A 56,810-nucleotide genomic window follows, 5' to 3' on the forward strand; every position below is an offset into this window, starting at 1 on the left:
CGACATGTACGCCGACTCTTTCGCGCGTGACCATGTCATGTCCGAGCTGGGCGGCCGGACCGTGTACCAGGCGCTGGAGGCCGGCTGGGCGGCGAAGGACGTCTGGCGCGCGGTGTGCGCCGCCATGGACGTACCGGCCTCGCGGCGCTGACCGCTGCGCGAGACTGTGCCCGTGGCAGGAAGCGACGAGACGACGATCGGCACACCGGCCGACTTGGCAGAGCCCGCAGTCCCCGGAGAACCCGGCGGCCCCGCCGGGCCGCCCGGGGACCAGGGGGAGGGCTCCCGGGAAGGGGCGGGGATACCGAGGATGCCCCGGTGGCTGCCGCGGGCCATGGTGCTGGCGGTGGCGCTGCTGGCCGCCCTCCAACTGGCCGAGTGGGCCTTCCACCAGGTCATCGGCCTGCTGGTGAACATCCTGCTGGCCTTCTTCGCCGCCCTGGCGATCGAGCCCGCGGTGGACTGGATGGCCGCGCGCGGCATGCGCCGGGGGCTGGCGACCGGGCTGGTCTTCCTGGTGGTCCTGGCCCTGGGCGGCGTCTTCGTGGTGGCGCTCGGGTCGCTGCTGGTGGACCAGATCACCTCGATCGGCCGGAACCTGCCGGAGTACGTCGACGACGTGGTGCTGTGGGTCAACCACGTCTTCGGCACCGACCTGTCCGTCGGCAAGCTGCAGCAGAACGTCCTGCACTCCGACTGGCTGCGCAATTACGTGCAGAAGCAGGCGGGCAACGTCTGGGGGCTGTCGGCGACCGTCCTGGGCGGGGTCTTCCAGGTGCTGACGATCACCCTGTTCACCTTCTACTTCGCGGCCGACGGGCCCCGGCTGCGGCGGGCGGTGTGCTCGGTGCTGCCGCCGGCCCGGCAGGCGGAGGTGCTGCGGGCCTGGGAGATAGCCGTCGCCAAGACGGGCGGCTACCTCTACTCGCGGGCGCTGATGGCACTGATCTCGGCGGTCGCCCACTACGTGCTCTTCCAGATCCTCGGCATCCCGTACGCCCCGGCGCTGGCGGTGTGGGTCGGCGTGGTCTCGCAGTTCGTGCCCACGGTCGGCACCTATCTGGCCGGGGCGCTCCCGATGCTCATCGCGTTCACGCAGGACCCGTGGGACGCGGTGTGGGTGCTCGGGTTCGTCGTGGTCTACCAGCAGTTCGAGAACTACCTGGTGCAGCCGCGGATCACCGCGCGCACCGTCGACATACACCCGGCGGTGGCCTTCGGCTCGGTCATCGCGGGCACCGCGCTGCTCGGCGCGGTGGGGGCGCTGGTGGCGATCCCGGCGACGGCGACCCTGCAGGGCTTCCTCGGGGCGTACGTGAAGCGGTACGCGGTGACCGACCCGCGGGCCCACGAGCCGCAGCCGCGGCGGATCCGGTGGTCTGGGTGGTCCCGGTGGTCCGGGTGGTCATGGCCGCGGCGGACGGGCTCCGGCGGGGGCGGCGGAGGCGACCGGGACGGTCGTGGTGACGGCGCCGGCGGCGGTGACGGCGGTGGTGACGGCCGCGACGGCTGAGTCGTGCGTGTCGCTTGACACGCAAATCGAACATCCATTCTTATGAGTGTGGCGGGCCGGTTCTCCCGGAGTTATCCACAGGCCCGAGCGACGCCGGGACGCATTGTCAGTGGCAGGCAGTAGCGTCTTGGACGTGAAGCGAACGACTCAGACACCCAGGGTGGAACCCATGGCAGGAACCGACCGCGAGAAGGCGCTCGACGCCGCGCTCGCACAGATTGAACGGCAGTTCGGCAAGGGTGCCGTCATGCGCCTCGGCGACCGGCCGAACGAGCCCATCGAGGTCATCTCGACGGGGTCCACCGCCCTGGACGTCGCGCTCGGCGTCGGCGGCCTGCCGCGCGGCCGCGTGGTCGAGGTCTACGGCCCGGAGTCCTCCGGCAAGACGACCCTGACGCTGCACGCGGTGGCCAACGCCCAGCGGGCCGGGGGCAAGGTCGCCTTCGTGGACGCCGAGCACGCCCTCGACCCCGACTACGCCAAGCGCCTCGGCGTGGACGTGGACTCGCTGCTGCTCTCCCAGCCGGACAACGGCGAGCAGGCGCTCGAGATCACCGACATGCTGATCCGCTCCGGCGCGCTGGACCTCATCGTGATCGACTCCGTGGCGGCCCTCGTGCCGCGGGCCGAGATCGAGGGCGAGATGGGTGACTCCCACGTGGGTCTCCAGGCCCGACTGATGAGCCAGGCACTGCGCAAGATCACCGGTGCGCTCAGCCAGTCCAAGACCACCGCGATCTTCATCAACCAGCTCCGCGAGAAGGTCGGCGTCATGTTCGGCTCGCCGGAGACCACCACCGGTGGCCGTGCGCTGAAGTTCTACGCCTCCGTGCGTCTGGACATCCGCCGCATCGAGACCCTGAAGGACGGCACCGACGCGGTCGGCAACCGCACCCGGGTCAAGGTCGTCAAGAACAAGGTCGCGCCGCCCTTCAAGCAGGCCGAGTTCGACATCCTCTACGGCCAGGGCATCAGCCGTGAGGGCGGCCTGATCGACATGGGCGTGGACCACGGCTTCATCCGCAAGTCCGGTGCCTGGTACACCTACGAGGGCGACCAGCTCGGCCAGGGCAAGGAGAACGCGCGCAACTTCCTGCGCGACAACCCCGACCTCGCCGACGAGATCGAGAAGAAGATCAAGGAGAAGCTCGGCATCGGCGTCCGGCCCGAGGCCCCGGGCGAGCAGCCCGGCGCGGACGCCGCCGGTCCCGCCGCGGAAGCCACGGGTGACGCTCCGGCGGCCGCGGCCGCGACGACGGCCCCGGCGGCCAAGACCGCCAAGGCGACCAAGGCCGCGGCGGCAGCCAAGGCCTGACGGTGGCATCCGGGCACAAGGATCGTGGTGGCTCTTTCTCGTCGAGGGCCGAGCAAGAGCCGCCACTTGACCCCGTGGAGCAGGCGCGGGCGCTCTGTCTGCGCCTGCTCACGGGGACTCCACGCACCCGCAAGCAGCTCGCGGACGCCATGCGCCGCCGGGACATCCCGGAGGAGGCGGCGGAAGAGGTGCTGGAGCGGTTCGAGGACGTGGGGCTCATCGACGACCAGGCCTTCGCCCACGCATGGGTGGAGTCCCGGCACCACGGCCGGGGTCTCGCCCGGCGCGCCCTCGCCCAGGAACTGCGCACCCGGGGTGTGGACGCGGAGGCGATCGGCCATGCCGTCGGGCAGCTCGACGCCGACCAGGAGGAGTCCACGGCCCGCGCCCTCGTCGACCGCAAGCTGCGGGCCACCCGGGGTCTGGAGCGGGAGAAGCGCATCCGCCGGCTCGCCGGCATGCTCGCCCGCAAGGGATATGCGGAAGGACTCGCCCTGAGGGTGGTGCGGCGTGCCCTGGAGGAGGAGGGTGAGGACCCGGAGGCGCTGGAGTACTACCTGCCCGACTGAACCATCGTTGAGGTTCCTTGACCGTGCCTCTGAGTCGACCTAGCCTCACAACGGGTGAGGGATCGCGGCCTCGCAGACACGGGAGTTGGTGCCATGGGCATCGCGCTGGGGACCGGATCCGTACTCACCGTCGTGGCCGCCTCCGTCACGGTCGTCGTCATTGCCGCCCTCACCGCGTACGCCCTGCTGTTGCGGGTGCGCGCGGAGCGCGAACGGCTCCGTGCCGCCGCCGAGCGCGAGGCCCGGGAGATCCGGGCCACCGCCAAGGAGGAAGTCCGCGAGATCCGGGCCGACTTGGAGCGCCGTGAGCAGCGGCTCATCGACCGTGAGGCCCGCATCGACGCCGAGTCCGAGCAACTGCACCGGCGCCGCCGCGAGGTGGCGGACGAACGCGACGAGCTGGACCGCCGTCGTGCCGAGGTGAACCGGCTGGAGGACGAGCGGCGGGCGGTGCTGGAGCGGGTCGCCGTCTACACCGCCGCCGAGGCCCGCGGCGACCTGGTCCGCTCCGTCGAGCAGCAGGCCAAGCGCGAAGCCGCCCTGATCGTGCGGGACATCGAGCGCGCCGCCCGCGACCGGGGGGAGGAGCGGGCCCGGCGCATCGTGGCCGCCGCGATCCAGCGGGTGGCGACCGAGCAGACCGCCGAGTCCGTGGTCTCCGTGCTCCAGCTGCCCGGGGACGACATGAAGGGCCGCATCATCGGCCGCGAAGGGCGCAACATCCGTGCCTTCGAGGCGATCACCGGCGTCAATCTGATCATCGACGACACTCCCGAGGCGGTGCTGCTCTCCTGCTTCGACCCGGTGCGCCGCGAAGTCGCCCGCCTCGCGCTGGACGCCCTGGTCACCGACGGGCGCATCCACCCGCACCGCATCGAGGAGGTCTACGAGCGCAAGGTCGCCGAGGTCGAGCAACTGTGCGTCCGGCACGGGGAGGAGGCGCTGACCGAGGTCGGCATCACCGATATGCACCCGGAGCTCACCACCCTCCTCGGCCGGCTGCGCTACCGCACCTCGTACGGGCAGAACGTGCTCGGCCATGTCCTGGAGTCCGCCCACATCGCCGGCATGATGGCCGCCGAGCTCGGCGTCGAGCCCGCCCCGGTGAAACGCGGCTCCCTGCTGCACGACATCGGCAAGGCCCTCACGCACGAGGTGGAGGGCAGCCACGCCCTGATCGGCGCGGACCTCGCCCGCCGGCACGGGGAGTCCGAGGACGTCGTCCACGCCATCGAGGCCCACCACAACGAGGTCGACCCCCGCACCGTCGAGGCCGTCCTCACCCAGGCCGCCGACGCGATCTCCGGCGGTCGCCCCGGCGCCCGCCGCGAATCCCTGGAGAGCTACGTCCGCCGCCTCAAGCGCCTGGAACAGATCGCGGCGGCCCAGCCCGGCGTTGTCAAGGTGTTCGCCATGCAGGCCGGCCGCGAAGTGCGGGTGATGGTGCGCCCCGACGACGTCGACGACGTCCAGGCCCAGGTCATCGCCCGCGACGTCGCCAAACAGGTCGAGGAGGAACTCACCTACCCCGGCCAGATCCGCATCACCGTCGTCCGCGAGTCCCGCGCCACCGAGTACGCCCGCTGAGCGGGCGGACCCGGTGGACCGCTGACCCGGTGGACCGGCGAGCGCCGCTCAGTGCGGAACGGGGTCCTCGACCGGGGACGGAGGACCGCCGCGGGCGAGGTCGGCATAGGCGTAGAGCTCGGTGGGGCGGCAGCCGGTCATCACCGCGACGAGGTGGCCGTCGGGACGGATCAGCAGCACGCTGTGTGCCGCGGAACCCGGATAGGCGTCCGTGACGAGCAGTTCGGCGCGCTGGGGGAGTGCGGAGACCGCCTTGGCGAGCCGGGGCATGAGGCCCGCGGTGAGCCAGTGCCGGCTCTCCCACACCCCGGTGCCCGGCGCGACGAGGACGACCAGCAGATCCCGGCCCAGGTGCTCGTACAGATGCCCCTGGGAGCCGTCGAGGGCCGTGACGGGGACGTCGGCCACGGCGCCGCCGGGCGGTGTGGCGCAGGCGGCGATCAGCGGGGACGGCGCGTCGGCGGGGCCGCCCGCGGCGGGCGGGGCGGAGCCGCGCGGCGCCGGCAGGGCCAGCGGGGACCGGGCGTAGACCGGCGAGGCCCCCAGGGGACCGCGTCCGATGTGGCTGTCGGTGAGGAGTTCCGCGTACCGCCGGGCGGAGCCGGACAGTACCGAGCGCCGCACCGTGTGCCAGACGCCGTTGGCCCGCAGCAGCGGCAGCACCTGGTCGGTGGCGCGCAGCCTGGCGCCGACCGCGCCGCGCCGTTCGGCCTGGTAGCTGTCGAGCAGGGTGTCGGAGGCGCCGTGGTGCCAGGCCAGCGACAGTTTCCAGCCGAGGTTGTCCGCGTCCCGCAGGCCCTCCTCGACGCTCTGCGCGCCGAGCGCGCCCGTCAGGTGGGCCGCGTCGCCCGCGAGGAAGACCCGTCCCGTGCGCCAGCGCCGGGCGAGCCGCTGGTGCACCGGGTACTCGGCGGAGCCCAGCAGCTCGTACGGCGGAACGCTTCCGCACCAGGCGGTGAGGGTGCCCCGGACGCGGGAGACCAGCTCGTCGGAGGTGAGGTCCGCGCCGCGTGCGGGCAGCAGCCAGTCCAGGCGCCACACGCCGTCCGGCAGCGGACGCGCCGTCACCTCCGGCCCGGCGCCCGGCCCCGGGGGTTCGCGGTGCAGCAGGGCCACGCCCTCGTCGGGGAGCGCGACCCTCAGCGCGGCGACCGCGTGCCGGTCAACGGCGGTGCGGCCCGGGAAGCGGACCCCGAGCAGCTTGCGCACCGTGGAGCGCGGTCCGTCGCAGCCGATCAGGTAACTGCCGCGCCACCAGGTGCCGTTGGCGCCGCGGGTGCGGACGCTCACCCCGGAGTCGTCCTGTTCCACGGCGTCCACGTGCGCCCCGGGCACGAGCCGGGCCAGGGCCTGGGCGCCGATCGCGGCGCGCAGGCCGTGCTCCAGCCGTTCCTGGGTGATGTGCAGGGGAGAGGGGCCCTGGCCGCCGTGCCCCTCGGTGCCGAACTCGACGCGGACGGTCTCCTGGCGGCGCCGCAGCGTGCGCCAGGCCGTCCATGTCGCGCCGTCCTGGTGGAGTCGGGTGTGGCCGAGCCGGGCGACCAGGGCGGCGGTCTCGGGCGTCAGGACGGCGGTGCGCTCCGGGGACGGGGAGGGCGCGTGGTCGTGCTCGTCCAGGACGATGCTCGGGACGCCGTGCCGTGCCAGGCAGAGAGCGAGGGCGAGTCCGGTCGGACCCGCCCCCGCGATGATCACCGGGTCCACGGTGCGGTCCCGGGAAGATGTGCAGTCACATTGCGTATGCAACCCACTGCGCGTGCGTGCGTCAAGTGACGACACCTGGCGGGGGGTGGTGCGCCTGGCGCACCGTCACTCCGCCGCGGCCTCCACGGCCTTGATGTCACCGGCCCTGGGCGGGGCGCCCTTGCGGCTGCGGCGGCCCTGGCGTTCGATCCAGTTGGCCAGTGCGCTCAGCGCGAGGCACATTGCGATGTAGATCGGCCCGATCACGATGATCATCGGGATGAAGGGGAAGCCGGCGCTGTTCTTGGCGATGAGGTTGCCCGTGTAGAGCAGTTCCTCGTAGGTGATGATGTAGCCGAGCGATGTGTCCTTGAGGGTCACCACCACCTGGCTGATGATCGAGGGCAGCATCGCCCGGACCGCCTGAGGGATCAGTACGGAGACCATGACCTGCGTCTTGCGCAGGCCGATCGCGTACGCCGCCTCGCGCTGCCCCTTGGGCACGGCGTTGATGCCGGCCCGGAAGATCTCGGCCTGCACGGAGCCGTTGTAGAGGGTCAGGCCGATCACCAGGGCCCACAGCGGGGCGGCGGTGAAGACGCCGACGTACAGCGCGAAGATCATGATGAGCAGCGGCATCGCGCGGAAGAACTCCACGACGACGGTGGCCGTCCAGCGCACCGGCGCGTGGTCGGAGAGCCGCCCGGCGGCCAGCAGCGCGCCCAGCAGCAGGGAGAGGACCACGGCCAGCGCGAACGCCTTCAGCGTGGCGAGCAGGCCGTCGACGATCCGCTGCTGGATGTCGGTGTACTGGAACGGTTCCCACAGGTACGAGGCGAACTGCCCGGAGTCGTCGAGCCGCCGGTAGACGAACCACAGCAGGGCGAGGATCGCCAGCGCGGCGACCGCGCCGACGACCCGGTTGCGGATCCTGGCCCGCGGGCCGGGCGCGTCGAAGAGGACGTTCGCGCTCATCGGGCCACCGCCAGCCGGGTCTCGAGCAGCCGGAAGACGGCGCTGATGAACAAGGTGATGATCAGGTAGGCGACCGCCACCCAGATGAAGATGGCGAAGATGTTGTAGCCCTTCTCGCCGAGCGTCTTCTGGACGCTGAAGAGCTCGAAGACGCTGAAGCCGCCGGCGATCGCGGAGTTCTTGGCGAGCGCGATGAGCAGGCTGCCCAGCGGCGCCACCACGGTGCGGGTGGCCTGCGGCAGGATGATCAGGCGCAGGGTCTGGCCGAAGGTCATCCCGAGGCTGCGGGCGGCCTCGGCCTGGCCCAGCGGCACGGTGTTCATGCCCGAGCGCACCGCCTCGCAGATGAAGGCCGAGGTGTAGCAGCTCAGGGCGAGCACGGCGAGCTGGAAGAAGCTCCAGGTGTTCAGCCCCAGCCGGGGCAGCACGAGCGCCGCGACGAAGAAGAGCAGGGTCAGGGGGGTGTTCCGCAGCAGGGTGACCCATACGGTGCCGAACCAGCGCAGCGGCGGCACGGGCGACACCCGGAACGCGGCCATGATCACCCCGAGCACCAGGGCGATCGCCCCGCTGAGCACGGTCAGCTCGACCGTGCCGAGGAACCCCTCGCGGAAGAGCGCGAAGTTGTCCAGCAGTACGTTCATCGATTCTCCGAAACCGATTCTCCGAAAGGGGCGCGCCGGCGGCCGCGCCGGGCCGCCGGCGCGTCAGGCTCGCAGGCTCGGGCTGTGCCGGGGGAAGGACGGGACCCGCGTGGGGGCCGGGTCCCGTCCGGAGTGGGGAGGGTCAGGACTGGAGCTGCGGGATCTCCGCGCTCACGCCGGACTTGCCGAGCGTGGCGTCGTAGGCCTTCTTCCAGTCGCCGTTGTCCTCGTGGTTCTTCAGGGCCTCGGTGACCGCCTTCTGCAGGACGGTGTCGTCCTTGAGCAGGCCGACGCCGTAGGGCTCCTCGGAGAACGGCTTGCCGATGACCTCGAGGGTGGCCGGGTCCTGCGCGGCGTAGCCCTTGAGGATGGCGTCGTCGGTGGTGACGGCGTCGACCTGGCCGGAGGCGAGGTTCTGCACGCACAGCGAGTAGGAGTCGTACTCGACGGTCTTGGCGCCGTAGCCGCCGTCCTTGATCCGCTGGATCGAGGTGGAGCCGGTGGCCGAGCAGACCTTCTTGCCCTTGAGGTCGTCGGTGCTCTTGATGCCGCTGCCCTTCTTGACCAGGAGGTCCTGGCCCGCGACGAAGTACGGGCCGGCGAAGGAGACCTGCTTCTTGCGCTCGTCGTTGATCGTGTAGGTGCCGACGTAGTAGTCGACCTGGCCGCCGGAGATGGCGGTCTCGCGGTTGGCCGACTGGATCGTCTTGAACTCGATCTTGCTCTCGTCGAAGCCGAGGTCGGCGGCGATCATCTTGGCGATCTCGATGTCGAAGCCGGAGTACTTCTTGCTGCCGGGGTCCTGGTAACCCAGGTTCGGCTGGTCGGCCTTGACGCCGATGACGAGCTTGCCGTCCTTCTTGACCCGGTCCCAGGTCTTGGACCCGGCCAGGTCCACGCCGGTCTTGACGGTGTACGAGGGCAGTTCGGCGGCGGCGGCGCTGCTGGAGCCGCCCGTCGGCGCGCTGGAGGAGGGCGAGCCCTCCTTGCCGCACGCGGTGGCGGTCGCGGTCAGTGCCAGGACGGCGAGCCCGGCGGCGGCAGTGGTACGGAACCTCATCGTCATCATCCTTAGGTCGGCAAACCTCAGTGGTGGAGGATCTTCGAAAGGAAGTCCTTGGCCCGGTCGCTCCGGGGATTGCTGAAGAACTGGTCCGGACTCGCCTGCTCGACGATCCGGCCGTCGGCCATGAAGACCACCCGGTTGGCGGCGGACCGCGCGAAGCCCATCTCGTGGGTGACGACGACCATCGTCATTCCGTCGCGGGCGAGCTGCTGCATGACCTCCAGCACCTCGTTGATCATTTCCGGGTCCAGCGCCGAGGTCGGCTCGTCGAAGAGCATCACCTTCGGCTCCATCGCCAGGGCGCGGGCGATGGCGACGCGCTGCTGCTGGCCGCCGGAGAGCTGGGCCGGGTACTTGTCCGCCTGGCTGCCCACGCCCACCCGGTCCAGCAGGGTGCGGGCGCGTTCCTCGGCGGACCTCTTGTCGGCCTTTCGGACCTTGACCTGCCCGAGGGTCACGTTCTCGAGCACGGTCTTGTGCGCGAAGAGGTTGAAGGACTGGAACACCATGCCGACGTCCGCGCGCAGCCGGGCGAGCTCCTTGCCCTCGGCGGGCAGCGGCTTGCCGTCGATGGTGATGCGGCCGGTGTCGATGGTCTCCAGCCGGTTGACGGCGCGGCACAGGGTCGACTTCCCGGACCCGGAGGGGCCGATGACGACCACGACCTCGCCGCGTCCGATGGTCAGGTTGATGTCCTGGAGCACGTGCAGAGCGCCGAAGTGCTTGTTCACGCCCTCCAGCACGACCAGGGCGTCGGCCGTGGCCGTGACGTCCTCGGTCACCGGAACCTCCGTCATCGGCGTGTGCTCCATCCTCGTCGGTTGACTCATCGGTTGACCAGACCTTGAAGATCGACCCTATTGACATCGGAGGAACCGAGTCACCCGATCTGAGGGGAACTTGAGCATCACGATCCGATTACCGATGGGCACAATTCCTGCACGCTGGGTGAGCATGCGGCCCGGTGGAGCGTACCGGCTCCGTAACAGTCGGCCCGTGGCGCCCGGAGCCGCTTGACGCGCGAGGCGCCGATCCGCGTGGATGCGGGGGACGGGTCGTCATTGCCGGAACATGGAGGCCCTGCGGCGGGAGGTGAACGGATGAGGCTGCTGCTCGTGGAGGACGACCACCGGGTCGCCGCCGCGCTGGCCGCCGTGCTCGGCAAGCACGGACTGCAGGTCACGCATGCCCGCAGCGGCGAGGAGGCCCTGCACGCCCTGCTGCCGGACCACGGTCCGGCCTACGACGTGGTCCTGCTCGACCTCGGCCTGCCCGACCAGGACGGCTTCGAGGTGTGCAGCAGGATCCGGCTGCGCACCGCCATTCCCGTGATCATGGTCACCGCCCGCGCCGACGTGCGCTCCCGCATCCACGGCCTCAACCTCGGCGCCGACGACTACGTGGTGAAGCCGTACGACACGGGGGAGCTGCTCGCCCGCATCCACGCCGTCTGCCGCCGCAAGGCCCAGGAGGTGTCCGGTGCCGAGGGCGAGGGCGGCGAGACCGCCGTGGACGGCGGCCCGATCCGGCTGGGTCCGGTCTGCCTGGAGCCGGCCACCCGCAAGGTGACGGTCGGTGAGGAGCCGGTGGCCCTGACCCGCAAGGAGTTCGACCTGCTGGCGATGCTCGCGCAGCGGCCCGGCGTGGTGTTCCGCCGTGAGCAGATCATCAGCGAGGTGTGGCGGACGAGCTGGGAGGGGACCGGGCGCACCCTTGAGGTGCATGTGGCGTCGCTGCGCTCCAAGCTGCGCCTGCCGTCCCTGATCGAGACCGTGCGCGGGGTCGGCTACCGGCTCGTCGTGCCGTCCTCCTGAGGACCTGCTCGGTGCGCACCCGGCTGCTTCCCCTGCTCATTGTGCTCATGGCCGGTGTGCTGCTGGCGCTCGGGTTCCCGCTCGCCGCCAGCCTGGCCGCCGCCCAGCAGCAGCGGGTCGTCGTCGACCGTATCGACGACACCGCGCGCTTCGCCGCGCTCGCCCAGTACGTCAACACCGACACCGGCGGTGAACGCGAGGGCACGCTCAAGGCCGACCTGCTCCAGTACCAGCAGGTGTACGGCATCCGGGCCGGTGTCTTCGGCCGCGACGGGCGGCCGATCGCCTCCGCGCCGGCGGGCTGGCTGCTGCCGGAGGGCGGCGAGGCCCGGACCGCGTACCGCGAGGCGCTGGCCGGGCGCCGCAGCCACGACCCCCGCCAGATCTGGCCCTGGCAGCACCGCCGGCTGCCGGTGGCCTCCCCGGTGGTGCGCGACGGCGATGTCGTGGCGGTCGTGCTCACCGATTCGCCGACCGGCGCGATGCGCTCGCGCATCCTGCGCGGCTGGCTGCTGCTGGCCGCGGGCGAACTCGCCGCCATGGCCGTCGCCGTGGTGGCGGCCTTCCGGCTGACCGGCTGGGTGCTGCGCCCGGTCCGGGTGCTCGACCGGGTCACCCACGACATCGCCACCGGCCGTATGAAGTCCCGTGTCGCGGCCGCCGGCGGGCCGCCCGAACTGCGTCGGCTGGCACGCTCCTTCAACGAGATGGCCGACAACGTCGAGGAGGTCCTCGACCAGCAGCGGGCCTTCGTCGCCGACGCCTCGCACCAGTTGCGCAACCCGCTGTCCGCGCTGCTGCTGCGGATCGAACTGCTCGGCCTGGAACTGCCCGAGGGACACGAGGAGATCGCCTCCGTGCAGGAGGAGGGCAAGCGCCTGGCCTCCGTCCTGGACGACCTGCTGGGCCTGGCCACCGCCGAGCACGCCGGGGCGCACCTCGCCCTCGCCGACGTCGCCGCCCTCACCGCGGAACGCGTCGAGGCCTGGCGGCCGGTCGCCGACCGCGAGGGGGTGGAGCTGTCCTACGACGGTGTCGCGGCGGCCACCGGGTGGGCGGACCGGGTCGCGCTGTCCAGCGCGCTGGACGCCGTCATCGACAACGCCCTGAAGTTCACCCCGAGCGGGGAACGGGTGCGCGTCGGCACCGCCGTGGCGACCCGTCCCGGCCGGGTCGAGATCACCGTGGCGGACGGCGGCCCCGGCCTGAACGGGGACGAACTCGCCCGCATCGGCGACCGGTTCTGGCGCAGCCCGCGCCACCAGAACGTGGACGGCTCCGGGCTCGGACTGTCCATCGCGCGGGTCCTGCTGACCCAGGGCGGCGGCGGCATCTCCTACGCCCCGAACGAGCCGCACGGGCTGCGCGTGACGCTCACCGTGCCCCGAACGGCTCCCTGAGGCCCGGACCGGCCTGACGGGCCAGCGGGTTGGACCCTATGGAGTTGTGGATGCTGAAGTTGACGGCGTCCGAGCGGTAGCGGTCGTCCGACCACTCGACGGGGCGGCCCTTCTGAGTCGTCGTCACCCGCCGCACCCGCAGCAGCGGGCTGCCGCGGCGCACACCGAGCAGTTCGGCGTCCTTGGTGCCGGCCGAGACGGCGTCGATCAGGTGCTCTCCGTAGGCGAAGACCAGGCCGGTGTCGTCGTACAGCCGCTGGGTCACCGACTCGCAGTCGGGCTCTATGCGCCGCACCGCGGGCGCGATCCAGTCCGCGTACACCGTGCGCTCGACCAGGACGTGCTCGCCGTCCAGCCCGCGCACACGCAGGACGTACAGCACGTCGGTGCCCGTGCGCAGGTGCAGGCGGGCGGCGTCCTCCGCGCCGGCCGGCCGGGTCTCGGCGGAGACCACCTCGCCGGAGGCGGCGCGGCCCATGGCGCGGGCCCACTGGGCGAAGCTGCGCAGCTCCGCGAAGCTCTGGCTGCGGCGGCTGGCCAGGACGACCCGGCGGGCGCCCTGCCGGGAGCCGATCAGGCCCTCGGCGGTGAGCGCCGCGATCGCCTGCCGCACCGTGCCGCGCGAGACGCCGTGGCGGGCGGCCAGTTCGGTCTCCGGGGGCAGCAGGGCACCGACCGTGTACTGCTCGTCGTCGATGGCCCGCCGCAGCTCCTCGGCGATCTCCTCGTGCCGCGCCGTCACCGCGTCCCCTTCCGTTCATTCGCCTGCCGTCTGCGCACAACAGGGGTCAGCGTAGACGAGCCGGATTGTTTCCGTCCGCGCGGGCATCGGTCAACTCCCTGACGAGACAAATCGGTTGTCATCAGCGACGTACTGTCCTTCGGCAGCTGTCCGGGGTTCTCGTTGCGTTAACGGAAAGGACATGGATGCCGGGCCTACTGGGGTCCACTTGTTCAAACAAGTGATGCCGGTCCTCGTACCCCCAGGACCCGACACCCCTACCCAGGAGAGTTCCGTGCCCGCGTCCCTCCCGAAGGCGGCAGCCGTCGCCGCCGGTCTTGCCCTGACCGCGCTGGCCCTCAGCGCCTGTGGCTCCGCCCCCGCATCCCAGACCTCCGCCGACGGCAAGAGCGCCGCCACCGCGACCTCCGCCGAGGACTTCGGCGGCATGGACGCCCTCGTGGCCGCCGCCAAGAAGGAGGGCACCCTCAACGCGATCGCCCTGCCCCGCGACTGGGCCAACTACGGCGAGCTGATCGACGGCTTCACCAAGAAGTACGGGATCAAGATCAACGACGAGACCCCGGACGCCGCCAGCCAGGACGAGATCAACGCCGTCACCTCCCGCAAGGGCCAGGACCGCGCCCCCGACGTCCTGGACCTCGGCACCTCCTTCGCGCTCAGCGGTGCCCAGCAGGGCCTGTTCGCCTCCTACAAGGTCGCCTCCTTCGACGACATCCCGGCCGCCCAGAAGGACGCACAGGCGCGCTGGTACAACGACTACGGCGGCTACGTCTCCATCGGCTGCGACGCCAAGGCGGTCAAGGTCTGCCCGACCTCCTTCGCCGACCTGCTCAAGCCGCAGTACAAGAGCCAGGTCGCCATGAACGGCAACCCGACCAAGTCCGGCTCCGCCTTCGGCGGCGTCTACGCGGCGGCCCTGGCCAACGGCGGCTCCTTCGACGACATCCAGGCCGGCCTGGACTTCTTCGCCAAGCTGAAGAAGAACGGCAACTACACGCCCGTCGAGTCCACCCCGGCCACCGTCGAGAAGGGCGAGACGCCCATCTCCATCGACTGGGACTACCTGAACGCCGGCTACGCCAAGGAGTTCGCCAGCAAGGGCCTGGACTGGAAGGTCGTCGTCCCCGAGGACGGCAAGTACGCCCAGTACTACTCCCAGGCGATCAACAAGGACGCCCCGCACCCCGCGGCCGCGCGCCTGTGGCAGGAGTACCTCTACAGCGCCGAGGGCCAGAACCTGTGGCTGAAGGGCTTCGCCCGCCCCGTCCTGATGCCCGCCATGGAGACGGCCGGCACCCTGGACAAGGACGCCGCCGCCAAGCTTCCCCCGGTCACCGGCACGCCGTCCTTCCCGACCGAGGACCAGCAGAACAAGGCCAAGGACGTCCTGGCCCAGGGCTGGGCCAAGGCCGTCACCTCGTGACCGTCACCGTCGCGTCCGCCGCCGACGCCGGGGAGAAGTCCCCGGCGCGGCGGCGCTCCGCCGGCTGGCTCGCGGTGGCCCCCCTGCTCGTCTTCGTGGCGATCAGTTTCGGGGCCCCCGCCCTGGCCATGCTGAACGGCGCCTTCACCGTCAAGGACCCCGCCACCGGGGCCTCCTCGTACACCACGGCCAATCTGACCCACTCGCTGCAGGGTGCCTACCTGACGGCCCTGTGGGGCAGCGTCAAGCTGTCCGCGCTCTCCGCGGCGATCGGCACCGTGTGCGGGCTGCTGCTCGCGCAGGCCGTGGTCACCTCGCGCTTCCGCGCGCTGCGCGAGGCCGTTCTGACCGCCTCCGGTGTGCTCGCCAACTTCGGCGGCGTGCCCCTCGCCTTCGCCTTCGTCGCCACCCTCGGCAACTCGGGCATCCTCACCCGCCGGCTGGGCCTCGCCGACAAGGGCTGGAACCTCTACAGCTTCTGGGGCCTGGTGATCGTCTACCTGTACTTCCTCATCCCGCTGATGGTGCTCACCGTGACCCCCGCGCTGGACGGTCTGCGGGTCCAGTGGCGTGAGGCGGCACAGAACAACGGCGCCACCGGCGTGCAGTACTGGCGGCACGTGGCGCTGCCGGTGCTGGCCCCCTCGCTGCTCGGCGGCTTCGTGCTGCTCTTCGGCAGCGCCTTCGCCGCGTACGCCACCGCCGCAGCGATGGTCGGCAGCTCGGTGCCGCTGGTCCCGCTGCAGATCGCCGACGCCATCTCCGGCAATGTGCTGGTCGGCCAGGAGAACGTCGGCCTGGCCCTCAGTCTCGACATGGTCGTCGTCGCCGGCCTGGTCATGGCGATCTACCTGCCCCTGCAACGACGGAGCGCGCGATGGCTCGTGTGACCACCGCACGGCTGCGGCCCGGCCGGACCCTCGTCCTCGCCTTCGCCGCGATCTACTTCCTGGTGCCGCTGGCCGCCTCGGTGATCTTCACCGTCGACGTCCCCGGCCAGGGCTTCACCCTCGACGCCTACGGGCAGATCTTCACCGCCGAGGGCTTCACCACCAGCCTGCTGCTCTCCCTCGAACTGGCCGTGGCCACCGTGCTCGTCGTGCTGCTGCTCATGGTGCCCGCCATGGTGGCGCTGCGGCTGTCGGTGCCCCGGCTGCGCCCCGTGGTCGAGGTGGTCTGCTCGCTGCCGCTGGTCGTGCCGCCGATCGCCCTGGTCGCCGGCGTCCGCACCGTCCTGGGCTGGGGCCCGGAGTACCTGTCCAGCACGCCCTTGTTCCAGACGTTCGTGGCCGTCCAGAACCCGGACTTCCCCGTGGTGCTGGTCCTCACGGACGTGGTGATGGCGCTGCCCTTCGTCTACCGGGCGCTCGACGCGGGCCTGCGGGCGATCGACGTGCGCACCCTGGTGGAGGCTGCCCGCTCCTGCGGGGCGAGCTACCCGCGCGCGCTGGTCAACGCGGTGCTCCCGAACCTGCGCGGGGCGCTGCTGAACGCCGCGTTCCTCACCCTCGCGCTCGTGCTCGGCGAGTTCACCGTCGCCTCGCTGCTCGGCTTCCAGCCCTTCGCCGTGTGGATCGTCACCGCCAGCGGTTCGCAGGCCCAGTTGTCCGTCGCCGTCTCGGTGCTCAGCCTGCTCGTCACCTGGGTGCTGCTGCTGGCCCTGACGGCGTTCAGCGGGCGCCGTTCCTCGACACGCACCGCCTAGGAGTGACCGACACCATGACCGACACCGTCCCTGCCCCGCCCACCGACGCCGTGTCGCGCGCCGCCGGCGGCGCCACCGTCGAATTCCGGGCGCTGCGCCGGACCTTCGGCACCACCACCGCCCTCAACGGGCTGGACCTGACCGTGCAGCCCGGCGAACTGCTCGCCCTGCTGGGCCCGTCCGGTTGCGGCAAGACCACCGCGCTGCGCATGCTCGCGGGCTTCGAGCACCCCGACTCCGGTCAGGTCCTGGTCGACGGCCAGGACGTCACCTCGACCCCGGCGCACCGCCGCGACGCCGGCATGGTCTTCCAGTCCTACAGCCTCTTCCCGCACCTCAGCGTCGCCGACAACGTCGCCTTCGGACTGCGCATGCGCAAGGTCGGCACCGCCGAGCGCCGCAAGCGCGCCGCCGAGCTGCTGGAGCTCGTCGGTCTGCCGAGCCACGCGGACCGCTTCCCGCACCAGCTCTCCGGCGGTCAGCAGCAGCGTGTGGCGCTCGCCCGCGCGCTGGCGCTGCGGCCGCGTGTGCTGCTGCTGGACGAGCCGCTGAGCGCCCTGGACGCCAAGGTGCGCACCAACCTCCGCGAGGAGATCCGCCGCCTGCAGCTGGAGCTCGGCATCACCACCCTGTTCGTGACCCACGACCAGGAGGAGGCGCTGTCCATGGCCGACCGCGTGGCCGTCATGAACGCCGGCCGCCTGGAGCAGTGCGCCGCCCCCGCCGAGCTGTACGACCGCCCGGCGACCGCCTTCGTCGCCGAGTTCGTCGGCACCAACAGCCGGATCCCGGGACGCCTGGCCGACGACGGGTACGTCGAGGTCCTGGGCCGCCGTCTGCCCGCGCAGAGCGGCACGCCCGAGGGCCAGGACCACCGTGACGGCCGCGACGTCGATGTGCTGGTCCGTCCCGAGGCGGTGAGCGTCGCCGCCGACCCCACCGGTGACGCGCACGTCGTGGCGACCGCCTTCCTCGGCGCGATCACCCGGGTGACCGTCCGGCTGTCCGACGGCACCGACGTCAAGGCCGACCTGCCCAGCACCGAGGCCGCCGTGCTGCCGCCGGGCGCGGCCGTCTCCCTGACCCTGCCCGACCGTCCCGTCCTGGTGGCCGCACGCGCCGCCTGACCCGACCGCACCCCCGACAGCACCGCCCATCCCCCCACACCCCGTTGAAAGAGAGCCCCGTGACCCACCCTCCGACCCACCCGCTCCAGGCCGTCCTGTTCGACATGGACGGCACGCTCGTCGACACCGAGCAGCTGTGGTGGGAGGCGGTCGAGCAAGTGGCCGCGGGGCTAGGGCACGTGCTCGGCGACGCCGACGTGACCGAGGTCCTCGGTCAGGCCGTCGAGCACACCGCCGCACATCTGGTGAGCACGACCGGGACGGCGACCCGCGCCGACGAGCTGGCCGCCGTCCTGCACCACGAGTTCGCGGCCCGGGTCCGGGTCCGTACCGTGCCGCGCCCCGGCGCGATCGAACTGCTCGACGAACTGGCCCGGCACGCCGTCCCCATCGCGCTGGTGTCGGCCTCGTCCCGCGAGGTCGTCGACATCGTCCTGGACGTCCTCGGCCGCGACCGCTTCGCGGTCTCCTTCACCGCCGACGACACCGAGCGCACCAAGCCCGCGCCCGACCCCTACCTCGCCGCGGCCCGCGCCCTGGGCGCCGACCCGGCCTCGTGCGTCGCCGTCGAGGACACCCCGACCGGCGTGGCCTCCGCCGAGGCCGCGGGCTGCCGGGTGCTCGCCGTGCCCTCCCTGGCGCCGATCCCGCCCGGCCCCGGGCGCCTGGTGCTGGACAGCCTGGAGCGGGCCGGCATCGCGGTGCTGCGGGACCTGGTGCACCGCGCGCCGACCTTCCTGGTCCCCGCCTTCACCACCCGCGCCGCCCGCGTCGGCGAGCCCTTCCGCGCCACCGTCGGCGGCCTGCTGCGCGGCGCCCCCGTGACGTGCGCGAAGGCCGCCGGTCCCGGCTGGGCCGAGGTCTCCGCCGACGGCACCGTGACCGGCACACCCGACGCGCCCGGCGAGGCCGAGGTCACCGTCACCGCCACCGACGACACCGGGCGCACCGCCTCGGTCACCGTCCGGGTGCCGGTCGCCGCGGCCGGCGAGCCCCTGGTGCGGCAACTGCGCGTCATGACGTGGAACCTGTGGCTCGGCGGCACGAGGGTCGACGACCACCGCGACAAGCAGCTGCGCGTCCTGCTGGACGCGGACGCCGACGTCGTCGGCCTCCAGGAGACCCGCACCCACTCCGCCAAGGAACTGGCCGAGGCACTGGGCTGGGACTACCACCAGGCCGGCGACAACCTCGGCGTCATCAGCCGCTATCCGATCGTCTCCCGCCACGGCCTGCCCGCCACCCCGTTCTACGGCGGCCTCGGCGCGACCGTCCGTCTCGACGCGGACCGCGACGTCACGCTGTGGAGCGCGCACCTGAACTACACGCCCTACGGCCCCTACGACGCCCTCCACGACCGGCTGCCGGTGGAGGCACTGGCCGAGCGCGAGGCGGCCTCGGGCCGCCTCGGCGAGATCCGGCGGATCCTGCACGACATGGCCGGCGACCTCGACGCCCGCGACACCACCCCGGTGCTGCTGGTCGGGGACTTCAACGTCCCCTCCCACCTGGACTGGACCGCCGCGGCGGCCCCGCTGCACGGCGGCCGCGAGGTGCCCTGGCCGGTCACCCTGGAGGCCGAGGCGGCCGGGCTGCGCGACTCCTACCGCGACGCCCGCCCCGACCCGGTGCGCGACCCCGGCACCACCTGGTCGCCGGTGAACCCCGAGCCCGAACCGCAGGACCGGATCGACTTCGTGCTCTACGCGGGCCGCGGGCTGGAGGTCCTGGACTCCACCGCACTGGTCACCGGCGAGCCCCGCCCCGAGCCCGACGTCGCCGGCAACGCGTGGCCCTCCGACCACGCCGCCGTCGTCACCACCTTCGCGCTGCGCTGAGCCCCGCGGGGCCGCCCGGGGACCCCGGCGCCGTCAGGCGCACTCCTCCATCTCCTCGGGCGGCCGCTGGTCCGCGAGCTGCTGCGGGGTGAGCGGCTTGAGGTGCTTGATGTACGACGCCCGCCAGGCACCCGAGGTGATCTCGTCCTGGATCGCGTCGCATATGGCGTGCTTCAGCGCGGGCTCGTTCTTCTGGATGCCCACGCCGTACTCCTCGATCCCGAAGGGCACGCCCAGCAGGCGCAGTTGCGCGGGGTGCTGGGCCCGGTAGCCGGCGAGGATGATGTCGTCGGTGGAGACGGCGTCGACCTGGCCTTTGAGCAACTCGTCGACGCAGATCCCGTACGACGCCTGCTGGTCGGTCTTTATCAGCGGGAACTGGTTCCGCAGGCGCTCCGCGGGCGTGGAGTCGGTGACCGTGCACACGGTGCGGCCGAACAGGTCCTGCGCGCCGTGGATGGGCGAGTTCGTGCGCACCAGGAAGTCCTGCGCCGCCTGGTAGTAGGGGCCCGCGAAGTCGACCTGCTTCTTGCGTGGTTCCGTGATCGAATAGCTCGCCACTATCAGGTCGACCTGGCCCGCCTTCAGGCGGTACTCGCGGGACTGCGTGTCCACGACCGTGAACTGGACCTGCTGGAACCCCAGATGACGGGCGATCGCCCAGGCCAGATCGATGTCGAAGCCCTCGTAGCCGCCCTTGGCGTTCGCCTGGCTCAGCCCCGGCTGGTCCTTCTTGACACCGACGAGCAGATAGCCGCGCGCACGGGCCGCCTGGTACGTCGGCGACCCGGCCAGCCGCAGCCCGTTGCCGTCCCGCAGCCCGTCGGTGGCGAACCAGCCCGCCGCCGCCAGCACCACCAGCCCCACGCCGCCCGCCAGCAGCGCGCGCCAGCGCCGCCACGCGGGGCGCCCGGCGGGCCGCGGGGCCGGCCCGGAGCCCTCCGACGCGGACGGGTCCGTGAGCTGCTCCTGGACCGGCGTCGACTCCGTCCCCGTGGCCTGCGGGTCGTAGTCGGTGAGGACGGGCAGAGGGAACTGCGGGGTCTCCTGCGCCACGTGCTGCAGCAACTGCTCGGCGCGCTGCGCCGTCATCCGCGCCGCCGGGTCCTTCATCAGCAGGCCGTCGACCAGGGGCCGCAGGGGCCCGCCGTGCGTCATCGGCGGCGGCTCCGAGGTGCGCACCGCCTCCAGCACCTCGTACGGCGTCGGCCCCCGGAAGGGCGCCCTGCCCTCGACCATCTCGTACAGCGTGACGCCCAGCGACCACAGGTCGGCGGCGGGCGTGGGGGGCTGCCGGTTGGCCACCTCGGGGGCGAGGTACTGCGGGGTGCCCACGGTCTCGTGCAGCCGCGTCACCTGGGCCGCGCCCTCGAAGGTGGCGATGCCGAAGTCCATCAGCACGGCGCGGCCATCGCGCCGGAAGAGGATGTTGTGCGGCTTCACGTCCCGGTGCAGCACGCCGGCCGCGTGCACCGCGCGCAGTCCGCGCAGCACCTCCAGACCGATCCGTGCCGCCTGCATCGCCGGCAGCCGGCCCCGCTCGCGCAACTGGTCCGCCAGCGAGTGCGGGTTGACCTGTTCCATGACGATCCAGACCTGGCCTTCGGCCTCGATCACGTCGTGCACCGCGACCACGTGCTCGTGCCCGATCCGGGCGATCGCCTGCGCCTCGCGGCGCGCCCGCTCCACCCACTGCGCCTGCGTCTCGGGGTCCAGCGCACCGCGGAACAGCAGTTCCTTGACGGCGACCTGACGGCCGAGCCGGTTGTCGTACGCCTCCCAGACCACGCCCATGCCGCCGCGCCCGAGCTGCCGGCGCAGCTCGTAGCGGCCGTCGATGAGGGTCTCCGGAATACCCTCAGTGCTCATGCCTGTGCCCCCATCGGTCCGTGGTCGGCTACAGGTTATGGGGCGGCGCAAGGGATGAACATCGGCCCCCGGGAAGGGAGATGATCACATGTCGGACGGAACGCCGCTTAAAGGGCCTGCTTCCCGCGCGCCGGGGCACGGCGCGATGCCGCGGGGAGCACGCCGGCGGGTCTACGGCTTCACGGAGCGGTAGTAGCGCTCGGCCCCCGCGTGCAGCGGGAGCGGGTCGGTGAAGACGGCCGTCCGCAGATCCACCAGCTGTGCGGCGTGCACCTCCTGGCCGATCCGGTCCCGGCTGTCGATGACGGTCCGGGTGAGCCGCTCCACCAGCCCGGTGTCCTCCCGGTCCGTGGTGATCAGCAGATTGGCCACCGCGATCGTCTGCACGGCCCGCCCGCCCTGGATCATCGGGTAGGCGTCCGCCGGCATCAGGGCCTGCCGGTAGTAGCCGGACTCGTCGCGCCCGGAGTGCAGCGCCGTTACGAGGTCGCCGAGCTGGACGAGCCTGATGTCGGAGCGCTCCGCCAGATCCGTCACGGCCTTGGTCGGCAGCCCGCCCGACCAGAAGAACGCGTCCAGCTTGCCCTCGCGGAGCAGTTGCGGCGCCGTGTCGATGCCGACGGGCTCCCGGTGCACGTCCCCCTTGTGCCCGAGGCCCGCCGCGGTGAGCAGCCGCCGCGCTATGAGGTTCACCCCGGAACTGGGCTGCCCCACCCCGACGCGCAGGCCCCGCAGGTCCTTCGCCGACCGCACCCGGGAGCCGGCGGGCACCACCAGCTGCATGTAGTCGTCGTACAGCCGGGCGCAGGCCCGCAGCCGCCCGGCCCCCGCGCCCCGGTAGTCCGCGACCGCGTCGGCCGCGGCGATGGCGAAGTCCGCCTTGCCGGTCGCCACCCGCCGCACGTTGTCCACCGAGCCCTCGGACGGCACGAGCCGCACCTGGACGCCCGGCAGATCGGTGCGCAGGTAGGGCTGGAGCCGCTTGCCGTAGGTCTCGTAGACCCCGTTGCGCGACCCGGTCGAGAACGACACCGTTCCCCGGGGGCGCGACGGCCCGTCGGCGGGCAGCAGCCACCACAGCAGCAGCGCGGTCGCCGCCGCGCTCGCCAGCACCGCCTGCACGGCCCGGCGCCTGCCGATCCGGGGAGCCTTCATCCGGGCGATACTGCCAGCCCCCTCCCGCCCTGGCCAGCGTGCGCCCGCTCCGCCGCGGGCCCGTCCGGGGGGAACGCGAGCACGAGCGCCTCCGGCGCCCCCTTACCCTGGACGGGTGCAGCGTGAAGAGCAGGATGTGAAGAGCTACGAGATCCGCACCTACGGGTGCCAGATGAACGTCCACGACTCCGAGCGGCTGGCGGGCCTCCTGGAGGCGGCCGGCTACGTCCGGGCGCCCAAGGACGCAGACGGCACCGTGGCCGCGGACGTCGTGGTCTTCAACACCTGCGCGGTCCGCGAGAACGCCGACAACCGCCTGTACGGCAACCTCGGCCGCCTGGCCCCGCAGAAGGCGGCCCGCCCGGGCATGCAGATCGCCGTCGGCGGCTGCCTGGCGCAGAAGGACCGCGACACGATCGTGAAGAAGGCCCCCTGGGTCGACGTCGTGTTCGGCACCCACAACATCGGCAGCCTGCCGGTGCTGCTGGAGCGCGCCCGGGTCGCGGAGGAGGCCCAGGTCGAGATCGCCGAGTCGCTGGAGACCTTCCCCTCCACGCTGCCGACCCGGCGGGAGTCCGCGTACGCGGCGTGGGTGTCGATCTCGGTCGGCTGCAACAACACCTGCACCTTCTGCATCGTCCCCGCGCTGCGCGGCAAGGAGAAGGACCGCCGCCCCGGCGACATCCTCGCCGAGGTCGAGGCCCTGGTCGCCGAGGGCGTCGTCGAGGTGACCCTGCTCGGCCAGAACGTCAACGCGTACGGCTCCGACATCGGCGACCAGGAGGCCTTCAGCAAGCTGCTGCGCGCCACCGGGAAGATCGACGGGCTGGAGCGCGTGCGCTTCACCTCGCCGCACCCGCGCGACTTCACCGACGATGTGATCGCGGCCATGGCCGAGACCCCGAACGTGATGCACCAGCTGCACATGCCGCTGCAGTCCGGTTCCGACACGGTGCTGCGCGCCATGCGCCGCTCCTACCGGCAGGACCGCTACCTCGGCATCATCGAGAAGGTGCGCGCGGCCATGCCGGACGCGGCCATCTCCACCGACATCATCGTGGGCTTCCCCGGCGAGACCGACGAGGACTTCGAGCAGACGCTGCACGTGGTGCGCGAGGCACGGTTCGCCCAGGCCTTCACCTTCCAGTACTCCAAGCGCCCGGGAACTCCCGCCGCCGAGATGGACGGGCAGGTGCCCAAGGCCGTCGTGCAGGAGCGGTACGAGCGCCTGGTCGCGCTCCAGGAGGAGATCTCCTGGGAGGAGAACAAGAAGCAGGTCGGCAGGACCCTGGAGATCCTGGTCGCCGAGGGCGAGGGCCGCAAGGACGACGCCACGCGGCGGCTGTCCGGGCGCGCCGGCGACAACCGCCTGGTGCACTTCGCGCCGCCGGCCGGGCCCGTGCGCCCCGGCGACATGGTGACCGCCGAGATCACCTACGCCGCGCCGCACCACCTGCTCGCGGAACGCCCCGCCTTCGCCGTCCGGCGCACCCCGGCGGGCGACGCCTGGGAGCGCCGCACCGCGGCCGCGGCCGCCAAGCCGGCGGGCGTGATGCTCGGGCTGCCGACGATCGGCGTCCCGGCGCCGGTGCCCGCGGCCGCGCCCGGCTGCGCCGCCCACTGACCCGCCGGGTACCCGGCGGCACAACAGCAGATCCAAGGGGGACGGCATGAGCCGGTGGGGACTGTTCGTCGAGGAGACCGCAGGCAGCGGCGACAGCAGGCGCTGGGAGTTCGACCTGCTCGGCCACGCCGACGGCAGCCGTGAGGACGCGCTGCGGGCCCTGGAGGGCGCGGCGCAGGCCTTCCGGCCCCGCAAGCCGCTGAGCGTACGGCGCACCTCGACCTACCGCACGGCCGACGGCCTGCTCCAGGTGAACGAGGGCATGACCACGACCTACATCTGCCGCTTCACCGTCGCCGAGCTGGTCGCCGACAGCAAGGACCCCTCGGTGGCGGCCACGCCCCGGGACCGTGTGCCCGAGGGCTGGTGAGCCGGCGCGCGTTAGGCTTCCGATCATGCTGGTCGCCGCCGCCGTGTGCCCCTGTCCGCCGCTGCTCGTGCCCGAGGTCGCCGCGGGTGCCTCCGCCGAGCTGGACGCCCTGCGCGCCGCCTGTGCCGACGCGCTGGCCGTCGTCGCCGCGGCCCGCCCGGACCTGCTCGTCGTGGTCGGCGCGGTCGCTGCGGGGGAGGGCTCGCACGTCTGGGAGGGCGGGGGCACCGGGTCGCTGCGCCCGTACGGAGTGAACCGCGCGGTGCGCCTGGGCGACGGCTCCGACCCCGAGCCGCTGGCTCCCGCGCTGACGGTCGCCGCCGTGCTGCTGGACGACGCCCGCCTGGCCGCGCCCCTGCACGGCTGCGCGGTGCCCGAGGACGCCCCGGTGGCGCGCATGCTGGAGCTGGGCCGGGGGCTCGCGGACCTGGCCGACCGGGTCGCGCTGCTCGTCATGGCGGACGGCACCAACTGCCGCACCCTCAAGGCGCCCGGCTACCTGGACGACCGGGCCGAGGCCTTCGACGCGTCCGTCGCGCGGGCACTGGGCGGCGCGGACACGGCCGCACTGGCCGGGCTGGACGCGGGGCTGGCGAGCGAGCTGGGAGCGGCGGGCCGCGCACCGTGGCAGGTGCTGGCCGGTGCGGGGGAGCAGGCCGGACTCGGCGGCGCGCTGCTGTACGACGAGGCGCCCTACGGAGTGGGCTACTTCGTGTCGGTCTGGTCCTAGTCCCGCTTTTCCTTCATCTGACCCAGGGCGCCCTTGGTCTTGTCCACGCCCGAGTCGATCTTGCTGCTGTACTTGTGCTTGGTCTTCTCGTCCACCGTGTGCGCGACCTTGTCGAGCTTGGACTCGATCGCGTCGCCGTGGCGCTCCACGAAATCCCCGGCCTTGACCCTGGCCTGCTCGGCTTTGGCCTTCAGCGTGTCCATGAAGCTCATGGCTCACCGTCCCCTGCGTGGAATAGCCCGAAATGACCTTTTCTGTTTGATGATGCTACCCGTCCGGGGGTGAATCCGCGCCGCCGGAATTTGCGAAACTGTGCACGTGAAGAACGACGCCCCCCACGTGATCGCCGTCGTCGGCCCCACGGCCGCCGGCAAGTCCGACCTCGGTGTCGCCCTGGCCCGGGCCCTGGACGGTGAGGTGATCAACGCCGACTCCATGCAGCTGTACCGCGGCATGGACATCGGCACCGCCAAGCTCGCCGAGGAGGAGCGGCACGGCGTCCCGCACCACCTCCTGGACATCTGGGACGTCACGGAGGCCGCCAGCGTCGCCGAGTACCAGCGCCTGGCCCGTGCCGAGATCGACCGGCTGCTGGCCGCCGGGCGCAGCGCCGTCCTCGTCGGCGGCTCCGGCCTCTACGTGCGTGCCGCGATCGACGCCCTGGACTTCCCCGGCACCGACCCCGAGGTCCGGGCCCGGCTGGAGGCCGAGCTGGAGGAGCGGGGCTCCGGGCCGTTGCACGCCCGCCTCGCCGCCGTCGACCCCGAAGCGGCGCGAGCGATCCTGCCCAGCAACGGGCGGCGGGTCGTGCGCGCACTGGAGGTCGTGGAGATCACCGGCCGTCCCTTCACCGCGAACCTGCCCGACGCCCACTCCAAGGGGTCGGTCTACGACACCGTCCAGATCGGCGTCGACGTGCCGCGCCCCGAACTCGACGAGCGGATCGCGCTGCGTGTCGACCGCATGTGGGACGCCGGGCTGGTCGGCGAGGTGCGGGCACTGGAGGCGGCCGGTCTGCGCGAGGGGCGGACCGCCTCCCGGGCGCTCGGTTACCAGCAGGTTCTGGCCGCGTTCCTGGGTGCCTGCACCGAGCAGGAGGCGCGCGACGAGACCGTGCGCGCCACCAAACGCTTCGCGCGCCGTCAGGATTCGTGGTTCCGCCGGGACAGCCGTGTGCACTGGCTCGGCGGACGCGGCGAGGAACTGGTGGCCCAGGCCCTCGCCCTGTTCGACCCGGCCCGGCCCAGCGGTCACAGCCTGATCACGTGATGGCATCGGGACGCCCCACCGGCACTTGACGCCACTTCGGCCGTGCCATCATCGAGCATCGGGCTACGGTGTCGGACTCTTTGGAGGGCGCGTGGCGATGGAAGCCGGCCCTCGCAACGGACCGCAACCGGAACAGGCGGAGGGTGCCGCGGACGCGGAGCACGACCGCCTGGTCGTCGACGGACCCCTGGAGGACCCGCTCGACGCGCAGACCCTCGCCGAGGAGGAGCAGTCCTTCAGCGAACTGCGCCCCGAGCGCCGGCTGCGGGTCTGGCAGATCGCCCCGATCGTCGGGCTGGGCGCGCTCGGCTCGCTGATGTTCGCCTTCCCGCTCGCCTTCGAGACCGGCGACGGCGGTGCCGTGGTCGCCATGCTCGGCTTCCTGCTGGGCTGCTGCGCGGCCGGCTGGGGCCTGATGGCCGCCCGCAAGGTCGGTCACACCTGGCCGGGACTGCCCGCCCGCGGCTCCGAGCGGCGCCCCGACTGGCGCTACCTCGCCCTGTACGCGGCGATCATCCTCGTGCTGGCGCTGCTGGCCTTCTGGCGCGTCGCCCGCCTGCGCTGACCCGTAGGATCGGGGGCATGACCACCGCCGCACCGCAGGGCCTGCCGTTCCTCAAGGGGCACGGCACGGAGAACGACTTCGTGATCGTCCCCGACCACGACGGGGAGCTCGACCTGACCCCCGCCATGGTCGCCCGGCTGTGCGACCGCCGGGCCGGGATCGGCGCGGACGGCGTGCTGCGGGTGGTCCGCTCGGCGAAGCACCCCGAGGCCGCGGCGATGGCCGCGGAGGCCGAGTGGTTCATGGACTACCGCAACGGCGACGGCAGCGTCGCCGAGATGTGCGGCAACGGTGTCCGGGTCTTCGCCCGTTACCTGGAGCACGCCGGTCTCGCGGAGGCGGGCGACCTCGCGGTCGCCACCCGCGCCGGCGTGCGGCGCGCGCACCTCGCCAAGGACGGCGACGTCACCGTGGACATGGGACGTGTCGCGCTCCCCGCGGGGGAGGTCGAGGTCTCCGTCGGCGGGCGCCGCTGGCCGGCCCGCAACGTGAACATGGGCAATCCGCACGCCGTCGCCTTCGTCGACGACCTCGCCGACGCCGGCGACCTGCTGACGTCCCCGGTCTGGGAGCCCGCCGCGGCCTACCCGGACGGCGTGAACGTCGAGTTCGTGGTCGACCGGGGCCCCGGGCACGTCGCCATGCGCGTCCACGAGCGCGGCTCCGGCGAGACCCGCTCCTGCGGCACGGGAGCCTGCGCCGTCATGGTCGCCGCCGCCCGCCGCGACGGGATCGACCCGGCGGTGACGGGCCGTCCGCAGACGTACACCGTGGACGTGCCCGGCGGGCGCCTGACCGTCACCGAACACCCGGACGGCACCGTGGAGATGACCGGCCCGGCCGTCATTGTCGCAACAGGCGTGATCGATCCGGTCCTGATGCGCGAGGGCGCATAAGCGTACCCGTCCCCCGGGGTGTTCATTCGCTCGAACGGGTGATGCCGATCACGCTGGGCGAGAGCGTGGCAGCGGCACGTGATGGGCTCGGTAGCATCAAGCACCGGCACGGAAGCCGTCCCGCCGCCGGTCGACGCTGCCGGAGGTGCCCGTATGAGCCCAGACAACGCAGTGGAAGCCGCCCCGAACGCCGAGGGGCGCAGGCGCATCCCTCGGGCGGCGGACCTGCGCCGCCTGGGGCGCGCGGCCCTGCTCGGTCCCGGCGGCCGCGGGCGCGTGCCGGACGCGATCGAGCACATCGCCAAGGTGCACCGCATGCGGCACCCCGGCGCCGATCTCGCCATCCTGCGCAAGGCCTACGAGCTCGCCGAGTCCTCGCACCGCGGCCAGATGCGCAAGAGCGGGGAGCCGTACATCACGCACCCGCTCGCGGTGACCCTGATCCTGGCCGAACTGGGCGCCGAGACCACGACCTTGACCGCCTCGCTGCTCCACGACACCGTCGAGGACACCGACGTGACGCTGGATCAGGTCCGTGAGGAGTTCGGCGAGGAGGTGCGCTTCCTCGTCGACGGCGTGACCAAGCTGGAGAAGGTCGACTACGGCGCGGCCGCCGAGCCCGAGACCTTCCGGAAGATGCTGGTCGCCACCGGCAACGACGTCCGCGTGATGTCGATCAAGCTCGCCGACCGGCTGCACAACATGCGCACCCTCGGCGTGATGCGCCCCGAGAAACAGGCGCGCATCGCCAAGGTCACCCGCGACGTGCTCATCCCGCTGGCCGAACGCCTCGGCGTCCAGGCGCTCAAGACCGAGCTGGAGGACCTGGTCTTCGCCATCCTGCACCCCGAGGAGTACAGCCGCACCACCGACCTGATCGTCGAACACGCCGCCCTGCCCGACCCGTTGGACGCCGTCGCCGAGGACGTGCGACGGGTGCTGCGGGACGCCGGCATCGGCGCCGCGGTCGACGTGCGGCCGCGGCACGTGGTGTCGGTGCACCGGGTCGGGCTCAAGCGCGGCGGCGCGCGTCCCGGCGGCAGCGACTTCGGCCGCGTCCTGATCCAGGTCGCCGAGGACGCCGACTGCTACGCCGTCCTCGGCGAGCTGCACACCTGCTTCACCCCGGTCGTCACCGAGTTCAAGGACTTCATCGCGGCACCGAAGTTCAACCTCTACCAGTCGCTGCACACCGCCGTCCGCGACACCGAGGGCCGGATCGCCGAAGTCCTCATCCGCACACGGCAGATGCACCTGGCCGCCGAAGCCGGCGTCATCGCGCTCGGCAATCCGTACACGGCGGGCGAGGCCCCCGAGGGCGCCGAGGGCGAGCGCGTCGACCCGACCCGGCCCGGCTGGCTCGCCCGGCTGCTCGACTGGCAACGCGACGCCCCCGACCCGGACTTCTTCTGGAGCACCCTGCGCGACGAACTCGCCCAGGACCGCGAGATCACCGTCTTCTCCGCCGACGGCGGCACCGTGGGCCTGCCCGACGGCGCCACGTGCACCGACGCCGCCTACGCGCTGCACGGCGAGGCCGCCCACGCCGTCGTCGGCGCGCGGGTCAACGGCCGGCTCGCGCCGCTGCGCACCCCGCTCAAGGACGGCGACACCCTGCAACTGCTCATGGCCCGCACCACAGGTGAGGAGGCCTCCGGGCCGTCCCCGGAGTGGCTGGAGCACGCCCGCACCCCCGCCGCCCGCATCGCCATCAGCCGGTGGCTGGAGGCCCACCCGCCGGCCGGCCCCGAGGAGCAGCCGGCCACGCCCACCGTCCGCGCCGCCGCCACCAGCACGCGCCGTACCGCCGACCCGCTCGCGGAGACCGCCGACACCGACCCGCCCGGCGGCACCGTGCGGATGGCCCGCTGCTGCACGCCCGTGCCGCCCGACGGGATCACCGGCTTCGTCATCCGCGGCGGCACGGTGGCCGTGCACCGGGCGGGCTGCCCGGTCAGCGCCCGCATGGTGGACTCCGGCCGCGCCCCGGTCGCCGTCCGGTGGCGGCACGACGCTCCCGGCTCCGGCCACCGCGCCACGCTCTACGCCGAGGCCCTGGGCCGTCCGCGGCTGCTCGCCGACCTGACCGAGGTCATCGCCGGCCAGGGCGCCGCCATCGTCTACGCCGCCGTGGAGCCCCCGCAGGAGCACCGGGTACGCCACACGTACACCGTCGAACTGCCTGATCCGGGAGCGCTTCCGGCCCTGATGCGCGCGATGCGCGCCGTACCCGGCGTCTACGACGTGTACCGCGCCCAGGGGACCCTCGCCACCCCACAGGCCTGAGGAATACCCGATCGGGTGGGGTGCTGACGCGCCGCCACCTCAGGTGCCCGGAGCGCTGATACCGATGTCTCATGATCGGATCCTTTGCGCGCCGCGGCGCCCTCACCGCGGCCGCGGTGATCGCGCTCACTGCGGCGGGACTGCCCGGCGGCGACTCGACCTCCGCCGGCATCGGCGACCGGCTCTACCCCGAGCTCGGCAACCCCGGGTACGACGTCCACGACTACGACATCTCGCTCACCTACCACGGCAACAATCGGCCGCTCAGCGCCGTCACCCGCATCGACGCGCTCGCCACCGACACCCTGCACAGCTTCCACCTCGACTTCGCCCGGGGCATCGTGAGCTCCGTCGAGGTCAACGACCAGCCCGCCCGGTTCACCACCGAGCGCGAGGAACTGGTCGTCACCCCGGCCGCCCCCGTCCCCGAGGGCGGCCGGATGGAGATCACCGTCGTCCACACCAGCGACCCCACCACCAAGGACGACAGCGGCTGGATCCCCACCAAGGACGGGCTGGTCATGGCCAACCAGGCCAGTGCCGCCCACACCGTCTTCCCCTGCAACGACCACCCCTCGGACAAGGCGGGGTTCGCCTTCCACGTCACCGCCCCCAAGGACCTCACGGTCGTCGCCAACGGCCTGCCCGAGCCCTCCCTCACGCGGGGCGCCATGACCACGTGGACCTATCGCACGGCGCACCCCATGGCCACCGAGCTCGCGCAGGTCTCCATCGGGCACAGCGCCGTCCTGCACCGCACCGGGCCCGGCGGCCTGCCCCTGCGCGACGTCCTGGACGCCGCCGACCCCGACCGGGCGACGCTGGAGAAGCGGCTGGCGCAGACCGCCGACCAGATCGCGTGGATGGAGGAGCAGGTCGGCCCCTTCCCCTTCGAGACCTACGGCATCCTCAGCGCCAACACGATCACCGGCTTCGAACTGGAGACGCAGACCCTCTCGCTCTTCGAGCGCCGCGTCCTGCTCGCCCGCGAGCAGGACGCCACGCCGGTGATGGTGCACGAACTGGCCCACCAGTGGTTCGGCGACAGCGTGAGCCCCGGGACCTGGTCCGACCTGTGGCTGAACGAGGGCCACGCCACCTGGTACCAGTGGCGCTACGGCGCCGAGAAGTACCACGAGTACACGCTGGACAAGCTCGCGAAGAGCGCCTACGAGGTCGACGGCGAACTGCGCCGCGCCGGCGGGCCCCCGGCCCACCCGCTCGTGCCCGGCAACCCCGGGTCGCAGGCCAAGCTGAGCATCTTCCGCGGCAACGTCTACTTCAGCGGCGCCCTCGCCCTGTACGCGCTCCGCCAGGAGATCGGCGCCGACACCTTCCAGGAGCTGGAGCGCGCCTGGGTCACCCGGCACCGCGACGGCGTGGCCACCACCAAGGACTTCATCGACCTGGCCTCCGAGACCGCCGGCCGCGACCTCGGCCCCTTCCTGCGGGCGTGGCTGTACGGGCCCACCACACCCCCGATGCCGGGCCACCCGGACTGGAAGCCGGCCCCCGCCAAACCGGGACCCCATGCCGCTCCGCACGCGGAGTCCCACGGCCAGTCCCACGGGCATGCGCACGGCCAGGCACACGGCGGGCACCGCTGAGGGCCCGCGCCCGCACGGGCGAAAGTCGCGTGACCGGGCGGGGACCGGCGTGCGACCATCTACGTACGGCGACGGCGCCGCGGCCCGGCCGGGGAATCCCCCGGACGCGCCAGGCGTTGTCCCGTACGCGAGGCGTGAGCGCCCCGCGCATCGATTCCTCTCCGAGCAAAGGATCCAATGACCTCCTCTTCCTCCTCTTCGAGCTCTGCAAGCAGCCGCCAGCGCCTCCCCGAGAGCCTTCGGGCCGACGCCCTGATGGAAGAGGACGTCGCCTGGAGTCACGAGATCGACGGGGAGCGTGACGGCGAGCAGTTCGACCGTTCCGAACGTGCCTCTCTGCGCCGCGTGGCGGGTCTGTCCACCGAGCTGGAGGACATCACCGAGGTCGAGTACCGGCAGCTCCGCCTGGAGCGGGTGGTACTCGTCGGTGTGTGGACGGACGGCACCGTCCGCGACGCGGAGAACTCCCTCGCGGAGCTCGCCGCCCTCGCCGAGACCGCGGGCGCACTCGTCCTCGACGGCGTCGTCCAGCGCCGCGACAAGCCGGACCCGGCCACCTACATCGGCTCGGGCAAGGCGCAGGAACTGCGCGACATCGTGATGGAGAGCGGCGCCGACACCGTGGTCTGCGACGGTGAGCTCAGCCCCGGCCAGCTCATCCACCTGGAAGACGTCGTCAAGGTCAAGGTGGTCGACCGGACCGCCCTGATCCTCGACATCTTCGCCCAGCACGCCAAGAGCCGTGAGGGCAAGGCGCAGGTCTCGCTGGCGCAGATGCAGTACATGCTGCCGCGCCTGCGCGGCTGGGGCCAGTCGCTGTCCCGGCAGATGGGTGGCGGTGGCTCCGGCTCCTCGGGCGGCGGCATGGCCACCCGTGGTCCCGGTGAGACCAAGATCGAGACCGACCGGCGCCGTATCCGCGAGAAGATGGCGAAGATGCGCCGGGAGATCGCGGAGATGAAGACCAGCCGCGACCTCAAGCGCCAGGAGCGCAAGCGCCACAAGGTGCCCTCGGTGGCGATCGCCGGCTACACCAACGCCGGCAAGTCCTCGCTCCTCAACCGGCTCACCGGCGCGGGCGTCCTGGTGGAGAACGCGCTGTTCGCCACCCTGGACCCGACCGTGCGCCGGGCGGAGACCCCGAGCGGCCGGCTCTACACCCTGGCCGACACCGTCGGGTTCGTCCGGCACCTGCCGCACCACCTGGTCGAGGCGTTCCGCTCCACCATGGAGGAGGTCGCCGACGCCGACCTCATCGTGCACGTGGTGGACGGCTCGCACCCGAACCCGGACGAGCAGCTCGCCGCGGTCCGCGAGGTCTTCCGCGACGTCGGCGCGCTGGACGTGCCGGAGATCGTGGTGATCAACAAGGCCGACGCGGCCGACCCCGTGGTGCTGCAGTCGCTGCTGCGCCGCGAGAAGCACTCCATCGCGGTGTCCGCCCGCACCGGGCGCGGCATCCAGGAACTGCTGGCGATGATCGACGACGAGCTCCCGCGGCCCGCCGTCGAGATCGAGGCCCTGGTGCCGTACACCCGCGGCGCGCTCGTCGCCCGGGTGCACTCCGACGGCGAGGTGCTCTCCGAGGAGCACACCGGCGACGGCACGCTGCTCAAGGCCCGCGTCCACGACGAGCTGGCGGCGGAACTGGAGCCGTTCGCGCTCGCCGCGCGCCACTAGCGGCACGTACGTACGCCGCAGGGCCCGCCCCATGGAGGGGCGGGCCCTGCGGCGTTCTCTGTCGGCTCGCCGCTCGCGGCTACTGGCGCACCGTGTCGAAGATCGATTCCGCCTCGGACCCCAGGTGGGGTCCGGCCAGCCACCGGGGGCTGTCCTGCGGCCCGATCGAGGTGTTGCTGACCAGGGCGACCGTGCCGTCGGGCTCCTTGGCGAACCAGCCGCCGCCCGAGGCGCCGGCCGTCATGGTGCAGCCGAGCCAGTGCATCGTCGGCGCGCCCTTGGTGAGCGCCAGCCGGACCGGGTCTCCCGCGCAGTGGTACTGCTGGTAGCCGTAGCCGTCGAAGGGCGCCGCCGCGGGGTAGCCGCGGATGTCCATGGAGTCGATGGCCGCCGAGGTGGGCGCGTCGAACCAGACGGGTACGGAGGCGCCGACCGTCTCCTCCAGCGACCTGGTGGAGTCCGGGTTCGTCACCTTCAGCACGGCGAAGTCGTACGGGTAGGCCGAGCTGGTCTCCGAGGACTCCCCGCCCCCGTCGATCCACTGCTTCGAGGTGCCGGCCTTCGTCGCCCACCAGGTGCCGTACGGGGCGAGCTGCTCCTTGGTGGCGCTCTGCAGTGCCGCGCCGCTCAGGCCCCCGTTGTTGAAGGAGGGCACGAAGACGATGTTGCGGTACCAGCCGCCCGCGGCGCCCGCGTGCACGCAGTGGCCGGCCGTCCACACCAGATTGCTCTTCCCCGGGTTCGCCGGGTCGCTCACCACGGTCGCCGAGCAGACCGCCTGCCCGTCCGGCATGTCGAACAGCAGCTTGCCCGTCGCCGGCGAGGCGTCGTGGAACGGGGTCGCCAGCCGCTGCGCCCGGATCGCGGCCGGCTCGGGGTCGGTGGTGCCGTCGTCCGCCTGCGTGACGTCGGCCCGCTGCTCGTCGTCCGGGGTCCCGTCGGCCTCGCGGAGCCGGTCGGCGTCCCACAGGTCCTTGATGATCGGGTTGATGAAGTCGGCGGCGTCCCGCAGCCACTTGTCCTTGTCCCAGTCCTTCCAGCCGCCGTTCTGGAGCGCGTCCGCCCACTTGCTCAGGTCGTCGAGGCTGGTGGGAAGGGTGGTGGGCAGGTCGGTGGGCAACTGGAGCCCGCTGTCCCCGGACGACGCGGACGCCGAAGGGCTGGGCTTGGCATCGGCCTTGTCGTCGGAACCGCCGCAGGCGGTCGCCGTGACGGCGAGCAACGCGGCCGTGGTCGCCGCCACGGCCAACCGGCTTATCGATGACATCGGTTGCGATCCCCCTGTAGTGAACATGGTGGTTGCTCGCTGAAGGGCAATGCCCAACTCTGCCCGCTCATGGGCGACGTATGCCCCGTGGAAGGGGACGGCAAGGCCCGCGCGGGCGGTTCCGCCGTGAGATCTCCGGCACAGGCAGTTGCCGTGCGCCCGTGCGGTCGTTGGTAGCTCCGGGGGCGCTGCAGCCGACACCGAGGAGTGAGCACGTGGCCGCCATGCCGAGCGCACCGGACCGACTGGCGGTGCACCAGGACGACTTCGGGGACACCGAGGGCATCCTGCGACGTCAGTCGCTGCGCGAGTCGGCGGCCCGCACCTACGCCCGTACGCTTCCCGTCGTACCCGTGCGCGCCCACGGGATGACCATCGAGGCCGCCGACGGCCGCCGTTACCTCGACTGCCTCTCCGGAGCGGGCACCCTCGCGCTCGGCCACAACCACCCGGTCGTCGTGGAGGCCATCCGGGCCGTCCTGGACTCCGGTGCGCCGCTGCACGTGCTCGACCTGGCCACCCCCGTCAAGGACCGCTTCACCACCGCCCTGTTCGAGACGCTGCCCCGCGAACTCGCCGAGCACGGCAAGGTGCAGTTCTGCGGCCCGGCCGGCACGGACGCCGTCGAGGCCGCCCTGAAACTCGTGCGCACCGCCACCGGCCGCGACGGGCTGCTCGCCTTCTCCGGCGGCTACCACGGCATGACGGCCGCCGCGCTGGCCGTCACCGGCGACACCTCCGTGCGGGGCGCCGCGGGCGCCGCCGCGGACGCCGGTGTCACCAGGCTCCCCTACCCGTACGACTACCGCTGCCCGTTCGGCGTGGGCGGGGAGCGGGGCGCGGAACTCTCGGCCCGGCTGACGGAGAGTCTGCTCGACGACCCCAAGGGCGGGGTCCGGCCGCCCGCCGGGATGCTCCTGGAACCGGTCCAGGGCGAGGGCGGCGTCATCCCCGCCCCCGACACCTGGCTGCGCCGCATGCGCGCCGTCACCAGCGAACGCGGCATCCCGCTCATCGCCGACGAGGTGCAGACCGGCGTCGGCAGGACGGGCGCCTTCTGGGCCGTCGAGCACAGTGGTGTCGTGCCGGACGTGATGGTGCTCGCCAAGGCCATCGGGGGCAGCCTGCCGCTGGCCGTCGTCGTCTACCGCGAGGAGCTCGACGTCTGGCGGCCCGGCGCCCACGCGGGCACCTTCCGCGGCAACCAGCTCGCCATGGCCGCGGGGGCCGCCACCCTCACCCACGTCCTGCGTGAAGGCCTCGCCTCCCGCGCCGCCGTCCTGGGCGCCCGCATGCTCGCCCGGCTGCGCGACCTCGCCGCCGCCCACCCCTGCGTCGGGGACGCCCGCGGGCGCGGCCTGATGCTCGGCCTCGAACTGATCGACCCCGAGCATCAGGCCGCGCCCACCGCCCACGGCGTCCCACCGACCGCACCCCGACTGGCCGCCGCCGTCCGCCGCGCCGCCCTGGACCGCGGCCTCGTCGTCGAACTCGGCGGGCGCGACGCGAGCGTCGTCCGCCTGCTGCCCCCGCTCACCATGACCGACGAGGAGTGCGAGGCCGTCCTCGACCGCCTGGCCGACGCCTTGGCGGCGGCCTGCGCGGATCGGACGTGAAGCACCTCGTGACCCCGGACCCCGCCGGCACCGCGCGCCGCCACGCCGACCCCCCAGGAGCCACCGCATGACCGCACGCCCCGCCCCCGGGACCACGGCCACCGTCCCCCCGCAGGCCCGGCACGAGGAGGCCGACGAGCCGTACGCCGTCGCCGACGCGGCCGGCAGCGAGGCCCTGCTGCGGTGCTGGGCACGCGAGACGGGCCTGCCGGCGCCGCAGGGCGACACCTTGTGCGTGCCGCTGCCCGTCACCGGCACCGAACTGCGTGTGCCGGTCCGCCACTGGTCGCCCACCGGCCACCACCGATTCGGCGCCCCGCGTCCGGCCGCCGGGGGCCGGGCGGTGGACGCCGTCACCCTGGCCGCACTGCTCGCCCGGGAGGCCGCCGTCCCCGGACCCGACGGCACCGACCTGGTGGCACGGGTGGCGGACTCCGTCCGCAGGACCGCGGCGATCGTCACCGAACGCCGGGCACGGCCGGCCGCGCCCCCCGGCACGACCCCGTTCCTCGACGCCGAGCAGGCCCTCGTGCTCGGCCACCCCCTGCACCCCACGCCCAAGAGCCGCGAAGGACTGACGGAGGCCGAATCGGCCGCCTACGCGCCCGAGCACCGCGGGTCCTTCGCCCTGCACTGGGCGGCGGTGGACCGCGCGGTCCTGGCCCACGACTCGGCGTGGACCGAGCGCGGCCGCACCGTGCCGGCCGCCCGCCTGATCGCCGCCCTGGCGGGCCCCGACGTCGTCCGGCGGCTCCCGCCCGGCACCGTCCCGCTGCCGCTGCACCCCTGGCAGGCCCGCGACCTCGCGCACCGGCCCGAGGTGCGCGCCCTGGTGGAGGCCGGCCTGCTGCACGACCTGGGCGCGGCCGGCGAGCCCTGGCACCCGACGTCCTCCGTGCGGACGGTCCTGCGGCCCGGCACGGCCGCGATGCTCAAGCTCTCCCTCGCCGTACGCATCACCAACTCCCGCCGCGAGAACCTCCGCAAGGAGCTCCACCGGGGCGTCGAGGTGCACCGCCTGCTCCGGGCCGGCCTCGCCGAGCGCTGGCACCTGGCGCACCCGGGCTTCGACATCGTCCGCGATCCCGCGTGGCTCGCCGTCGACGCCCCGGACGGCGGCGCCCCCGTCCGCGGTCTCGACGTCGTCGTACGGCACAACCCCTTCGGGCCCGGCGACGACGTGGCCTGCCTCGCCGGCCTCACCGCTCCCCGGCCCGCGCCCGACGGGGGACCGGGCATGACCTCGCGCCTCGCCGAACTCGTCGGGGGGCTGGCGGCCCGCAGCGGACGCCCCGCGGCGGCGGTGTCGGCCGAGTGGTTCCTGCGCTACCTGGACGCGGTCGTGCGCCCGGTGCTGTGGCTCGACGGCGAGGCGGGCATCGCCCTGGAGGCCCACCAGCAGAACACCCTCGTCGTGCTGGACGCCCACGGCTGGCCGGCCGGCGGCCGCTACCGCGACAACCAGGGCTACTACTTCCGCGAGAGCGCCCGCACCGCCCTGGAGGCGCGCCTGCCCGGTGCCGGAGCGGAAAGCGACACCTTTGTGCCGGACACCGTCGCCGACGAGCGCCTCGCCTACTACCTCGGCATCAACAACGTCCTCGGCCTCATCGGCGCCTTCGGTTCCCAGCGCCTGGCCGACGAGCGGGTCCTGCTGGCCGCCTTCCGCCGCTTCCTCGGCAAGGCCGCCGCGGGCGGCCGGTCCCCGCTGCCGGGCCTGCTGCTGGAGGCACCCGAGCTGCGCTGCAAGGCCAACCTGCTCACCCGGCTGCACGGCCTGGACGAACTCGTCGGCCCCGTCGACACCCAGTCCGTGTACGTCACCGTCCCCAACCCCCTCCGCGCCTGACCGCGGGAGGCCACGAAGGAAGGAGGCCGCAGCCGCCATGACGGCCGCCGACTCCAACACCCACGCCGGACGCACCGGCCGCACCGCGGCCCCGGAAGCGCCGGGTGCTCCCGCCCAGGACGACACCCTGGACCTGGAGCTGCCCCCCGAGGTGCGCGCCCTCTTCGCGGAGGACGTCACCGCCGACGACCGCGCGGGCTGCCCCGCCGCCCTGGACGACCTCCTCGACGGGGTCGCCGACTGGGGCCCGGTGGACACTCCGGCCGGGACCTTCCACCTCGTCCCCGCCCGGCCCGAGCGCGACCTGCCGGTGGTCAGCCGCTGGATGAACGATCCCGCCGTCGCCGCGTTCTGGCAGCTCTCGGGCGCCCCGGCGGTCGCCGAGCGGCACCTGCGGGGCCAGCTCGACGGCGACGGACGCAGCGTGCCGTGCATCGGCGTGCTCGACGGCGTCCCCATGAGCTACTGGGAGATCTACCGCGCCGACCTGGACCCCCTCGCCCGCCACTACCCGGCCCGCCCCCACGACACCGGGCTCCACCTGCTCATCGGCCGCGTCGGCGACCGCGCGCGCGGCCTCGGCGGCACCCTGCTGCGCGCGGTCGCCGACCACGTCCTGGAGCACCGCCCGAGCTGCGCCCGGGTGGTCGCCGAGCCCGATCTGCGCAACACGCCCTCGGTGTCGGCCTTCCTCGCGGCGGGGTTCCGGTTCTCAGCGGAGGTGCAGCTGCCCGGCAAGCGGGCCGCCCTGCTGATCCGCGACCGGGCGCTGCGGCACGTCCTCTGAGGCGGAGGCCGAGGCGGACTGCGCGGGGTGCCGGGCACCGGGGAATTCCGTGGCCGCCTGCGTTGTCGGTGCCGCCCCGTAGGGTGGTCCTGCTATGACACAGCCCTCGAAGCCCGCCCTCACCGACCTTCTTCACGCCGCCGTCACCGCCGTCGGCGGCGTGGAGCGCCCCGGCCAGGTCAGCATGGCCGAAGCCGTCGCCGAAGCCGTGGACGACGGCTCCCACCTACTGGTCCAGGCCGGCACCGGCACCGGCAAGTCCCTCGGCTACCTGGTGCCCGCCCTGGCGCACGGGGAGCGCGTGGTCGTCGCCACGGCGACCCTGGCGCTGCAGCGCCAGCTCGTCGAACGCGACCTGCCGCGCACCGTCACCGCGCTCCGCCCGCTCCTGCGGCGCGAGCCGCAGTTCGCGATGCTCAAGGGCCGGTCGAACTACCTGTGCCTGCACCGGCTCCACGAGGGCGTGCCGCGGGAGGAGGAGTCGGACGAGCCCGGCCTCTTCGACCAGTTCGAGGCCGCGGCGCCGACCAGCAAGCTGGGCCAGGACCTGCTGCGGCTGCGGGACTGGTCGGACGAGACCGAGACCGGTGACCGCGACGACCTCACCCCGGGCGTGTCCGACCGCGCCTGGCAGCAGGTGGCCGTCACCTCCCGGGAGTGCCTGGGCGCCACCCGTTGCGCGTACGGCGCCGAGTGCTTCGCCGAGGCGGCCCGCGAGCGCGCCAAACTCGCCGACGTCGTCGTCACCAACCACGCGCTGCTGGCGATCGACGCGCTCGAAGGCGCGCCGGTCCTGCCCTCCCACGAGGTGCTGATCGTCGACGAGGCCCATGAACTCGTCTCCCGGGTCACCGGTGTCGCCACCGGCGAGCTCGCCCCCGGCCGGGTCAACCGCACCGTCAGACTCGCCGCCAAACTGGTCAACGAGAAGGCCGCGGACGCGCTGATGAGCGCCTCCGAGGGCTTCGAGCGGCTGATGGAACTCGCCCTGCCCGGGCGGCTGGAGGAGTTGCCGGAGGACCTGCGCTACGCCCTGATGGCGCTGCGCGACGCCTGCCGGCTGGTCATCACCTCGCTCGGCGAGACCCGCGACCGCTCCGTGCAGGACGAGGACGCCGTCCGCAAGATGGCGCTCGCCTCGGCCGAGAACGTCCACGAGGTCGCCGAGCGCATCGTCGAGGGCTCCGAGTGGGACGTGGTCTGGTACGAGCGCCACGACCGTTTCGGCGCCTCGCTGCGGGTGGCACCGCTGAGCGTGTCCGGGCTGCTGCGCGAGAAGTTGTTCACCGAGCGCTCCGTCGTGCTGACCTCGGCCACCCTCCGCCTGGGCGGCGACTTCAACGGCGTCGCGGCCTCGCTCGGGCTCCCGCCGGAGGGCACCGTGGCCGCGGAGGGCGAGGACGAACTCCCGGTCTGGAAGGGCCTCGACGTCGGCTCGCCCTTCGACTACCCCAAGCAGGGCATCCTCTACGTCGCCCGGCATCTCTCCCAGCCCGGACGCGACGGCGGCCGTGAGGACATGCTGGACGAACTGACCGAGCTGATCGAGGCCGCCGGGGGCCGCACCCTCGGGCTGTTCTCCTCGATGCGCGCGGCCCAGGCCGCCGCCGAGGCGCTGCGCGGCCGGATCGACCACCCGGTGCTGCTCCAGGGCGAGGAGACGCTGGGTGAGCTGATCCGCCGTTTCGCCGCCGACCCCGGCACCTGCCTGTTCGGCACGCTGTCGCTCTGGCAGGGCGTGGACGTGCCGGGGGACAGCTGCCAGTTGGTGGTGATGGACCGGATTCCCTTCCCCCGTCCGGACGACCCGCTGATGAGCGCGCGTCAGAAGGCGGTGGAGGAGAAGGGCGGCAACGGCTTCATGGCGGTCGCCGCCACCCATGCGGCGCTGCTGATGGCCCAGGGGGCCGGCCGCCTGGTGCGTGCGGCCGGGGACCGGGGCGTGGTCGCCGTCCTCGACCCGCGGCTCGCCACGGCCCGCTACGGCAGCTTCATCAAGGCGTCGATGCCGGACTTCTGGCAGACCACGGACCGCAATCAGGTCCGCAGGTCGCTCGCCGCCATCGACGCGGCCGCGAAGGCCAACGAGGCGCAGGTGGTCTGACCGGGGCGCGGGCCCCGTCCCAGTGGCCCGCCGCACCCCGTCCGCCCGTGCACAGACGAGCCCCGGAACCGGCGCAGAGGTCCCGGGGCCCGGTCACGGGCGGGTCGTGGGTCAGACCCGGCGCAGCACCGCCACCACCTTGCCGAGGATGGTCGCCTCGTCGCCCGGGATGGGCTGGTACGCGGAGTTGTGCGGAAGCAGCCAGACATGGCCGTCCTCGCGCTTGAAGCGCTTGACCGTGGCCTCGCCCTCGATCATCGCGGCGACGATGTCGCCGTTCTCGGCGACGGGCTGACGGCGCACCGTCACCCAGTCCCCGTCGCAGATGGCGGCCTCGATCATCGAGTCGCCGACGACCTTGAGCACGAACAGTTCGCCGTCACCCACCAGCTGGCGGGGGAGCGGGAAGACGTCCTCGACCGACTCCTCGGCCAGGATCGGGCCACCGGCGGCGATCCGGCCGACCAGCGGCACGTACGACGCGGAGGGCTTGCCCGCGGTGTCGGTCGGCTGCGCCTGCGCGGCGTCGGAGCCGCGCACCTCGTAGGCGCGGGGGCGGTGCGGGTCCCGGCGAAGGAACCCCTTGCGTTCCAGGGCCATCAGCTGATGGGCGACCGACGAGGTGCTCGACAGGCCCACGGCCTGGCCGATCTCCCGCATGGAGGGCGGGTACCCGCGGCGCTGCACCGAGTCCCTGATGACCTCGATGACCCGGCGCTGCCGGTCGGTCAGTCCGGAACTGTCCGCGCGGATTCCAGGAGGTCGTCCGGGGAGCGCACGTGCGGGCTTGGTGGTCTCGTCGTTCATCGCATCCATCGGGCGTAGCCGGTCCTGGGGGCGGTCATGGGCGGTCAGTGTGGCGCTGTCGGCGGTGGTGGTCACGGCGGCCCCTCTCGAGATGTTCTCCCTAGTAAGACAACGGTAGTTGCTTTCGAAAGGTTGCGCCAAACACACGTTCGAGTGAATTTCCACAGTTCCACTGACAAGATCAAGCGGTCGATGATATAGATCGAATATGAATTCGATTCTTCCCGGGATTCCGCCGCCCAATCCCCCTCGTGCGGACGGGATCGCGGCCGTGTGACGCCCGCCCCCGCTCCCCGCCGTCGGCCCGCCGTTCTCCCGGAGTTCCCCGCCGTTCACCCCCGGCGCCCCGGGTTCCATGATGCGCGACCCGTGACGATCCGTACACCCAGTGTGTCACTTCCGCCCCGCCGCTCCCGTGAGGCGTGGTGTCGCGTAGGCTCCCGTCCCGTCGGCGAGCCGCGACACGCGCTCCGCCGGATTGGCGCACATGACCCCCGAGCCACCAGATCTAGTGGTTGGATAGGGGGCAGGCCCCACAAGTAGTGGTCCCCGGGTCTTCGGGCCCTCCCGGATCGCCTATGCTTGTGGCTGCTTCGCGAGGCCCCAGGGGGTTCCCCGCGTCATGACGTCGTGCGCTCACCGTGGGTGAGGGAGGGAGAGGGAACCGATGCACTGCCCCTTCTGCCGACACCCCGACAGCCGCGTCGTCGACAGCCGGACCACCGACGACGGCACGTCGATCCGCCGCCGCCGGCAGTGTCCCGACTGCGGCCGCCGCTTCACCACCGTGGAAACGGCCTCGCTGATGGTCATCAAACGCAGCGGGGTCACCGAACCCTTCAGCCGGAACAAGGTCATCGCCGGAGTCCGCAAGGCCTGCCAGGGCCGCCCCGTCACCGAGGACGCACTCGCCCAGCTCGGGCAGCGCGTCGAGGAGGCGGTGCGCGCCACGGGCAGCGCCGAGCTGTCGACCCACGACGTCGGCCTGGCCATACTCGGCCCGCTGAAGGACCTGGACCTCGTCGCCTATCTGCGCTTCGCCTCGGTCTACCAGGCCTTCGACACGCTCGAGGACTTCGAGGCCGCGATCGCCGAACTGCGCGACCGGAGGTCACCGACCGACACCGGCGGACGGGACCGGGACGGCGCTGTCCCCTCGCCCGTCGCCACCGCCGACTAGGACCGGCGGACAACTCAGATTTGCCGGGCGCCCGCAAGGGTGTTCCGGCCGTGGAACAGCATCGCCGCGGGAAGATCGCGGCGCTTCAAGGCGTTTTAGATGTAATGCCTGTAATGGGAGGCGGCACATGACAGAGACGACGAGCGGCCCGGCACGGGGTTCCCGCGCCAAGTCCGGCAAGGCTGCGGGCGGCGCGGGCACGGCGCCCGCCAAGGGTCTGCGCATCGAGCGCATCCACACCACCCCGGGGACGCACCCCTACGACGAGGTGGTCTGGGAGCGTCGTGACGTCGTCATGACCAACTGGCGCGACGGCTCGATCAACTTCGAGCAGCGCGGCGTGGAGTTCCCCGACTCCTGGTCGGTGAACGCGGTCAACATCGTCACCAGCAAGTACTTCCGCGGCGCGGTCGGCACGCCGCAGCGCGAGAGCAGCCTGCGGCAGCTCATCGACCGTGTCGTGCGGACCTACCGCAAGGCCGGGGAGGACCACGGCTACTTCGCGTCGCCCGCCGACGCCGAGATCTTCGACCACGAGCTGACCTGGGCACTGCTCCACCAGGTGTTCAGCTTCAACTCCCCGGTCTGGTTCAACGTCGGCACCGCCCAGCCGCAGCAGGTCTCCGCCTGCTTCATCCTCTCCGTCGACGACTCCATGGAGTCGATCCTCGACTGGTACAAGGAAGAGGGGATGATCTTCAAGGGCGGCTCGGGCGCCGGCCTGAACCTCTCCCGCATCCGCTCCTCCAAGGAGCTGCTCTCCTCCGGCGGCAACGCCTCCGGCCCGGTCTCCTTCATGCGCGGCGCCGACGCCTCCGCCGGCACCATCAAGTCCGGCGGTGCCACCCGGCGCGCTGCCAAGATGGTCGTGCTCGACGTCGACCACCCCGACGTCGAGGCCTTCATCGAGACCAAGGTGAAGGAGGAGGAGAAGATCCGCGCCCTGCGCGACGCGGGCTTCGACATGGACCTGGGCGGCGACGACATCGCGTCCGTCCAGTACCAGAACGCCAACAACTCCGTCCGTGTGAACGCGGACTTCATGAAGGCGTACGAGAACGGCGAGAAGTTCGGCCTGCGTGCCCGCATGACCGGCGAGGTCATCGAGGAGGTCGACGCCAGGGCGCTGTTCCGCAAGCTGGCCGAGGCCGCCTGGGCCTGTGCCGACCCCGGCATCCAGTACGACGACGTCATCAACCACTGGCACACCACGCCGGAGACGGGCCGCATCACCGCGTCCAACCCCTGCAGCGAGTACATGCACCTGGACAACTCGTCCTGCAACCTCGCCTCGCTCAACCTGATGAAGTTCCTCGAGGACGACGGCAAGGGCACCCAGCGCTTCGACGCCGTGCGCTTCGCCAAGGTCGTCGAGCTCGTCATCACCGCGATGGACATCTCCATCTCCTTCGCCGACTTCCCGACCCAGAAGATCGGCGAGACCACCCGCGCCTTCCGCCAGCTGGGCATCGGCTACGCCAACCTCGGCGCCCTGCTGATGGCGACCGGCCACGCCTACGACTCCGAGGGCGGCCGCGCGCTCGCCGGCGCCATCACCTCGCTGATGACCGGCACGTCGTACCGGCGCTCCGCCGAGCTGGCCGCGGTCGTCGGCCCGTACGACGGCTACGCCCGCAACGCCACCGCCCACAACCGCGTCATGAAGCAGCACTCCGACGCGAACGCCGTCGCCACGCGCATGGACGACCTGGACACCCCGGTCTGGGCCGCGGCCACCGAGGCCTGGCAGGACGTCCTGCGCCTCGGTGAGCAGAACGGATTCCGCAACGCCCAGGCCTCCCTGCTGGCCCCCACCGGCACCATCGGCCTGATGATGGACTGCGACACCACCGGCATCGAGCCCGACCTCGCCCTGGTCAAGTTCAAGAAGCTGGTCGGCGGCGGCTCCATGCAGATCGTGAACAACACGGTCCCGCAGGCCCTGCACCGCCTGGGCTACCAGCAGGAGCAGATCGAGGCGATCGTCGCCCACATCTCCGAGCACGGCAGCGTCCTCGACGCCCCCGGGCTGAAGACCGAGCACTACGAGGTCTTCGACTGCGCCATGGGCGAGCGCTCCATCGCGCCGATGGGCCACGTCCGGATGATGGCCGCGACCCAGCCGTTCCTGTCCGGCGCCATCTCCAAGACGGTCAACATGCCCGAGTCGGCGACCGTCGAGGAGATCGAGGAGATCTACTACCAGGGCTGGAAGCTCGACCTGAAGGCGCTCGCGATCTACCGCGACAACTGCAAGGTCGGCCAGCCGCTCTCCGCCAAGAAGAAGGCGGAGGAGAAGAAGGCCGACGTCGTCGAGGCCGCCGCCCCCGCCGCGGTCGAGAAGGTTGTCGAGTACCGCCCCGTCCGCCGCCGGCTCCCCAAGGGCCGTCCGGGGATCACCACCTCCTTCACGGTGGGCGGAGCCGAGGGCTACATGACCGCCAACTCCTACCCGGACGACGGTCTCGGCGAGGTCTTCCTCAAGATGTCCAAGCAGGGCTCGACCCTCGCGGGCATGATGGACGCCTTCTCCATCGCCGTCTCCGTCGGCCTGCAGTACGGCGTGCCGCTGGAGACCTACGTCTCGAAGTTCACCAACATGCGCTTCGAGCCGGCCGGTCTGACCGACGACCCGGACGTGCGGATGGCCCAGTCGATCGTCGACTACATCTTCCGCCGCCTGGCGCTGGACTTCCTGCCCTTCGAGACCCGCTCCGCGCTCGGCATCCACTCCGCCGGGGAGCGCCGCCGCCACCTCGACACCGGCTCCTACGAGCCGGCGGCCGACGAGGAGGTCGACGTCGAGGGCCTGGCCCAGTCCGCGCCGCGCCAGAGCGAGGCCCCGTCGGCCAAGCCGGCCGCGGCTCCTGAGGCCGCCGTGGCGGAAGCCGCGACGGTCCCGGCGCCGAAGACCGCGCACAACTCGACCGAACTGCTGGAGATCCAGCTCGGCCTCAACGCCGATGCCCCGCTCTGCTTCTCCTGCGGTACGAAGATGCGCCGCGCGGGCAGCTGCTACCTCTGCGAGGGCTGCGGCTCGACCAGCGGCTGCAGCTGAGCCCGACCGCCCCTGACGTGTCCCCCCGAAGCCCCGAGGGCTTCGGGGGGACACGTGCTTTGCGGCAGGCGGCAGGGCACCTCGGGCGTCACTGCATGTTCTCGAGGTGGGGGTGGTCGAAGGACGTGGGGCAGCTGTAGATCTGCAGGTTGTAGCCGCGGCCTATCTGGACCATCGGGGGGTCGGACGGCCGCCGGAGCCCCGCGGGGCCGGTGCGGTCGCGGTCCTCGAGCGGGATCCAGCTGCCGCTTCCTCCGTCCCACTCGCCGGAGGAGACGGTCAGGAGCGGCCGGTATTCCGCGCCGCACATGTCGCAGTTCAGCGGCGACGGGTCGCTGAAGCTCCACGGACCCCAACCGCCCACCTTCCAGCCGGGGGCAACGCTGTGCTCGTACTGGTAGTACGCGCTGCCATCGTGGCCGGCGTCCTCCGGGTGCAGCGCGGCCCATTCGGCGCGTCCCCAGTCGTGGAGGCGCCGCGCGAGTTCGCCGGGCAGTTGGAGCGGCGCCGGGTACTCGGTGACGGCCTCGGGGTGCAGCACGCAGGGCTCAGGCACGTAGTTGCCGTAGTGGTCGACGTCGAGCGGGACGGGCGGCTCCGTGAGCACCTCGTGGACCTCGGAGGAGTTCCGCCAGACCAGGCGGGCCGTGGGCAGGGCGTCCTCGTGGTCGAGCGGGCACCACAGCACTTGGAGGACGTCGGCCCCGTCGGGGCCGGACAGCCCCGGCACGTCGCGCAGATACAGCTGGGCGACCGGGAGCAGCGGATTGGGTCCGCTGTGCGGAGGATGCCCTTCTTGCAGCGTGTCGAGGTACGCGCGCTGCTCCGCGGTGAGGAGGTCCTCCTGCGGAGAGCGGGGCCGGAGCCACGCCTCTTCCAGCAGATCCCGGGACCGGCGGACGTCGTCCGGCGAAACCGGCGGGTCCCAGTGCTCGTGTGCGTCGTCGCACGCGGGCCAGTCCTCGCCGACGGGCCAGAGCAGGGGCCCGCCGACCGAGCTCTCGTGGACCGTCGGCAGGCCCGGCCGAGGATGCAGGCGAACGGCCTGCCGTGCCAGCGGCGCCAGTTCGGGGAACACGGCAGCGACGTCGATCGGCCGGGGCGGCGTGGTCCTCACCATCGGGACTCCTTCGGGGCTGGCGGGCTGCCGGGATCAGTACGACTGGAGTTCGACGAGGGTGCCGTCGGGCGTGCGGAGGTGGGCGGTGCGCAGGTTCGGTCCCCAGTCGGGGCGGTCCTGCGGTCCGGCGAGGACCTCGGCGCCGTGGGCCGCGAGCGTCCCGGTCGCGGAGTGGACGTCGTCGACCCGCAGCACGAGCATCGCCGCGTCCTGGACGGGAGCGCGCGCGGGCAGCGACTCCGTGCCGATCGTCCGCGCGATCGCGGTGCGGGAGAAGAGGGTGAGGGCGGCCTGTCCGCCGAGGTCCCAGTTGGCGTAGCCGGCTTCCGGGAGCACCTTGACGGGCTCCGTCGCGAGCAGGTCGCGCAGGGCGGCGGTCCAGAAGCGGACGGCGGTGTCGAAGTCCTCGACGAGCAGCCGCGGGTACAGGGCATCCATGCCGTGATCGTATTGGCTTGTCCCATGGGGTAGTTGATTTCCCTGAGGGGCGGAATGGCCGCTGGTGGGCCATAGGATGGCGCGGTGCTGGTGAAGTGGATTCGCTGTGGCGTCCTCGATCGGGCTGCTTTCGAGCGCGGACAGCGGAAATGGGCCAACGGACTCCCCGGCGAGCCGGGCTTCCGGGGGCAGGGCGGGGGCTGGAGCCGCAGCCAGCCGGGTGTCGCGCACCTTTTCGCCTTCTGGGAGGACCGCGAGTACTACGACGCCTTCATGGCCGGGCCCCACGACCGCTTCGCGACACCGCAGGCGGACACGTACGAGAGCCTCGGCGTGAAACTCTTCGAGCACCGCCTGGACGTCAAGATCGGCTTCCGCCCCCGTTTCGCGGACAGCGACCTGCTCAGGCTGGCCCACTGCAAGGTGCGGCCGGACCGGGCGGACCACTTCGTCCTCATGCAGCAGAAGGTCTGGAACCCGGCGATGGCCGGCTCGCCGGGCATGCTGCGCGGTGTGTTCGCGCAGGGTCCCGAGTCCGATTTCCTGACCCTGTCGATGTGGGACTCGGCCGCGGAGCGCGGCAAGTACCGCGACGGCTCGGTCGCCCGGCTCTCGCAGCGCGCGGAGCTGGAAGCGGACGTGCTCGCGGTCGCCGGCGACGTCGTCGACCTGGAGCAGTCCTGGTCGGTCTGAGGCCGGACGGCTCGCGCGCAGCGGTTCGGAGCCGCCCGGTCAGTCCTCCTTTGCGGGGCGGGTGATCACGGAGAAGTAGGCGCCGTGCGGATCGCCGAGGACCGCGATGCGTCCCACGTGCGGCAGGTCGAAGGGCGCCACCGAGACGCCGCCGCCGAGCTCCGCGGCCCGCGCGGCGGCCGCATCGGTGTCCTCGACGGCGAAGTAGTGCATCCAGTGCTGGGGTATCTCCGCGGGCCAGGCGTCGTTCATGAGCAGGATGCCGCCGAACGGGCCGCCGCCGCCCTCCACTTCCAGCTCCGTGTACGTGCTGTCGCCGGCGAAGGGATGCGTCTCGCCCGTCCATCCGAAGACGTCCCCGTAGAACCTGCGGGAGGCTTCCACGTCGCGGGTGTTGAGCTCGATCCAGCTGAACGCCCCCGGCTCGTTCAGCAGCCCCGCGCCCTTGAACCTCCCCGGCTGCCAGACGGCGAACTCCGCACCGTGCGGGTCGGTGAACTGCGCGAAGCCGCCCTGGTCGAAGACGGCCATCGGCGCCACGGAGACGGCGCCTCCCGCGGCCTGCACCGCCTTGGCCGTGGCCTCGGCGTCCGAGGTCGCCATGTAGGTGATCCAGCGGGGCCGGTCGCCCTCCGCCATCACCGGCCCGACGGCGGCCACGGGCTCGCCGCGCAGGGTGAAGAAGGTGTAGCCCCCCGCCTCCGGGGGCCCCGGCTCGGACTCCCAGCCGAACAGGCCGCCGTAGAAGGCGCGCGAGGCCTCGATGTCGGGACTGCTCAGATCGGTCCAGCAGGGTGTGCCGGATACGAACGCGGTGGTCTTCATTGCGGCCTCCAACCGGGGTGCCGCCAAGGGCTCCCTCTTCAATCCTCAGTCTGGGACCGACCACTGACAATCGGGGCCGCCGCCCTCGGCCGGACGTGGGTTCCGCCGAGGTCAGGAGGCCCGGCCGGCCGCGATGCCCGGTGGGCGGACCGCCGTGCCCGCGCGGGGGTGCACGAATTACAGTGAGGCCATGGCTCGACCGCGTCGCATTGTGCTCATCCGTCATGGGGAGTCCCAGGGAAACGCCGACGACACGATCTACGAGCGGGTCCCCGACCACGCGCTCAACCTCACCCTCAAGGGCGAGGAGCAGGCCCGTGCCGCGGGCGGGGAACTGCGCGGGCTCTTCGGCGACGAACGGGTCCAGGCCTTCGTCTCCCCGTACCGCCGCACGCACGAGACCTTCCACCTGCTGGGACTCGACCCGCGCCGCACCCGGGCCAGGGAGGAGCCCCGGCTGCGCGAGCAGGACTGGGGCAACTACCAGGACGCCGAGGACGTGCAGCGGCAGCGCAAGGCCCGGGACGCGTACGGCCACTTCTTCTACCGTTTCGCGCAGGGCGAGTCCGGGGCGGACGTGTACGACCGGGTCGGGGCGTTCCTGGAGACGCTCTACCGGGCCTTCGACAAGCCGGAGTTCCCGCCGAACGTGCTCCTGGTGACGCACGGGCTGACCATGCGGTTGTTCTGCATGCGGTGGTTCCACTGGACGGTCGACGAGTTCGAGTGCCTGTCCAATCCGGACAACGGAGAGTTCCGCGTGCTGCTCGCCGAGCCGGACGGCCGCTACCGGCTCGACCGGCCCTTCGCACGCTGGCGCACCACTGTCTCCGACCTGGCGAGATATCACGAGTGATATTGCGCACAGGACGATTGACCCCGATGACACGGGATGTCAGAGTTCTGGGCGCCATGACCGCTGATCCCTCTGATCCTTTTGATGCCTCGCGCTCCCGCGCGCTCGCCAGCCTGCGAGGACTCGCCGTCGGCGACGCCCTGGGCTCCCAGTTCTTCGTCCCCGCGCACTACCCCGCGCTGCAGAGCGGCACGCTGCCGGCCGGGGTGTGGCAGTGGACCGACGACACCGAGATGGCCTGCTCGGTCCTCGCTGTCCTGTCCGCGCACGGCGCCGTGGACCAGGACGCGCTGGCCGCGTCCTTCGCCGCCCACCACGACTTCGACCGCGGCTACGGCCCCGCGGTCAACCGCATGCTGCGGCTGATCCGGCAGGAGAACGGTGACTGGCGCACGCTGGCCGCCGAGATGTTCAACGGTCAGGGCTCCTGGGGCAACGGCGCGGCCATGCGCGTCGCGCCGCTCGGGGCGTGGTTCGCGGGCGAGCCGGAGAAGGCCGCCGAGCAGGCGGAGCTGTCCGCGTACACCACCCACCAGCACCGCGAGGCGGTCGCCGGCGCCATGGCGGTCGCCGCTGCCGCCGCCCTGGTCGCCGCACCCGGCGCCCCGGCCGATCCGGCCGCGCTGCTCACGTCCGTCGTCGGGCTCCTGCCGCGCAGCGCCATCCACGCGGGGCTGCGGCGCGCCGTGGACATGCTCGACTACGACGACGTCGCCACCGTCGCCGCCGTACTCGGCTGCGGCCGGCGCACCAGCGCGCACGACACGGTCCCCTTCGCGCTGTGGGCCGCGGTCCGGGGGCTCGGCGACTACGAGCGCGCGTTCTGGACCACCGCCCGGGCGGGCGGTGACGTCGACACGACCTGTGCCATCGTCGGCGGCATCGTCGCGGCCCGGCCGGACGGCGAGCCGCCGCGGGCGTGGCGGGAACGCTGTGAACCGCTGCCGGAGTGGCTGTCCGCCGCCTGAGCGCGGCGGAAACCCCTCCACTGTCACGGCCCTGTCACAGACGGGCCAGGGAGTTCCTCGGCGCCTGTGCGCCCCGGACCACGGCGCATAGCCTGTCGGCCACGCTGCCCCGGCGATCTTCCCGGGGCGCTGACAAGCTCCGGTCCCGCGCCGCGTCATCGGCATGCGACCGGTGGGGAGGGGTCCTCATGTCCGACGTACCGAAGGGCGCCGCGCCGCAGCGGCCGCCGCACGGCACCGCGCACTCCGCCCGGCCGCCGGCCCTGCCGGCGTATCCACAGGCCCGCCCGGGCGGCCGTGCCCCGGTGCAGCCGCATCCCTGGACGCCGCCGCCCCCGCCGCCCCCTCCGCAGTGGATCATCGACAGCCGCGTGAAGGCACCGTCCGCCGTGCCCGCGGCGGTCCTCTGGATCGCCGTCTGCACCGGTCTCGTGGCCGCCGTGCTCCTGCGCGACGGCATCGGCGTCAACCTCCTGCTGACCGCCCTGCCCGCCGCGCTCGCCGCCGCCGTCGCGGCCGTCGTGCGCGGCCGCCGCCCGCGCGCGTGGACCCTGGTGTGGGCGGTCACGGCCCTTGGCCTGCTGCTCGTCCCCGCGCTGCGCGACGCCGGCTGGCCGGCCTTTCTCGCGGTCCTCGCCTTCTTCGCCGTGGGTTCGCTCGCCCTGCACGGCGGCCGCCGTTGGCCGGGCGTGCTGCTGGGGAGCCTCGGCGTGTGGGCGTCCGTGGTGCCCGGTACCGGCTGGGCGATGCGCGGCCTGCGCGAGCGCACCGCGGGCAACCGGCAGCGCTGGCTGCCCATGGCCAAGGCGGTCGTGGTCGCCGTTGTCCTGCTCGTCGTCTTCGGCGCGCTGTTCGCCGGGGCGGACGCCGCCTTCGCCGACCTGCTGAGCGGCATCGTCCCCGACATGACGCTCGGCGACTTCCCCCTGCGCGTCGTGATGTTCGCCCTCGGCCTGCTGGGCGCCCTGGCCGCCGCGTACACGGCCGCGGCACCGCGCCGCTTCGACCGCGTCAAGGTCAGGCCCGGCCGCGCCCGCGGCCGGGCCGAGTGGGCGCTGCCGCTGGTCGTCCTCGCCGTGCTGTTCGCCGTCTTCAACGCCGTGCAGCTCACCGTGCTGTTCGGCGGCTACCAGAAGGTGCTGGCGGAGACCGGGCTGACGTACGCGCAGTACGCCCGGCAGGGCTTCTGGCAACTGCTGATCGTCACCCTGCTGACCATCGCGGTGATCGGCCTGGCGCTGCGCTGGGCGCCGCGGGGCGGGGACGGCGACCGCCTGCTGGTGCGTTCGGTCCTCGGCGCGATCTGCGTGCTGACGCTCGTCGTGGTCGCCTCCGCACTGCGCCGCATGGAGCTGTACGTGGGCGCCTACGGGCTGACGCGGATGCGGATCTCCGTGGCCGGCGTCGAACTGTGGCTGGGGCTGCTGATCGTGCTGATCATGGCGGCCGGGGTGCTCGGCGCCCGCTGGCTGCCGCGGGCGGTGGTGGCGAGCGCGGCCGTCGGCTTCCTGGTCTTCGGCCTCTCGGGTCCGGACGCCCTCATCGCCGAGCAGCAGGTCACCCGGTACGAGAACACCGGACGCATCGACCTGGTCTACCTCCAGGACCTGTCCGCCGACGCGGTCCCGGCGCTCGACCGGCTGCCGGAGCCGCAGCGCTCCTGCGCGCTGCAGACGCTGGCGCACGACCTGCGCGGCGGCGGCGATCCCTGGTACGCCAGGAGCCTCGGCGAGAGCCGGGCCCGTTCGGTGCTGGCCGCGCGCCCGGTGGACCCCTCCGACGCCTGCTCGCGGGCGGGACTCGACGGGTACCGCATCGAAGTGCCCTGATGGGGCCCGGCGCACCGCCGCCCCGGCCTCCCCTCGGGCCGGGCGGCGGGGTGCCGTCAGGCGGCCGGTGTCCCCGCCGTGCCGCTCAGCGCCTCCAGGTCGCTCCTGCGCACCCGGATGACGAACAGCGCGGTGGCCAGGGCCAGTAGGACCAGGGCCACGGCGGCGTACAGGGCGGTGGAGATGCCGTGCGCCAGCACCTCGTGCGACCAGGGAGCCGGCAGTTCGCGCGTCCGCAGGAACTCCGCCTTCTGCGCCGGGGTCGCCCCGGCGAGGAACTGCGGCACCGTCTCGGTCGCCTGGTCGCGGCTCGCGGTGCCGAAGACCGTCACCAGGATCGACAGGCCCAGCGAACCGCCCACCTGCTGCATGGCGTTGAGCAGTCCGGAGGCCGCGCCCGCCTCGTGCTGGGCGACCCCGGAGACGGCGGTCAGCGTCAGCGTCACGAAGTTCAGGCCCATGCCGAAGCCGAAGATCACCATCGGGCCCAGCACACCGCCCACGTAACTGCTGCCCGGGTCGATGAAGGTCAGCCAGGCCATGCCGATGCCGGCCAGCGTCGAGCCCGTGACCAGGAAGGGCTTCGGCCCGAGCACCGGCAGGAAGCGGGTGGAGAGTCCCGCCCCCGTCACGATCGCCACGGTGACCGGGAGGAAGGCGAAACCGGCCGCGATGGCGCTGTAGCCGAGCACGTTCTGCACGAAGAGGACGATGAAGAAGAACATGCCGAACATCCCCGCGGCCAGGCTCAGCATCATCACGTAGGTGCCGGAGCGGTTGCGGTCGGCGAACATCCGCAGCGGGGTGATGGGTTCCTTCGCGCGACGCTCGATCAGGACGAACGAGATCAGCAGCACCACCGCCGCGCAGAACGCGCCGACCGTGAGCCCGTCCCGCCAGCCCTGGCTCGCCGCCCGGATGAAGCCGTAGACCAGGGAGGCCATGCCGAGGGTCGACGTCACCGCGCCGGCGATGTCGAAGCGGCCGGGATGCCGCTGCGACTCGTTGATCCAGCGCGGTGCCAGGAAGGCGATCAGCAGGCCGATGGGCACGTTGACGAAGAACACCCAGCGCCAGTCGAGCCAGTCGGTGAGCATGCCGCCCGCCAGCAGGCCCACCGCGCCGCCGCCCGCGGAGACCGCGGCGAAGACGCCGAACGCGCGGTTGCGTTCGGGGCCTTCGGGAAAGTTCGTGGTGATGAGGGCGAGCGAGGTGGGCGAGGCGATCGCGCCGCCGACACCCTGCAGGGAGCGCGCCGCGAGCAGCTGCCACGGCTCCTGGGCGAAGCCCCCGAGGAGGGACGCGAGCGAGAACAGCAGGATGCCGAAGACGAACACCCTGCGGCGGCCCAGGATGTCGCCGGCCCGCCCGCCGAGCAGCAGCAGGCCGCCGAAGGTGAGGGTGTAGGCGTTGAGCACCCAGGACAGGTCGGTCGTGGAGAAGGAGAGTGCGCCCTGGATGTGCGGGAGCGCGATATTCACAATCGTGGCGTCCAGCACGACCATGAGCTGGCAGGCCGCGATCACGGCGAGTGCGACACCCGGCCTGCCGCCGCGTCGCGCGGCGCCGGGCGTGGGTGGTGAGGTGAGTTGCTCAGTCGTCACAAGATCCCCCAGACGATGGCTAGTGAACGGTCGCGTTCACTATGGACGACAGTAGAGTGGGTCTGTTAGTGAACGCAAGCGTTCACTAGAAGCGAGAAAGCCGAGAAGGTGCCATGGTCATGTCGCGCAAGGCGGCAACGGAGCCGTCCAAGCAGGTCGCGCCGCGCCGCCGCGGTCCGGTGCTGGAACGGGCCATCCTCACAGCGGCCTTGGAGCAGCTGAGCACCGTCGGCTGGCGGGGGCTGACCATGGAAGGCGTGGCGTCCGCCGCCCAGACCGGCAAGGCGGCCGTCTACCGACGCTGGCCGTCCAAGCAGGCCCTGGCCACCGACGCGCTCCAGGCCGCGCTCCCCGCCGTCCCCGATGTGCCGGACCTCGGCAGCCTGCGCGAGGACCTGCTCTTCCTCGTGCTGAGAATGCGCGAGGCGATGTACTCGCAGAGCGGACTCGCCCTGCGCGCCGTCATCGACGAGTCCGACCAGGAGACCGCGCACTGCTTCGTGCGGCTGGTCGTCGAGGGCGTCGTCGAACCCACCAAGCACCGCATCCTGGACGTCGTACGGCGCGGAGTGGGACGCGGGGAAGTGCGCCCGGACGCCACCGGCGACATCGTCGCCGACGTCGTGCCCGCCCTGATGATGTACCGCTCGAAGATGGGCGGACGCGAGATCTCCGAACACGACCTCGTGGAGGTCGTCGACCAGGTGATGCTGCCCTTGCTCCGCCCCTGACGAGGCGCGCGTGGACGCGCGGGACCCGGCCTCGGACCGTACCGCGCGGAAGCGTAGGGTGGGCCCTGTCATGGTTCGTGAACCTCCCACCCACAGCGTCGAGCGCTCATTGCGCGCGACACTCGGCGCCAAGGTCGTCGCGGGCGTCGACGAGGTCGGCCGGGGAGCCTGGGCCGGACCGGTTACCGTCTGCGCGGCCGTCACCGGACTGCGGCGGGCGCCGGACGGGCTCACCGACTCCAAACTCCTCACCGTCAAGCGCCGGGGCGAACTCTCCGCCGTACTCGTCGGCTGGGTGAACAGCTACGCCCTCGGCCACGCCTCGCCCGAGGAGATCGACGACCTCGGGATGACGGCCGCACTGCGGCTCGCGGCGACGCGTGCCCTGGAGGCCCTGCCCGTACGGCCCGACGCGGTCATCCTCGACGGCAAGCACGACTACCTCGGCGGCCCGTGGCGGGTGCGGACGGTCATCAAGGGCGACCAGTCCTGCGTCGCCGTGGCCGCCGCATCCGTGATCGCCAAGGTGCGCCGGGACGCCATGATGGCCGAACTGGGCATCGACTATGCTCCGTTCGGCTTCGGCGACAATGCCGGGTACCCTTCGCCGGTGCACCGTGCCGCGCTGGCGGAGCTGGGGCCCACCCCCCACCACCGGCTGTCCTGGGCATATCTCGATACGCTGCCGCGTTGGCAACACCTGAAGAAAGTCCGGGAGACCGTGGAGGCGGGGGAGACAGGTGAGCAGCTCGGCTTCGATTTCTGAGCCGAGTTGTGACCTACCCGCCGATGCGCTGTTCCGGTGCATTTGATAGACATCAGCACATGCCTCTCATCCCCGAGGAGCCTCAGATTCACGAGAGTGTCCCGGGTTCTCGCGTAGCCCCGGCCGCCGGCCGGTCCGCGTCGACCCCCCGCCCCGTACCGGCCCCCGGCCCCCGTCCCGCGTCCCCGCGTCCAGCGCCACCGCGCGGCGGCACTGCGGGCAGCGCCCGGCCCGGTCGCCCCGGCCCCGCCCGCGGTCCGGCCGTTCCGCCGCAGCCGCGGTCGCCACGGGAAGCCGAGGTCGCACAGACCGGCTCCGCCGGTGCGACGGCGGCGCAGATCCAGCTCATCCCTGCTCCGGTCGAGGGCGCGCTCGACGCCGCCGACGAGGCCGTCGACCTGCTGCTCGACAGCGGCCGGGCGCCCGGCGAGGTCCTGGTGCTCACCACCGGCGAGCAGCACCCCTGGGCCGCCCACGAGCTGAGCTTCGGCGAGGCGTCCTACTGGGCGCAGCACGACGCCGGTGACGACGTCTTCTACGCGGCTCACGACGCGGAGCGCGCCCAGGGCCGTCCGGTCGTGGTCGTCGCCGTCAACGGCGGCTCGGACGAGGTCCTGGCAGCGCTGCTGCCCTCGGCGGTGCGGCGGGCCGGCGCCCTGCTGATCGTGTGCGGCGACCCCCAGCGGATCAACGGACTGCTCGGCGCGACCGCCTGATCAGCGGGCCGCCGCGCGGCGCAGGGCCGGTGTCCCCCCGGGACGCAGGGCCGCTGCGCCGTGCTGTTCTCCGGACCAGGACGAGGCGTTGGGGGTGCGCCCGACCCGGGCCTCGCCGTACACGCGCCAGCCGTCCTCGGT

Annotated in this window: 49 protein-coding genes and 1 pseudogene (2 of these 50 cut by a window edge); 34 read left to right on the forward strand and 16 right to left on the reverse strand. The window is 72.5% G+C overall.

Translation table 11 applies throughout. From position 1 onward, the window contains the following. From ACIP64_RS31325 to rny, 5 genes and pseudogenes are all read left to right on the forward strand, one after another. Positions 1-151 carry the 3' portion of a DUF3046 domain-containing protein gene (locus ACIP64_RS31325; protein WP_401593218.1) on the forward strand. 44 nt of this gene lie to the left of the window's left edge, so the window shows 151 of its 195 coding nt (coding positions 45-195); its start codon lies beyond the left edge, outside the window; the stop codon is at positions 149-151. Positions 152-310: 159 nt separating this feature from the next. Further along, positions 311-1,513 carry an AI-2E family transporter gene (locus ACIP64_RS31330; RefSeq protein WP_401593219.1) on the forward strand — a complete coding sequence of 401 codons (1,203 nt, stop codon included), beginning with the start codon at positions 311-313 and terminating at the stop codon, positions 1,511-1,513. Between the two features lie 169 nt (positions 1,514-1,682). Then, positions 1,683-2,828 carry a recombinase RecA gene (recA, locus tag ACIP64_RS31335; protein WP_401593220.1) on the forward strand — a complete coding sequence of 382 codons (1,146 nt, stop codon included), beginning with the start codon at positions 1,683-1,685 and terminating at the stop codon, positions 2,826-2,828. After that, positions 2,765-3,397: pseudogene (gene recX / locus ACIP64_RS31340) on the forward strand (recombination regulator RecX); the annotation flags it as partial. The gene recA and the pseudogene recX, both read left to right, overlap by 64 nt. A 93-nt stretch (positions 3,398-3,490) precedes the next feature. Continuing rightward, complete coding sequence (gene rny / locus ACIP64_RS31345; RefSeq protein ID WP_401593222.1) at positions 3,491-4,984, forward strand: ribonuclease Y; 1,494 nt, start codon at positions 3,491-3,493, stop codon at positions 4,982-4,984. Positions 4,985-5,032: 48 nt separating this feature from the next. Here rny and ACIP64_RS31350 read toward each other — a convergent pair whose 3' ends face one another. The 5 genes from ACIP64_RS31350 to ACIP64_RS31370 all read right to left on the reverse strand — a co-directional run bounded on the left by ACIP64_RS31350 (position 5,033) and on the right by ACIP64_RS31370 (position 10,149). Further along, positions 5,033-6,688, reverse strand: coding sequence for an FAD-dependent monooxygenase (locus ACIP64_RS31350; RefSeq protein ID WP_401593225.1), 1,656 nt, complete (start codon positions 6,686-6,688; stop codon positions 5,033-5,035). A gap of 105 nt (positions 6,689-6,793) precedes the next feature. Further along, positions 6,794-7,642: an amino acid ABC transporter permease gene (locus tag ACIP64_RS31355; protein ID WP_401593228.1), complete on the reverse strand. Its 849-nt coding sequence runs from the start codon at positions 7,640-7,642 to the stop codon at positions 6,794-6,796. Then, a complete protein-coding gene (locus tag ACIP64_RS31360; protein ID WP_401593230.1) occupies positions 7,639-8,286 on the reverse strand; it encodes an amino acid ABC transporter permease in 648 nt (215 codons plus the stop codon). The genes ACIP64_RS31355 and ACIP64_RS31360 overlap by 4 nt, the downstream gene beginning before the upstream one ends. A 142-nt stretch (positions 8,287-8,428) precedes the next feature. After that, positions 8,429-9,346 carry a glutamate ABC transporter substrate-binding protein gene (locus ACIP64_RS31365; protein ID WP_401593232.1) on the reverse strand — a complete coding sequence of 306 codons (918 nt, stop codon included), beginning with the start codon at positions 9,344-9,346 and terminating at the stop codon, positions 8,429-8,431. A 26-nt stretch (positions 9,347-9,372) separates the two neighbouring features. Next, the gene (locus tag ACIP64_RS31370; protein WP_401593235.1) at positions 9,373-10,149 is read right to left on the reverse strand and encodes an amino acid ABC transporter ATP-binding protein; all 777 of its coding nucleotides are present in this window, start codon (positions 10,147-10,149) and stop codon (positions 9,373-9,375) included. A gap of 303 nt (positions 10,150-10,452) precedes the next feature. Between ACIP64_RS31370 and ACIP64_RS31375 the strand changes: the two genes are divergently transcribed. Together ACIP64_RS31375 and ACIP64_RS31380 are read left to right on the forward strand one after the other, a co-directional pair. Continuing rightward, a complete protein-coding gene (locus ACIP64_RS31375) occupies positions 10,453-11,166 on the forward strand; it encodes a response regulator transcription factor (RefSeq protein ID WP_401593237.1) in 714 nt (237 codons plus the stop codon). 11 nt (positions 11,167-11,177) lie between these two features. Then, on the forward strand, positions 11,178-12,566 hold the full coding sequence (locus ACIP64_RS31380; protein WP_401593239.1) for a sensor histidine kinase: 1,389 nt from the start codon (positions 11,178-11,180) through the stop codon (positions 12,564-12,566). On the opposite strand, the gene ACIP64_RS31385 is transcribed toward ACIP64_RS31380, so the two are convergent. Beyond that, entirely contained in the window at positions 12,541-13,308 is a 768-nt protein-coding gene (locus ACIP64_RS31385; protein ID WP_401593241.1) for a GntR family transcriptional regulator, read from the reverse strand. The two genes, ACIP64_RS31380 and ACIP64_RS31385, sit on opposite strands and share 26 nt — an antisense overlap. A gap of 274 nt (positions 13,309-13,582) precedes the next feature. On the opposite strand from ACIP64_RS31385, the gene ACIP64_RS31390 reads away from it, so the two are divergent. The 5 genes from ACIP64_RS31390 to ACIP64_RS31410 are packed head-to-tail and all read left to right on the forward strand — an operon-like array spanning position 13,583 to position 19,404. Next, on the forward strand, positions 13,583-14,734 hold the full coding sequence (locus ACIP64_RS31390; RefSeq protein WP_401593243.1) for an ABC transporter substrate-binding protein: 1,152 nt from the start codon (positions 13,583-13,585) through the stop codon (positions 14,732-14,734). Further along, the gene (locus tag ACIP64_RS31395) at positions 14,731-15,624 is read left to right on the forward strand and encodes an ABC transporter permease (protein WP_401593246.1); all 894 of its coding nucleotides are present in this window, start codon (positions 14,731-14,733) and stop codon (positions 15,622-15,624) included. Before ACIP64_RS31390 ends, ACIP64_RS31395 begins: the two co-directional genes overlap by 4 nt. Further along, positions 15,612-16,439: an ABC transporter permease gene (locus tag ACIP64_RS31400; protein WP_401593249.1), complete on the forward strand. Its 828-nt coding sequence runs from the start codon at positions 15,612-15,614 to the stop codon at positions 16,437-16,439. The genes ACIP64_RS31395 and ACIP64_RS31400 overlap by 13 nt, the downstream gene beginning before the upstream one ends. A 14-nt stretch (positions 16,440-16,453) precedes the next feature. Continuing rightward, complete coding sequence (locus ACIP64_RS31405) at positions 16,454-17,566, forward strand: ABC transporter ATP-binding protein (RefSeq protein WP_401593252.1); 1,113 nt, start codon at positions 16,454-16,456, stop codon at positions 17,564-17,566. Between the two features lie 59 nt (positions 17,567-17,625). Next, positions 17,626-19,404 carry an HAD-IA family hydrolase gene (locus ACIP64_RS31410; RefSeq protein ID WP_401593254.1) on the forward strand — a complete coding sequence of 593 codons (1,779 nt, stop codon included), beginning with the start codon at positions 17,626-17,628 and terminating at the stop codon, positions 19,402-19,404. A gap of 33 nt (positions 19,405-19,437) precedes the next feature. On the opposite strand, the gene ACIP64_RS31415 is transcribed toward ACIP64_RS31410, so the two are convergent. Together ACIP64_RS31415 and ACIP64_RS31420 are read right to left on the reverse strand one after the other, a co-directional pair. Then, positions 19,438-21,273 carry a bifunctional serine/threonine-protein kinase/glutamate ABC transporter substrate-binding protein gene (locus ACIP64_RS31415; RefSeq protein ID WP_401593256.1) on the reverse strand — a complete coding sequence of 612 codons (1,836 nt, stop codon included), beginning with the start codon at positions 21,271-21,273 and terminating at the stop codon, positions 19,438-19,440. Between the two features lie 171 nt (positions 21,274-21,444). Next, positions 21,445-22,428, reverse strand: a complete 984-nt coding sequence (locus ACIP64_RS31420) for a TAXI family TRAP transporter solute-binding subunit (RefSeq protein WP_401593259.1) — start codon at positions 22,426-22,428, stop codon at positions 21,445-21,447. A 136-nt stretch (positions 22,429-22,564) separates the two neighbouring features. Here ACIP64_RS31420 and miaB point away from each other — a divergent pair, with 136 nt between their 5' ends. The 3 genes from miaB to ACIP64_RS31435 are packed head-to-tail and all read left to right on the forward strand — an operon-like array spanning position 22,565 to position 25,152. Continuing rightward, positions 22,565-24,052, forward strand: coding sequence for a tRNA (N6-isopentenyl adenosine(37)-C2)-methylthiotransferase MiaB (gene miaB / locus ACIP64_RS31425; protein WP_401593389.1), 1,488 nt, complete (start codon positions 22,565-22,567; stop codon positions 24,050-24,052). Between the two features lie 46 nt (positions 24,053-24,098). After that, positions 24,099-24,422 carry a hypothetical protein gene (locus ACIP64_RS31430; protein WP_401593261.1) on the forward strand — a complete coding sequence of 108 codons (324 nt, stop codon included), beginning with the start codon at positions 24,099-24,101 and terminating at the stop codon, positions 24,420-24,422. Positions 24,423-24,447: 25 nt separating this feature from the next. After that, positions 24,448-25,152 carry a class III extradiol dioxygenase subunit B-like domain-containing protein gene (locus tag ACIP64_RS31435; RefSeq protein ID WP_401593264.1) on the forward strand — a complete coding sequence of 235 codons (705 nt, stop codon included), beginning with the start codon at positions 24,448-24,450 and terminating at the stop codon, positions 25,150-25,152. Here the strand turns inward: ACIP64_RS31435 and ACIP64_RS31440 are convergent. After that, positions 25,149-25,364: an antitoxin gene (locus ACIP64_RS31440; protein ID WP_360912803.1), complete on the reverse strand. Its 216-nt coding sequence runs from the start codon at positions 25,362-25,364 to the stop codon at positions 25,149-25,151. The two genes, ACIP64_RS31435 and ACIP64_RS31440, sit on opposite strands and share 4 nt — an antisense overlap. Before the next feature lie 106 nt (positions 25,365-25,470). On the opposite strand from ACIP64_RS31440, the gene miaA reads away from it, so the two are divergent. The 6 genes from miaA (at position 25,471) to hflX (ending at position 33,455) form a co-directional block, all read left to right on the forward strand. After that, positions 25,471-26,421, forward strand: a complete 951-nt coding sequence (gene miaA / locus ACIP64_RS31445; protein WP_401593267.1) for a tRNA (adenosine(37)-N6)-dimethylallyltransferase MiaA — start codon at positions 25,471-25,473, stop codon at positions 26,419-26,421. A gap of 97 nt (positions 26,422-26,518) precedes the next feature. Then, positions 26,519-26,986, forward strand: coding sequence for a hypothetical protein (locus tag ACIP64_RS31450; RefSeq protein ID WP_360912894.1), 468 nt, complete (start codon positions 26,519-26,521; stop codon positions 26,984-26,986). 17 nt (positions 26,987-27,003) lie between these two features. Continuing rightward, positions 27,004-27,882: a diaminopimelate epimerase gene (gene dapF / locus ACIP64_RS31455; RefSeq protein ID WP_401593270.1), complete on the forward strand. Its 879-nt coding sequence runs from the start codon at positions 27,004-27,006 to the stop codon at positions 27,880-27,882. 153 nt (positions 27,883-28,035) lie between these two features. Next, complete coding sequence (locus tag ACIP64_RS31460) at positions 28,036-30,168, forward strand: RelA/SpoT family protein (protein ID WP_401593272.1); 2,133 nt, start codon at positions 28,036-28,038, stop codon at positions 30,166-30,168. Between the two features lie 71 nt (positions 30,169-30,239). Further along, positions 30,240-31,775, forward strand: a complete 1,536-nt coding sequence (locus tag ACIP64_RS31465) for a M1 family metallopeptidase (RefSeq protein ID WP_401593275.1) — start codon at positions 30,240-30,242, stop codon at positions 31,773-31,775. Between the two features lie 177 nt (positions 31,776-31,952). Continuing rightward, complete coding sequence (gene hflX, locus ACIP64_RS31470) at positions 31,953-33,455, forward strand: GTPase HflX (protein WP_401593278.1); 1,503 nt, start codon at positions 31,953-31,955, stop codon at positions 33,453-33,455. 79 nt (positions 33,456-33,534) lie between these two features. Here hflX and ACIP64_RS31475 read toward each other — a convergent pair whose 3' ends face one another. Further along, a complete protein-coding gene (locus ACIP64_RS31475; RefSeq protein WP_401593281.1) occupies positions 33,535-34,722 on the reverse strand; it encodes a trypsin-like serine peptidase in 1,188 nt (395 codons plus the stop codon). 224 nt (positions 34,723-34,946) lie between these two features. Between ACIP64_RS31475 and ACIP64_RS31480 the strand changes: the two genes are divergently transcribed. The 4 genes from ACIP64_RS31480 to ACIP64_RS31495 all read left to right on the forward strand — a co-directional run bounded on the left by ACIP64_RS31480 (position 34,947) and on the right by ACIP64_RS31495 (position 41,078). Beyond that, on the forward strand, positions 34,947-36,338 hold the full coding sequence (locus ACIP64_RS31480; protein ID WP_401593391.1) for a diaminobutyrate--2-oxoglutarate transaminase family protein: 1,392 nt from the start codon (positions 34,947-34,949) through the stop codon (positions 36,336-36,338). Positions 36,339-36,405: 67 nt separating this feature from the next. Beyond that, positions 36,406-38,187: an IucA/IucC family protein gene (locus ACIP64_RS31485; RefSeq protein ID WP_401593284.1), complete on the forward strand. Its 1,782-nt coding sequence runs from the start codon at positions 36,406-36,408 to the stop codon at positions 38,185-38,187. 37 nt (positions 38,188-38,224) lie between these two features. Beyond that, the gene (locus tag ACIP64_RS31490) at positions 38,225-38,974 is read left to right on the forward strand and encodes a GNAT family N-acetyltransferase (protein WP_401593286.1); all 750 of its coding nucleotides are present in this window, start codon (positions 38,225-38,227) and stop codon (positions 38,972-38,974) included. 94 nt (positions 38,975-39,068) lie between these two features. Continuing rightward, entirely contained in the window at positions 39,069-41,078 is a 2,010-nt protein-coding gene (locus ACIP64_RS31495; protein ID WP_401593289.1) for an ATP-dependent DNA helicase, read from the forward strand. A gap of 111 nt (positions 41,079-41,189) precedes the next feature. Here ACIP64_RS31495 and lexA read toward each other — a convergent pair whose 3' ends face one another. Then, positions 41,190-41,960, reverse strand: a complete 771-nt coding sequence (gene lexA, locus ACIP64_RS31500; RefSeq protein ID WP_319659169.1) for a transcriptional repressor LexA — start codon at positions 41,958-41,960, stop codon at positions 41,190-41,192. A gap of 592 nt (positions 41,961-42,552) precedes the next feature. On the opposite strand from lexA, the gene nrdR reads away from it, so the two are divergent. Both nrdR and ACIP64_RS31510 read left to right on the forward strand, forming a co-directional pair. Further along, the gene (nrdR, locus tag ACIP64_RS31505; RefSeq protein WP_401593292.1) at positions 42,553-43,065 is read left to right on the forward strand and encodes a transcriptional regulator NrdR; all 513 of its coding nucleotides are present in this window, start codon (positions 42,553-42,555) and stop codon (positions 43,063-43,065) included. A gap of 127 nt (positions 43,066-43,192) precedes the next feature. Next, positions 43,193-46,123: a vitamin B12-dependent ribonucleotide reductase gene (locus ACIP64_RS31510; protein WP_401593295.1), complete on the forward strand. Its 2,931-nt coding sequence runs from the start codon at positions 43,193-43,195 to the stop codon at positions 46,121-46,123. Positions 46,124-46,211: 88 nt separating this feature from the next. Here ACIP64_RS31510 and ACIP64_RS31515 read toward each other — a convergent pair whose 3' ends face one another. Beyond that, entirely contained in the window at positions 46,212-47,243 is a 1,032-nt protein-coding gene (locus ACIP64_RS31515) for a hypothetical protein (RefSeq protein WP_401593297.1), read from the reverse strand. Positions 47,244-47,276: 33 nt separating this feature from the next. Continuing rightward, complete coding sequence (locus ACIP64_RS31520) at positions 47,277-47,681, reverse strand: VOC family protein (RefSeq protein ID WP_401593300.1); 405 nt, start codon at positions 47,679-47,681, stop codon at positions 47,277-47,279. A gap of 84 nt (positions 47,682-47,765) precedes the next feature. On the opposite strand from ACIP64_RS31520, the gene ACIP64_RS31525 reads away from it, so the two are divergent. Further along, complete coding sequence (locus tag ACIP64_RS31525) at positions 47,766-48,374, forward strand: YdbC family protein (RefSeq protein ID WP_401593303.1); 609 nt, start codon at positions 47,766-47,768, stop codon at positions 48,372-48,374. Positions 48,375-48,413: 39 nt separating this feature from the next. Here the strand turns inward: ACIP64_RS31525 and ACIP64_RS31530 are convergent, their stop codons facing one another. Then, the gene (locus tag ACIP64_RS31530; protein ID WP_401593306.1) at positions 48,414-49,199 is read right to left on the reverse strand and encodes a VOC family protein; all 786 of its coding nucleotides are present in this window, start codon (positions 49,197-49,199) and stop codon (positions 48,414-48,416) included. 190 nt (positions 49,200-49,389) lie between these two features. On the opposite strand from ACIP64_RS31530, the gene ACIP64_RS31535 reads away from it, so the two are divergent. The 3 genes from ACIP64_RS31535 (at position 49,390) to ACIP64_RS31545 (ending at position 52,852) form a co-directional block, all read left to right on the forward strand. Beyond that, positions 49,390-50,055, forward strand: a complete 666-nt coding sequence (locus tag ACIP64_RS31535; RefSeq protein ID WP_401593309.1) for a histidine phosphatase family protein — start codon at positions 49,390-49,392, stop codon at positions 50,053-50,055. A gap of 56 nt (positions 50,056-50,111) precedes the next feature. Then, on the forward strand, positions 50,112-51,023 hold the full coding sequence (locus ACIP64_RS31540; RefSeq protein WP_401593312.1) for an ADP-ribosylglycohydrolase family protein: 912 nt from the start codon (positions 50,112-50,114) through the stop codon (positions 51,021-51,023). 188 nt (positions 51,024-51,211) lie between these two features. After that, positions 51,212-52,852, forward strand: coding sequence for a DUF4153 domain-containing protein (locus ACIP64_RS31545; protein WP_401593315.1), 1,641 nt, complete (start codon positions 51,212-51,214; stop codon positions 52,850-52,852). A 56-nt stretch (positions 52,853-52,908) separates the two neighbouring features. Here the strand turns inward: ACIP64_RS31545 and ACIP64_RS31550 are convergent, their stop codons facing one another. Continuing rightward, positions 52,909-54,456 carry an MFS transporter gene (locus ACIP64_RS31550; RefSeq protein WP_401593318.1) on the reverse strand — a complete coding sequence of 516 codons (1,548 nt, stop codon included), beginning with the start codon at positions 54,454-54,456 and terminating at the stop codon, positions 52,909-52,911. A gap of 113 nt (positions 54,457-54,569) precedes the next feature. On the opposite strand from ACIP64_RS31550, the gene ACIP64_RS31555 reads away from it, so the two are divergent. The 3 genes from ACIP64_RS31555 (at position 54,570) to ACIP64_RS31565 (ending at position 56,669) form a co-directional block, all read left to right on the forward strand. Then, a complete protein-coding gene (locus ACIP64_RS31555) occupies positions 54,570-55,187 on the forward strand; it encodes a TetR/AcrR family transcriptional regulator (protein ID WP_401593320.1) in 618 nt (205 codons plus the stop codon). Between the two features lie 70 nt (positions 55,188-55,257). Then, complete coding sequence (locus ACIP64_RS31560) at positions 55,258-55,953, forward strand: ribonuclease HII (protein WP_401593323.1); 696 nt, start codon at positions 55,258-55,260, stop codon at positions 55,951-55,953. 59 nt (positions 55,954-56,012) lie between these two features. Then, a complete protein-coding gene (locus ACIP64_RS31565; protein ID WP_401593326.1) occupies positions 56,013-56,669 on the forward strand; it encodes a hypothetical protein in 657 nt (218 codons plus the stop codon). Here ACIP64_RS31565 and ACIP64_RS31570 read toward each other — a convergent pair whose 3' ends face one another. Further along, positions 56,670-56,810, reverse strand: the final stretch of a protein-coding gene (locus ACIP64_RS31570) for a hypothetical protein (RefSeq protein ID WP_401593328.1). Its footprint extends 456 nt past the window's final position; 141 of the gene's 597 nt are visible here — the last part of the coding sequence; its start codon lies beyond the right edge, outside the window; its stop codon occupies positions 56,670-56,672.

Origin of the sequence: Streptomyces sp. NPDC088733, from assembly GCF_044751185.1 — a bacterium.
GTDB lineage: Bacteria > Actinomycetota > Actinomycetes > Streptomycetales > Streptomycetaceae > Actinacidiphila.

Coding starts and splice junctions, on each gene's coding strand:
- ACIP64_RS31330 (WP_401593219.1), top strand. CDS start 311: ATGCCCCGGTGGCTGCCGCGGGCCATGGTGCTGGCGGTGGCGCTGCTG.
- recA (WP_401593220.1), top strand. CDS start 1,683: ATGGCAGGAACCGACCGCGAGAAGGCGCTCGACGCCGCGCTCGCACAG.
- rny (WP_401593222.1), top strand. CDS start 3,491: ATGGGCATCGCGCTGGGGACCGGATCCGTACTCACCGTCGTGGCCGCC.
- ACIP64_RS31355 (WP_401593228.1), bottom strand. CDS start 7,642: ATGAGCGCGAACGTCCTCTTCGACGCGCCCGGCCCGCGGGCCAGGATC.
- ACIP64_RS31360 (WP_401593230.1), bottom strand. CDS start 8,286: ATGAACGTACTGCTGGACAACTTCGCGCTCTTCCGCGAGGGGTTCCTC.
- ACIP64_RS31365 (WP_401593232.1), bottom strand. CDS start 9,346: ATGAGGTTCCGTACCACTGCCGCCGCCGGGCTCGCCGTCCTGGCACTG.
- ACIP64_RS31370 (WP_401593235.1), bottom strand. CDS start 10,149: ATGACGGAGGTTCCGGTGACCGAGGACGTCACGGCCACGGCCGACGCC.
- ACIP64_RS31375 (WP_401593237.1), top strand. CDS start 10,453: ATGAGGCTGCTGCTCGTGGAGGACGACCACCGGGTCGCCGCCGCGCTG.
- ACIP64_RS31400 (WP_401593249.1), top strand. CDS start 15,612: ATGGCTCGTGTGACCACCGCACGGCTGCGGCCCGGCCGGACCCTCGTC.
- ACIP64_RS31405 (WP_401593252.1), top strand. CDS start 16,454: ATGACCGACACCGTCCCTGCCCCGCCCACCGACGCCGTGTCGCGCGCC.
- ACIP64_RS31415 (WP_401593256.1), bottom strand. CDS start 21,273: ATGAGCACTGAGGGTATTCCGGAGACCCTCATCGACGGCCGCTACGAG.
- ACIP64_RS31420 (WP_401593259.1), bottom strand. CDS start 22,428: ATGAAGGCTCCCCGGATCGGCAGGCGCCGGGCCGTGCAGGCGGTGCTG.
- ACIP64_RS31430 (WP_401593261.1), top strand. CDS start 24,099: ATGAGCCGGTGGGGACTGTTCGTCGAGGAGACCGCAGGCAGCGGCGAC.
- ACIP64_RS31435 (WP_401593264.1), top strand. CDS start 24,448: ATGCTGGTCGCCGCCGCCGTGTGCCCCTGTCCGCCGCTGCTCGTGCCC.
- ACIP64_RS31440 (WP_360912803.1), bottom strand. CDS start 25,364: ATGAGCTTCATGGACACGCTGAAGGCCAAAGCCGAGCAGGCCAGGGTC.
- ACIP64_RS31450 (WP_360912894.1), top strand. CDS start 26,519: ATGGAAGCCGGCCCTCGCAACGGACCGCAACCGGAACAGGCGGAGGGT.
- dapF (WP_401593270.1), top strand. CDS start 27,004: ATGACCACCGCCGCACCGCAGGGCCTGCCGTTCCTCAAGGGGCACGGC.
- ACIP64_RS31460 (WP_401593272.1), top strand. CDS start 28,036: ATGAGCCCAGACAACGCAGTGGAAGCCGCCCCGAACGCCGAGGGGCGC.
- ACIP64_RS31465 (WP_401593275.1), top strand. CDS start 30,240: ATGATCGGATCCTTTGCGCGCCGCGGCGCCCTCACCGCGGCCGCGGTG.
- hflX (WP_401593278.1), top strand. CDS start 31,953: ATGACCTCCTCTTCCTCCTCTTCGAGCTCTGCAAGCAGCCGCCAGCGC.
- ACIP64_RS31475 (WP_401593281.1), bottom strand. CDS start 34,722: ATGTCATCGATAAGCCGGTTGGCCGTGGCGGCGACCACGGCCGCGTTG.
- ACIP64_RS31480 (WP_401593391.1), top strand. CDS start 34,947: ATGCCGAGCGCACCGGACCGACTGGCGGTGCACCAGGACGACTTCGGG.
- ACIP64_RS31485 (WP_401593284.1), top strand. CDS start 36,406: ATGACCGCACGCCCCGCCCCCGGGACCACGGCCACCGTCCCCCCGCAG.
- ACIP64_RS31490 (WP_401593286.1), top strand. CDS start 38,225: ATGACGGCCGCCGACTCCAACACCCACGCCGGACGCACCGGCCGCACC.
- ACIP64_RS31495 (WP_401593289.1), top strand. CDS start 39,069: ATGACACAGCCCTCGAAGCCCGCCCTCACCGACCTTCTTCACGCCGCC.
- nrdR (WP_401593292.1), top strand. CDS start 42,553: ATGCACTGCCCCTTCTGCCGACACCCCGACAGCCGCGTCGTCGACAGC.
- ACIP64_RS31510 (WP_401593295.1), top strand. CDS start 43,193: ATGACAGAGACGACGAGCGGCCCGGCACGGGGTTCCCGCGCCAAGTCC.
- ACIP64_RS31515 (WP_401593297.1), bottom strand. CDS start 47,243: ATGGTGAGGACCACGCCGCCCCGGCCGATCGACGTCGCTGCCGTGTTC.
- ACIP64_RS31520 (WP_401593300.1), bottom strand. CDS start 47,681: ATGGATGCCCTGTACCCGCGGCTGCTCGTCGAGGACTTCGACACCGCC.
- ACIP64_RS31530 (WP_401593306.1), bottom strand. CDS start 49,199: ATGAAGACCACCGCGTTCGTATCCGGCACACCCTGCTGGACCGATCTG.
- ACIP64_RS31535 (WP_401593309.1), top strand. CDS start 49,390: ATGGCTCGACCGCGTCGCATTGTGCTCATCCGTCATGGGGAGTCCCAG.
- ACIP64_RS31540 (WP_401593312.1), top strand. CDS start 50,112: ATGACCGCTGATCCCTCTGATCCTTTTGATGCCTCGCGCTCCCGCGCG.
- ACIP64_RS31545 (WP_401593315.1), top strand. CDS start 51,212: ATGTCCGACGTACCGAAGGGCGCCGCGCCGCAGCGGCCGCCGCACGGC.
- ACIP64_RS31555 (WP_401593320.1), top strand. CDS start 54,570: ATGGTCATGTCGCGCAAGGCGGCAACGGAGCCGTCCAAGCAGGTCGCG.
- ACIP64_RS31560 (WP_401593323.1), top strand. CDS start 55,258: ATGGTTCGTGAACCTCCCACCCACAGCGTCGAGCGCTCATTGCGCGCG.
- ACIP64_RS31565 (WP_401593326.1), top strand. CDS start 56,013: ATGCCTCTCATCCCCGAGGAGCCTCAGATTCACGAGAGTGTCCCGGGT.